At 27.3% G+C, this 57,671-nt stretch carries 58 protein-coding genes (1 of these 58 cut by a window edge); 23 read left to right on the top strand and 35 right to left on the bottom strand.

From position 1 onward, the window contains the following. Window positions 1-9 precede the first annotated feature (9 nt). From BET03_RS01490 to pdxR, 11 genes are all read left to right on the top strand, one after another. Window positions 10-915, top strand: coding sequence for a MurR/RpiR family transcriptional regulator (locus tag BET03_RS01490; RefSeq protein ID WP_120166519.1), 906 nt, complete (start codon window positions 10-12; stop codon window positions 913-915). Window positions 916-1,038: 123 nt separating this feature from the next. Beyond that, entirely contained in the window at window positions 1,039-1,650 is a 612-nt protein-coding gene (locus tag BET03_RS01485; protein WP_120166517.1) for a histidine phosphatase family protein, read from the top strand. A gap of 2 nt (window positions 1,651-1,652) precedes the next feature. After that, on the top strand, window positions 1,653-2,876 hold the full coding sequence (locus tag BET03_RS01480; protein WP_120166515.1) for a BaiN/RdsA family NAD(P)/FAD-dependent oxidoreductase: 1,224 nt from the start codon (window positions 1,653-1,655) through the stop codon (window positions 2,874-2,876). Between the two features lie 169 nt (window positions 2,877-3,045). Then, window positions 3,046-3,399 carry a hypothetical protein gene (locus BET03_RS01475; protein WP_183108667.1) on the top strand — a complete coding sequence of 118 codons (354 nt, stop codon included), beginning with the start codon at window positions 3,046-3,048 and terminating at the stop codon, window positions 3,397-3,399. Between the two features lie 51 nt (window positions 3,400-3,450). After that, window positions 3,451-3,810, top strand: coding sequence for a chorismate mutase (aroH, locus tag BET03_RS01470; protein WP_120166511.1), 360 nt, complete (start codon window positions 3,451-3,453; stop codon window positions 3,808-3,810). A 55-nt stretch (window positions 3,811-3,865) separates the two neighbouring features. Continuing rightward, window positions 3,866-4,522 carry a (d)CMP kinase gene (gene cmk, locus BET03_RS01465; RefSeq protein ID WP_120166509.1) on the top strand — a complete coding sequence of 219 codons (657 nt, stop codon included), beginning with the start codon at window positions 3,866-3,868 and terminating at the stop codon, window positions 4,520-4,522. A 3-nt stretch (window positions 4,523-4,525) separates the two neighbouring features. Beyond that, window positions 4,526-5,107 carry a lysophospholipid acyltransferase family protein gene (locus BET03_RS01460; protein WP_120166507.1) on the top strand — a complete coding sequence of 194 codons (582 nt, stop codon included), beginning with the start codon at window positions 4,526-4,528 and terminating at the stop codon, window positions 5,105-5,107. A gap of 16 nt (window positions 5,108-5,123) precedes the next feature. Further along, on the top strand, window positions 5,124-7,097 hold the full coding sequence (locus BET03_RS01455) for a bifunctional 4-hydroxy-3-methylbut-2-enyl diphosphate reductase/30S ribosomal protein S1 (RefSeq protein ID WP_120167002.1): 1,974 nt from the start codon (window positions 5,124-5,126) through the stop codon (window positions 7,095-7,097). 148 nt (window positions 7,098-7,245) lie between these two features. Further along, a complete protein-coding gene (locus tag BET03_RS01450) occupies window positions 7,246-8,022 on the top strand; it encodes a CheR family methyltransferase (protein WP_120167000.1) in 777 nt (258 codons plus the stop codon). Between the two features lie 232 nt (window positions 8,023-8,254). Continuing rightward, a complete protein-coding gene (locus tag BET03_RS01445; RefSeq protein WP_120166505.1) occupies window positions 8,255-8,857 on the top strand; it encodes a helix-turn-helix domain-containing protein in 603 nt (200 codons plus the stop codon). A 103-nt stretch (window positions 8,858-8,960) separates the two neighbouring features. Continuing rightward, window positions 8,961-10,460: a MocR-like pyridoxine biosynthesis transcription factor PdxR gene (gene pdxR, locus BET03_RS01440; protein ID WP_120166503.1), complete on the top strand. Its 1,500-nt coding sequence runs from the start codon at window positions 8,961-8,963 to the stop codon at window positions 10,458-10,460. Here pdxR and BET03_RS01435 read toward each other — a convergent pair. After that, entirely contained in the window at window positions 10,455-11,459 is a 1,005-nt protein-coding gene (locus BET03_RS01435) for a potassium channel family protein (protein WP_183108666.1), read from the bottom strand. The genes pdxR and BET03_RS01435 overlap by 6 nt on opposite strands. Window positions 11,460-11,922: 463 nt before the next feature. On the opposite strand from BET03_RS01435, the gene BET03_RS13540 reads away from it, so the two are divergent. Beyond that, window positions 11,923-12,072: a hypothetical protein gene (locus BET03_RS13540; RefSeq protein WP_183108665.1), complete on the top strand. Its 150-nt coding sequence runs from the start codon at window positions 11,923-11,925 to the stop codon at window positions 12,070-12,072. A gap of 65 nt (window positions 12,073-12,137) precedes the next feature. Here BET03_RS13540 and BET03_RS01430 read toward each other — a convergent pair whose 3' ends face one another. Then, on the bottom strand, window positions 12,138-13,331 hold the full coding sequence (locus BET03_RS01430) for a pyridoxal phosphate-dependent aminotransferase (protein WP_120166499.1): 1,194 nt from the start codon (window positions 13,329-13,331) through the stop codon (window positions 12,138-12,140). Window positions 13,332-13,608: 277 nt separating this feature from the next. On the opposite strand from BET03_RS01430, the gene miaB reads away from it, so the two are divergent. The 10 genes from miaB to BET03_RS01380 all read left to right on the top strand — a co-directional run bounded on the left by miaB (window position 13,609) and on the right by BET03_RS01380 (window position 24,625). After that, the gene (gene miaB, locus BET03_RS01425; protein WP_279230301.1) at window positions 13,609-14,943 is read left to right on the top strand and encodes a tRNA (N6-isopentenyl adenosine(37)-C2)-methylthiotransferase MiaB; all 1,335 of its coding nucleotides are present in this window, start codon (window positions 13,609-13,611) and stop codon (window positions 14,941-14,943) included. Window positions 14,944-15,042: 99 nt separating this feature from the next. Beyond that, a complete protein-coding gene (gene mutS / locus BET03_RS01420) occupies window positions 15,043-17,703 on the top strand; it encodes a DNA mismatch repair protein MutS (protein WP_120166495.1) in 2,661 nt (886 codons plus the stop codon). A 10-nt stretch (window positions 17,704-17,713) separates the two neighbouring features. Next, window positions 17,714-19,612, top strand: a complete 1,899-nt coding sequence (gene mutL / locus BET03_RS01415) for a DNA mismatch repair endonuclease MutL (protein ID WP_120166494.1) — start codon at window positions 17,714-17,716, stop codon at window positions 19,610-19,612. A 12-nt stretch (window positions 19,613-19,624) separates the two neighbouring features. Then, complete coding sequence (gene miaA, locus BET03_RS01410; RefSeq protein ID WP_120166492.1) at window positions 19,625-20,575, top strand: tRNA (adenosine(37)-N6)-dimethylallyltransferase MiaA; 951 nt, start codon at window positions 19,625-19,627, stop codon at window positions 20,573-20,575. Window positions 20,576-20,604: 29 nt separating this feature from the next. Further along, window positions 20,605-20,847 (top strand): RNA chaperone Hfq, encoded by a 243-nt coding sequence (hfq, locus tag BET03_RS01405; RefSeq protein WP_423246970.1) that lies wholly within the window; start codon window positions 20,605-20,607, stop codon window positions 20,845-20,847. Window positions 20,848-20,988: 141 nt separating this feature from the next. Continuing rightward, complete coding sequence (locus BET03_RS01400; RefSeq protein ID WP_120166488.1) at window positions 20,989-21,936, top strand: AAA family ATPase; 948 nt, start codon at window positions 20,989-20,991, stop codon at window positions 21,934-21,936. Continuing rightward, on the top strand, window positions 21,933-22,541 hold the full coding sequence (locus tag BET03_RS01395; RefSeq protein ID WP_120166486.1) for a GTPase: 609 nt from the start codon (window positions 21,933-21,935) through the stop codon (window positions 22,539-22,541). The genes BET03_RS01400 and BET03_RS01395 overlap by 4 nt, the downstream gene beginning before the upstream one ends. Continuing rightward, window positions 22,522-23,106, top strand: coding sequence for a hypothetical protein (locus BET03_RS01390; RefSeq protein ID WP_120166484.1), 585 nt, complete (start codon window positions 22,522-22,524; stop codon window positions 23,104-23,106). The genes BET03_RS01395 and BET03_RS01390 overlap by 20 nt, the downstream gene beginning before the upstream one ends. Continuing rightward, complete coding sequence (locus BET03_RS01385) at window positions 23,097-23,282, top strand: hypothetical protein (RefSeq protein ID WP_120166482.1); 186 nt, start codon at window positions 23,097-23,099, stop codon at window positions 23,280-23,282. Before BET03_RS01390 ends, BET03_RS01385 begins: the two co-directional genes overlap by 10 nt. Before the next feature lie 47 nt (window positions 23,283-23,329). Next, a complete protein-coding gene (locus BET03_RS01380) occupies window positions 23,330-24,625 on the top strand; it encodes a methionine gamma-lyase family protein (RefSeq protein ID WP_120166480.1) in 1,296 nt (431 codons plus the stop codon). A gap of 15 nt (window positions 24,626-24,640) precedes the next feature. Here the strand turns inward: BET03_RS01380 and lexA are convergent, their stop codons facing one another. Next, window positions 24,641-25,264, bottom strand: a complete 624-nt coding sequence (gene lexA / locus BET03_RS01375) for a transcriptional repressor LexA (RefSeq protein ID WP_120166478.1) — start codon at window positions 25,262-25,264, stop codon at window positions 24,641-24,643. A 164-nt stretch (window positions 25,265-25,428) separates the two neighbouring features. Between lexA and BET03_RS01370 the strand changes: the two genes are divergently transcribed. Next, complete coding sequence (locus BET03_RS01370) at window positions 25,429-25,719, top strand: LysM peptidoglycan-binding domain-containing protein (RefSeq protein WP_183108664.1); 291 nt, start codon at window positions 25,429-25,431, stop codon at window positions 25,717-25,719. A gap of 22 nt (window positions 25,720-25,741) precedes the next feature. Here BET03_RS01370 and BET03_RS01365 read toward each other — a convergent pair whose 3' ends face one another. The 32 genes from BET03_RS01365 to infB form a co-directional block, all read right to left on the bottom strand. Continuing rightward, window positions 25,742-26,698 (bottom strand): tyrosine recombinase XerC, encoded by a 957-nt coding sequence (locus BET03_RS01365; RefSeq protein WP_120166474.1) that lies wholly within the window; start codon window positions 26,696-26,698, stop codon window positions 25,742-25,744. Window positions 26,699-27,321: 623 nt separating this feature from the next. Then, entirely contained in the window at window positions 27,322-28,752 is a 1,431-nt protein-coding gene (gene purB, locus BET03_RS01360) for an adenylosuccinate lyase (RefSeq protein WP_120166472.1), read from the bottom strand. A gap of 34 nt (window positions 28,753-28,786) precedes the next feature. Further along, the gene (locus tag BET03_RS01355; RefSeq protein ID WP_120166470.1) at window positions 28,787-29,986 is read right to left on the bottom strand and encodes a pyridoxal phosphate-dependent aminotransferase; all 1,200 of its coding nucleotides are present in this window, start codon (window positions 29,984-29,986) and stop codon (window positions 28,787-28,789) included. A 17-nt stretch (window positions 29,987-30,003) separates the two neighbouring features. After that, window positions 30,004-30,387, bottom strand: a complete 384-nt coding sequence (locus tag BET03_RS01350) for a PadR family transcriptional regulator (protein ID WP_120166468.1) — start codon at window positions 30,385-30,387, stop codon at window positions 30,004-30,006. Beyond that, window positions 30,374-31,231: a PHP domain-containing protein gene (locus tag BET03_RS01345; RefSeq protein ID WP_120166466.1), complete on the bottom strand. Its 858-nt coding sequence runs from the start codon at window positions 31,229-31,231 to the stop codon at window positions 30,374-30,376. Before BET03_RS01345 ends, BET03_RS01350 begins: the two co-directional genes overlap by 14 nt. A 159-nt stretch (window positions 31,232-31,390) precedes the next feature. Further along, the gene (locus BET03_RS01340; protein ID WP_120166465.1) at window positions 31,391-31,651 is read right to left on the bottom strand and encodes a stage V sporulation protein S; all 261 of its coding nucleotides are present in this window, start codon (window positions 31,649-31,651) and stop codon (window positions 31,391-31,393) included. 183 nt (window positions 31,652-31,834) lie between these two features. After that, complete coding sequence (rny, locus tag BET03_RS01335; protein ID WP_120166463.1) at window positions 31,835-33,373, bottom strand: ribonuclease Y; 1,539 nt, start codon at window positions 33,371-33,373, stop codon at window positions 31,835-31,837. A gap of 248 nt (window positions 33,374-33,621) precedes the next feature. Then, window positions 33,622-34,284, bottom strand: a complete 663-nt coding sequence (locus tag BET03_RS01330; RefSeq protein ID WP_120166461.1) for an AAA family ATPase — start codon at window positions 34,282-34,284, stop codon at window positions 33,622-33,624. Window positions 34,285-34,294: 10 nt separating this feature from the next. Next, window positions 34,295-34,546 carry a hypothetical protein gene (locus BET03_RS01325; protein ID WP_120166459.1) on the bottom strand — a complete coding sequence of 84 codons (252 nt, stop codon included), beginning with the start codon at window positions 34,544-34,546 and terminating at the stop codon, window positions 34,295-34,297. Between the two features lie 11 nt (window positions 34,547-34,557). Next, entirely contained in the window at window positions 34,558-36,000 is a 1,443-nt protein-coding gene (locus tag BET03_RS01320) for an AAA family ATPase (RefSeq protein ID WP_120166457.1), read from the bottom strand. Then, window positions 36,000-36,989, bottom strand: a complete 990-nt coding sequence (locus BET03_RS01315) for a metallophosphoesterase family protein (protein ID WP_120166455.1) — start codon at window positions 36,987-36,989, stop codon at window positions 36,000-36,002. The genes BET03_RS01320 and BET03_RS01315 overlap by 1 nt, the downstream gene beginning before the upstream one ends. Beyond that, on the bottom strand, window positions 36,989-37,624 hold the full coding sequence (locus BET03_RS01310; protein WP_120166453.1) for a regulatory protein RecX: 636 nt from the start codon (window positions 37,622-37,624) through the stop codon (window positions 36,989-36,991). Before BET03_RS01310 ends, BET03_RS01315 begins: the two co-directional genes overlap by 1 nt. Window positions 37,625-37,676: 52 nt before the next feature. Further along, window positions 37,677-38,714 carry a recombinase RecA gene (gene recA / locus BET03_RS01305; protein ID WP_183108663.1) on the bottom strand — a complete coding sequence of 346 codons (1,038 nt, stop codon included), beginning with the start codon at window positions 38,712-38,714 and terminating at the stop codon, window positions 37,677-37,679. A 96-nt stretch (window positions 38,715-38,810) separates the two neighbouring features. Next, window positions 38,811-40,055 (bottom strand): competence/damage-inducible protein A, encoded by a 1,245-nt coding sequence (locus BET03_RS01300; RefSeq protein WP_120166451.1) that lies wholly within the window; start codon window positions 40,053-40,055, stop codon window positions 38,811-38,813. Window positions 40,056-40,069: 14 nt separating this feature from the next. Then, complete coding sequence (gene pgsA / locus BET03_RS01295) at window positions 40,070-40,615, bottom strand: CDP-diacylglycerol--glycerol-3-phosphate 3-phosphatidyltransferase (protein WP_120166449.1); 546 nt, start codon at window positions 40,613-40,615, stop codon at window positions 40,070-40,072. Then, window positions 40,599-41,942: a 30S ribosomal protein S12 methylthiotransferase RimO gene (gene rimO / locus BET03_RS01290; RefSeq protein ID WP_120166447.1), complete on the bottom strand. Its 1,344-nt coding sequence runs from the start codon at window positions 41,940-41,942 to the stop codon at window positions 40,599-40,601. Before rimO ends, pgsA begins: the two co-directional genes overlap by 17 nt. A gap of 13 nt (window positions 41,943-41,955) precedes the next feature. Beyond that, window positions 41,956-42,999 (bottom strand): tRNA 2-selenouridine(34) synthase MnmH, encoded by a 1,044-nt coding sequence (gene mnmH / locus BET03_RS01285; RefSeq protein ID WP_120166445.1) that lies wholly within the window; start codon window positions 42,997-42,999, stop codon window positions 41,956-41,958. Between the two features lie 44 nt (window positions 43,000-43,043). Next, window positions 43,044-45,227 (bottom strand): FtsK/SpoIIIE family DNA translocase, encoded by a 2,184-nt coding sequence (locus tag BET03_RS01280; protein ID WP_183108692.1) that lies wholly within the window; start codon window positions 45,225-45,227, stop codon window positions 43,044-43,046. 179 nt (window positions 45,228-45,406) lie between these two features. Next, a complete protein-coding gene (locus tag BET03_RS01275; RefSeq protein WP_120166441.1) occupies window positions 45,407-46,240 on the bottom strand; it encodes an undecaprenyl-diphosphate phosphatase in 834 nt (277 codons plus the stop codon). A 148-nt stretch (window positions 46,241-46,388) separates the two neighbouring features. Then, window positions 46,389-47,159, bottom strand: coding sequence for a ClpP family protease (locus tag BET03_RS01270; protein ID WP_341466494.1), 771 nt, complete (start codon window positions 47,157-47,159; stop codon window positions 46,389-46,391). Window positions 47,160-47,254: 95 nt separating this feature from the next. Continuing rightward, window positions 47,255-48,472, bottom strand: coding sequence for an aspartate kinase (gene dapG / locus BET03_RS01265; RefSeq protein WP_120166439.1), 1,218 nt, complete (start codon window positions 48,470-48,472; stop codon window positions 47,255-47,257). Window positions 48,473-48,569: 97 nt separating this feature from the next. Beyond that, window positions 48,570-48,806, bottom strand: coding sequence for a YlmC/YmxH family sporulation protein (locus BET03_RS01260; RefSeq protein ID WP_120166437.1), 237 nt, complete (start codon window positions 48,804-48,806; stop codon window positions 48,570-48,572). Window positions 48,807-48,983: 177 nt separating this feature from the next. Beyond that, window positions 48,984-49,415 carry a dUTP diphosphatase gene (gene dut / locus BET03_RS01255; protein WP_120166435.1) on the bottom strand — a complete coding sequence of 144 codons (432 nt, stop codon included), beginning with the start codon at window positions 49,413-49,415 and terminating at the stop codon, window positions 48,984-48,986. A 64-nt stretch (window positions 49,416-49,479) separates the two neighbouring features. Then, window positions 49,480-50,754 carry a M16 family metallopeptidase gene (locus BET03_RS01250; RefSeq protein ID WP_120166433.1) on the bottom strand — a complete coding sequence of 425 codons (1,275 nt, stop codon included), beginning with the start codon at window positions 50,752-50,754 and terminating at the stop codon, window positions 49,480-49,482. Between the two features lie 79 nt (window positions 50,755-50,833). Beyond that, window positions 50,834-51,547 carry a polysaccharide deacetylase family protein gene (locus BET03_RS01245; RefSeq protein WP_120166431.1) on the bottom strand — a complete coding sequence of 238 codons (714 nt, stop codon included), beginning with the start codon at window positions 51,545-51,547 and terminating at the stop codon, window positions 50,834-50,836. A gap of 106 nt (window positions 51,548-51,653) precedes the next feature. Next, window positions 51,654-53,786: a polyribonucleotide nucleotidyltransferase gene (locus BET03_RS01240; protein ID WP_120166429.1), complete on the bottom strand. Its 2,133-nt coding sequence runs from the start codon at window positions 53,784-53,786 to the stop codon at window positions 51,654-51,656. A gap of 149 nt (window positions 53,787-53,935) precedes the next feature. After that, window positions 53,936-54,205 carry a 30S ribosomal protein S15 gene (gene rpsO, locus BET03_RS01235; protein ID WP_120166427.1) on the bottom strand — a complete coding sequence of 90 codons (270 nt, stop codon included), beginning with the start codon at window positions 54,203-54,205 and terminating at the stop codon, window positions 53,936-53,938. Window positions 54,206-54,339: 134 nt separating this feature from the next. Next, a complete protein-coding gene (locus BET03_RS01230) occupies window positions 54,340-55,245 on the bottom strand; it encodes a bifunctional riboflavin kinase/FAD synthetase (protein WP_120166425.1) in 906 nt (301 codons plus the stop codon). Window positions 55,246-55,256: 11 nt separating this feature from the next. After that, entirely contained in the window at window positions 55,257-56,156 is a 900-nt protein-coding gene (gene truB / locus BET03_RS01225; RefSeq protein WP_120166423.1) for a tRNA pseudouridine(55) synthase TruB, read from the bottom strand. A gap of 4 nt (window positions 56,157-56,160) precedes the next feature. Next, entirely contained in the window at window positions 56,161-57,144 is a 984-nt protein-coding gene (locus BET03_RS01220; protein WP_120166421.1) for a DHH family phosphoesterase, read from the bottom strand. Then, complete coding sequence (gene rbfA / locus BET03_RS01215; protein WP_120166419.1) at window positions 57,134-57,517, bottom strand: 30S ribosome-binding factor RbfA; 384 nt, start codon at window positions 57,515-57,517, stop codon at window positions 57,134-57,136. Before rbfA ends, BET03_RS01220 begins: the two co-directional genes overlap by 11 nt. Before the next feature lie 26 nt (window positions 57,518-57,543). After that, window positions 57,544-57,671: the 3' end of a translation initiation factor IF-2 gene (gene infB / locus BET03_RS01210; protein ID WP_120166417.1), read on the bottom strand. Its footprint extends 1,912 nt past the window's final position; 128 of the gene's 2,040 nt are visible here — the last part of the coding sequence; its start codon lies beyond the right edge, outside the window; its stop codon occupies window positions 57,544-57,546.

Below are 57,671 nucleotides of genomic sequence, written 5' to 3'. Positions count from 1 at the left end.
AATGGTTATATGAAAAAAAATAGTAATCTTGATGAAAACGAAAAAGACTTACTAAAACTAATTCAGGTAAAGTTTAATAAATTGAGTAAAGGACAAAAACTAATAGCAGAATATATCTTATCACATTATGATAAAGCTGCTTTTATGACAGCTGCAAAACTTGGAGAAATGGTTGGAGTTAGTGAATCTACTGTTGTTAGATTTGCAAATGCTTTAGGATTTTCAGGTTATCCAACTTTGCAAAAAGCGTTACAAGAATTAATCAAAAATAAACTAACAACAGTTCAAAGACTTAGTATGTCAAATAATTTTTCTAATAAAAAAAGTAGTGGTTTGATTAAAAAAGTCTTAAAAGCAGAGATGGATAATATTAGAGCAACTTTAGATGAAATTGATGAGGAAGTATTTGATAAAGTAATTGATAGTATTTTTAAGGCTAAAAGAATATATATTTTAGGACTTAGAAGTTCAGCTACTTTAGCTAATTATTTAGGTTTCTATTTAGGACTGATTCTAGATAATGTAAAGATTGTAACTTATGGTGTAAGTAATGTTTTTGAACAATTATTGCGAGTTACAGAGGAAGATTTAGTTATAGGTATAAGTTATCCTAGATATTCTAAAAGAACTATGGAAGCATTAAGATATGCAAAGAGTCAAAAAGCTAATATTGTGGGGATTACAGATAGTTATATTTCACCTATTGCAAGTATTTCAGACTTTACTTTAATAGCTAAAAGCAATATGGCATCTTTTGTAGATTCACTAGTAGCACCTATGAGTTTACTTAATGCTTTAATAATTGCCATTGGTATGAGAGAAAAGAATGAAATTAGAGAGTATTTTAAAAAATTAGAATATATTTGGAGAGAGTATGATATTTATGACAATCTAGATAAAAATGACTATTTTTAATACTGGCATAATGCCAGTATTTTTTATTTTTTAATATAACATAATTGATGTTATCATAATTGATAAATAATATAAAAATAAATATCATATAATTTTACAAATAATATTAAAAGGAATGATATAATGAATAAAATATATTTGCTTAGACATGGGGAATCCCTATGGAATAAAACTGGAAAAGTTCAGGGACAAAAAGATATAAACTTATCAAAAAAGGGAATTTGCCAAGCAGATAAAATAGGATTTACATTGGCAGATAAAAAAATTGATTATATATATTCAAGTGACTTAATTAGAGCGTATAAAACTGCTAAAATAATTGGAGGAAGATTAAATTTAGAAGCTAAAAAATTAAAAAGTCTTAGAGAAATCAATTTCGGTCCTTGGGAAGGACTAACATTGTCAGAAATAAGAACTAAATATTATAAAGATTATTTTATTTGGCGAAACAATCCCCATAAATTTTTACTTCCAGGAGCTGAGACTCTTTTAGATGTTCAGAACAGAATGCTTAAAGCTTTAAATAATATACGTAAAGTGCATATGAAAAGTAATATCCTAATAGTTTCACATGGTACTGCTATTAAAACTTTAATTTTAGGTATATTAGGCTCAGATTTATCTAATTATGGTAAACTTACAATTAGTAATGGTTCATTAAGTATTATCGAATATGGTAAATATGGCCCCATAATTAGAGTATTAAATGATACGAAATACATTAAGGAGGTATAAACTTGACAAATAAAATAGCAGTTATAGGAGGAGGCCCTGCTGGAATTTTAGCAGCTGGTACTGCAGCAAGTAGAGGAAAAAAGGTTATACTATTTGAAAAAAATGATAATCTAGGAAAAAAACTTTCTATAACAGGTAATAGAAGGTGTAATGTTACAAATGCATGTAGCATTGAAAAACTTATAGACAGTGTTGTAACAAATAAAAAGTTTTTATATAGTTCATTTTATACATTCAGTAATCAAGATATTTTAAATCTTTTACAAACATATGGAGTAAAAACAAAAACTGAAGATAATTTAAGGTGCTTTCCTATTTCAGATGATGCCAAGGACGTAATTAATGCCTTTAAAAGGTATCTTAAAGATAAAAAAGTAACTATAAAACTAAGTAAAGAAGTAAAAGACATCAAAAAAGTGAATAACAAATTTCAATTATTTTTTAATAATGCTAATAAAGAAAATTTCAACAAAATTATACTAGCAACTGGTGGGATTTCATATCCAAATACAGGTTCAACAGGTGATGGATATAAATGGGCTAAAAAATTTGGACATACTATAATAAAGCCTAAGCCAGCTTTAGTTCCTATAGAAATAAAAGAAAATTGGGCAAAAGAATTACAAGGTTTGGCACTTAGAAAATCTAAAATTAAAACCTTTATAGAAAATAAATTAAAATTTGAGTTATCTGGAGAAATGCTTTTTACTCATTATGGTATATCTGGTCCGATTATCTTAGAGTTAAGTAGTTTTATAAATAAATATAGTAATAAAAATATACACTTTAAATTGGACTTATTGCCAGATATAAGTGAAGTAAAATTGGATCGATATTTGATTAAGTTAATAAACAATAACCCTAGCAAGTTATTTAAAAATATTCTAGAAGATATTTTACCTAAAAGAATTATACCTATTATATTAAATGAATCAAAAATTAGCAGCAAAAAGGCTTGCAATCAAATTACTAAGTCTGAAAGAAATAATTGTATATATAGTATTAAAAACTTAAAGATGACCTATAAAAATTTAAGGGCTATAAAAGAAGCAATTGTAACATCTGGAGGTGTTTCAACAAGTGAAATTAACCCTTCTACAATGGAATCAAAATTAATTCCTGGTTTGTATTTTGCCGGAGAAATAATAGATATTGATGCAATTACAGGTGGATTTAATTTACAAATTGCTTTTTCTACAGGATATTTAGCTGGATTAAATTGTTAAAAATGTGCTTTTAAGCACATTTTTTTTATTTATATGCATAACATATAAAAATAGAAGTACTTTAAAGGAGGTGTTATATATTTCAAGGAATTTTTTTAATAAAATAGAATCCCTATTGCTAAAGCTTTGTATAATTAGTATTTTACTTCTAATAGCTTTACAGATTGTGTTGAATAATGAAACTTTATCAGTCTTTTTAAATAAAAATATTGAAGGAGTCCCATTAGAATCTATTAATAAAAAGAATAAAGGTATAATCATATTAAAAATTCTAAATAGCAAAAATTATGGAAATGTTGAAGTACTTATAAATGGAGAGACTGTTAAAAAATTTGGTAATCAAAAAGAGATTGATATAAAAGTTTATAATAATGATCTAATAGAAATAAACGGTACTATGTATAAAGAAAATATAGAAGTTAAAGTTGTCGGAGTAAGTAAAAATATAAAAACACCTAAACTAAATTCAAGTGTCACAACCTCTAAGAGTATTGAAATCTTAGGAAAAGTACTGTTAAAATAAACTTGTACTATAAAAAAAAATAATATATAATGAAATGAGGAAGTGATTTACATGAGGGTAGTTTCAGTAAGAGGAGCAATTACAGTAGAAAAAAACACAAAAGAAGATATAGTTAAATCAACTGAGGAACTTTTAAATGAATTATTAATAAAAAATAACATACATAATGAGTCAGTTATAAGTATAATTTTTTCATCAACCAAAGATTTAAATAAAGAATATCCTGCTTTTGCTGCAAGAAAATTAGGATTTGTTAAATGTGGCTTAATGTGTTTTCAAGAGATGGAAGTAGAGAATAGTTTAAAAAAATGTATTAGGGTTCTAATTCTTTTCAATAGCAATAAAAAGCAATCTGAAATTAGACATGTATATTTAAAGGATGCAATCAAGCTAAGACCAGATTTATTATAAATTTTACAAACCACCTTTTAACGGTGGTTATAATTTTGCTTAAAGGAGGTTTAAAATGAAAAAAATATCAATTGCAATTGATGGTCCTGCAGGTGCCGGTAAAAGTACGATAGCCAAGATTATATCTAAAAAGTTAAAAATCACATATATAGATACTGGTGCTATGTATAGGGCCCTTACTCTGAAACTATTAGACAATAAAATTAATTTAGATGATATAAATTCAATAAAAAAAATACTAACAAACACAACTATTGATTTTAAAAATAATAATATATACTTAGATGGAAAAATAGTAAATGAACAAATTAGAACCAATAAAGTTAATAATAATGTATCTAAAGTAGCAAAAATAAAGGAAGTTAGAGAAGAATTAGTGAAAAAACAACGTCAAATTGCTTGCAATAAAAGTGTTGTGATGGATGGTAGAGATATAGGAACCTATGTTTTACCATATGCAACTTTTAAATTTTTTATAACTGCTTCAGTAGAAGAACGTGGTAAAAGAAGATATAAAGACCTAATAAAGAAGGAAAAAGATATTACTTTGGAGAAAGTAATAGAGGAAATAAAAATTAGAGATAAAATAGATAGTACTAGGGAACTTTCACCTTTAAAAATGAGTAAAGATGCTATTTTAATCGATACAACATATAAAACTATTGAAGAAACAGTTAATGAAATTTTAACTTATATTAAGGAAGGGAGGTAATTCATGAGCTTCTATAAACTTGCTAAAAATTTAAGTTATCTTTTTTTTAATTTTATATACAGAATAGAAATAAATGGTCTTGAAAATATACCTAAAAAGGGTAGATTAATAATATGTTCTAATCATAAAAGCCTTTTAGACCCTATTCTTGTTGGAATTTCATTAAATAGAAAGGTCCACTTTATGGCTAAAAAGGAATTATTTAAAAATAAATTTTTTTCAATTATTTTGAAAAAACTTGGAGCTTTTCCTGTTGATAGAAAAAATACTGATTTATCTGCTATAAAAAAATCTATAAGAATTCTTAAAGAAGAAAAGGTTTTAGGTATTTTTCCCGAAGGAACAAGGGTTAATAATGAAAATATTAAACATGCAAAACCAGGTGTTGCAATGATAAGTATTAAGAGTAAATCTCCTGTTATACCTGTTTATATTGATACTGACTATAAGTTATTTAATAAGGTTAAAATAAATATAGGAAATCAAATTGAGTTTAAAAACTATTACTCTAAGAAAAATAGCCAAGATGATTATAAAAAAGTTAGCCAAGAAATTTTATCTTCTATATATAAACTTAAAAAATAGAGTAGGAGGTTTTATTTTGAAAATAATTTTGGCTGAAAATTCAGGGTTTTGTTTCGGAGTGAAAAAAGCTATAGATTCAGCTTATGAAACAGTAAATAATAAAAAGAATAATGTTTATTCTTTAGGACCTTTAATTCATAACAAACAAGTTATAGAACAATTAAAAAGTAAAGGATTAAAAACTATTGAAAATATTGATGATGTAAAAAATGGCAAAGTTATAATTAGGTCACATGGTGTACCTTTAAACATATACGATAAGACTAAAGAAAATAATATTGAATTAATAGATTCTACATGTCCATTTGTTAGAAAAGTTCAAAAAAAGGCCAATGAATATTACAATAAAGGTTATCAAATAGTAATTATAGGAGATAAAGAACATCCAGAGGTAATAGGGATAAACGGCTGGTGCAATAATTCTGCTTATATAGTAAACTCTATGGAAGATATTAAAAAGATTCCGTTGTTAAACAAGCTATGTATTGTTGCTCAAACTACAATAACTGAGGAAAAATTTGAAAAGCTTTCTAAAGAAATTGTAAAAAAAGCAAAAGAAAGTAAAATATTTAATACTATTTGTAATGCCACACAACTAAGGCAAGAATCATGTAAAAAAGTAGCACAAAAAGTTGATGCAATGATAGTTATTGGAGGATTTCATAGTTCTAATACACAAAAGCTTGTTAAAATTAGCAAAAAATATTGTCCAAACACTTATCATATTGAAACGATAAAAGATTTACCATTAGAAGATTTTAAAAAATACCAAACTGTTGGTATAACTGCTGGGGCTTCAACTCCAGATTGGATAATTAAGGAGGTAATAGATATAATGAGCAATTTTAATAATCATAACGAGAATATGAATAGCATGTTAAATTCTTTATCAGATGTAGCTAATCTAGAAAAAGGAGATATAGTTGAAGGGGAAATAATTTCTGTAAATAATGAAGAAGTAATAGTAAATATTGGCTATAAAGCAGATGGAATAGTAAAAAGTGAAGAATTTTCAGTAGATTCAAATGTTAATCCAAGTGATGTAATAAAAGTTGGAGATAAAATAGATGTATATGTAATGGAAGTAGATGACGGAGAAGGTAATGTTTTACTTTCTAAAAAGAGAGCTGATAAAATCCTTGGTTGGAAAAAACTAAGTGAACTATATAAAAATAAAAAAGTAATTAATGTTAAAGTAATAAGAAAAATTAAAGGTGGACTTTTAGCTTTAGCAGAAGGTGTTATAGGATTTATTCCTATTTCACATATTTCGACTAAATTTGTAAACAAGTTAGATTCATATATAGGTAAAATACTAGAAGTAAAGATTATAGAATTTAATAGAGAAAATAAAAAGCTAGTTTTTTCAAGAAAAATTGTCGAGCAAGAAGAAACAGAAAGAAAGAAATTAGAATTGTTATCAAAATTACAAAAAGGTGCCATAGTTGAAGGTATAGTAAGAAAAATAACTAATTACGGAGCTTTTGTTGATATTGGAGGAATTGAAGGCTTACTACATATATCTGAATTATCATGGGCTAAAATTAGTCATCCAACGGAGTTAATTAATGAAGGAGATAGGATTAAAGTTTTAATTAAAAATATTGATAAAGAAAATGAAAGAATTTCTTTAAGTTTAAAAGCAACTCAACCGCATCCTTGGGAAAATATAGATAAAAAATACAAAGTTGGAAATATAGTAGAAGGTAAAGTTGTTAAATTAATGTCTTATGGAGCTTTTATAGAATTAGAGCCAGGAATAGAAGGGTTAGTTCATATTTCTCAAATTAGTAATGACCATATTGCAAAACCTTCGGAAAAATTAGAGATTGGTGAAAAAGTTAAAGTTAAAATTTTGAATTTAGATATAGAAAAACAAAAAATTAGCTTAAGTATTAAAGAAGCAGATGATTCTAAAAATGTTAATTATCAAGAATATAATGAAGATATAGAATTTACAATAGGAGATATTATAAAAAGCAAAAATTAGCTATATGTATAAAAAATAAATTAATGTCAAAAATAATTTATAACCTTACAAAAACCCCCTTTACATTCTTTAGGTGGCATATTGCCGCCTTTTTTTTTATATGTTAAAATTAATCTATATTTTATTAAATAAAGTAGAGGGGTTTATTATGGATAAATACGAAGTTTTTAAGAAACAGATATATAAACTTACAAATATAGACTTAGGGTCTTATAAAGAAAAACAAATGAAAAGAAGGATTAATTCATTAATTAAAAGAAATAATTTTAGAAATTATGATAATTATTTTAAAGCATTAAAAAATGATAACAATCTTTTAGATGAATTTTTAAACTATCTAACCATTAACGTTTCAGAATTTTTTAGGAATCCTGAGCAGTGGAAAGTATTAGAAGATTATATATTGCCTAAATTAATTAAAAGTAAAGGGAAAAACATAAAAGTATGGAGTAGTGCTTGTTCTACTGGTGAAGAGCCATATACACTTGTTATGATTCTTTCAAAATATCTGAATCTACAAGATGTAAAGGTTCTTGCAACTGATATAGATAATAATGCAATTAATAATGCAAAAGTAGGAGTATATGATGAAAAAAGTTTAAAGAATGTACCATCTAATTTTAAAAGTAAATATTTTACTAAGTTAGGTAGAAAATTTAAAATTGATAATTCAATAAAACAGTGTGTCAAATTTAAAAAACATAATCTACTAGAGGATGATTACCCTACAAACTTAGACTTAATAATTTGTAGAAATGTAATGATATATTTTACGGAAGAAGCAAAAAATAAATTATATAAAAAATTTAATAAATCCTTAGCAGATGATGGAATCTTTTTTGTTGGTAGTACTGAGCAAATTATTTTACCAGAAAGATATAATTTTAGACCAATAAAAACTTTTTTTTATAAAAAAGTAAAATAAATTACAATACATAAAGTAAATTGTAATCCAAGTACACTGAAAAATGATTTTAAAACATAATTTCTGCAATCGACAGAAATTATGTTTTTTTATTTTACATTTTTCTACATGATTTGAAGTTCTAATTTAAAAATATCGAATATTGTTGTAAAAAAATTCAAAAAAAAATGAAGGACATATTGAACTTATAGAGAAATAGATAATATGTAATATTTTACATGGAGGTGATTAAATGCCAGAATCTCAAATTGATCCAAAAAAAGAATATAGTATATCTGAAGTTGCTGAAATAACTGGTTATCAGCCTCATGTTTTGAGATATTATGAAAAAGAATTTGATTTAGAAATTCCTAGAAATGAAGCTAATCATAGATATTATACCTATAAAGAAATAGAAACTTTAAATTATATCAAAGCATTACAAGAAAAAGGCTTTACAAACAAACAAATAAAGCTAATTTTAAATTCTCCTGAAATAATTTTGAATGAACAGCAAAGAGAAACAGCTGTAACAACTATGATAGATAAGGAAAATAATACATCAATAGAAGAAATTACTACCAAACTTCAAAACTCAGTCTCTCAGCAGCTACAGGAATTTATAGAAAGTAAAGAATATACTAGTTTAAAGGAAATTAAAGAATTAAAAGAAGAAGTAAAAAAATTAAAGGAAGAAATTAGAAGCAAAGAAAGAGATGTGCTAATTTGTGAAAATGCTAAATTAAAAATGAAAGTTAAAGAAAAATCTTATGAAATCATACAATTAAAAGAAAAACTAAAAAAAGAAAAGGAAAATAATAAGAGTTTTATAAAAAGAATCTTCAAAAAGAAATAAAATTCAACCTTACAGGTTGAATTTTTTATTTTTTGAATATCTTTTTGGAATTTGATAAAATTATAATATAAAAATTGTATGGGTACAATATAGGAGGTTATAAATGGTAGAGTATAACAATATTAAGCTAAATAGAAAAAGTAATCAGTATTTATATATTCAATTATATAATGAATTGAAAAGTATGATTTTAAATGGGGTTCTAACACCACACACCAAGCTTCCTCCGATAAGAAGATTAGCAAATTTACTGAAAATAAATAATGCAACAGTAGTAAATGCATATAAATTATTAGAGCAAGAAGATCTTGTGTACAAAAAAGTAGGTAGTGGTACTTTTGTAAAAAATATTAATAACAAAGATATACGCTATATAGAAACTCATAGTGAAGAAAGATATTTAGATGAAAAGAACAGGAATATTATTAATAGTAATCAAATACAAATTAATAAGAATACAATAAACTTTGCTAGTGCTACCCCAACTCCTGACTTATTCCCAGTAACCGAATTTAAATCAGTTCTGAATGAAGTTCTCGATAGGGATAGAGGAAATGCTTTTGGTTATCAAGAGAGCCAAGGATACTTGCCATTAAGAAAAGCTATAAAAAAATATTTAATAAATAGTAATATAATAACAACTATAGATAGTATTCAAATAATTTCAGGGGCTCAACAAGGAATAGATATTTTATCTAAAGCTTTAATTGATTATGGTGATATAGTATTTACCGAAAATCCAACATATGCTGGTGCTATATCATCTTTTAAATCTCGTGGTGCAAGGATTATTGGAATTCCAATAGAAAAAGATGGTATTGATATAAAAGCTTTAGAAAATAAGTTAAAAAGTTTTAAACCTAAATTTATCTATGTTATGCCAAACTTTCAAAATCCTACGGGTTATTCATATTCAGTGGAGAAAAAGAATAAGTTATTAGAATTAGCTTATAAACATGACCTGTTTATAATAGAAGATGATTATCTAAGCGATTTATCGTTTTTTAGCAGTAATAATCAAACCCTAAAATCATTAGATACAGAAAATAAAGTTATATATATAAAAAGTTTTTCAAAAATTTTCATGCCAGGTTTAAGATTAGCCTTTATGGTTACACCTATTTCAATTTATAATAAAGTAATTGCTGCTAAACATATGTCTGATATATCTACATCTGGCTTAATTCAAAGAGCATTTGATTTATATCTAAGAAAAGGAATATGGAAAAAACATATTAATTATATGGAAAACATATATAAAAAACGCTTTGAGATTATGTCAGATAGTATAAAAAAGTATATACCTAAAGAAGTTAAATATGATTTACCAAAGGGTGGATTAAATTTCTGGTTTAGTTTACCGGATAAATATTCTTCATGGGATTTATACAATTTTTCTCTTAAAAATAATATTATTTTTATGCCTGGTTCAATTTTTTATGTTAATAAAGAAGATGATCATCATTTTAGAATAAGTATAGCTTCTATTTATTCAAGTCAAATAGAAAATAGTATCAAATACTTTTCAGAAGTAATCAATAGTTTTTTAAAAAAGACAAATAATGAAATAGAAAAAGGTGATTCATATAGGCCTATTCTATAATTTTATCTTATTCTCAGCTATATACAAAAGAATATCATCCTTTGTCAATATTGTATTACTGTCTGGATTAAGGAAAATTTTATCGTCTCTATAATATCCAATTAAAGTGGCTTTTTTATTTAAAAAATCTATAGCCACTTCTTTATATGGTTTATTATTATATTGTGGTATATTGCTCATTTCGTAAATTTCATTACCGTAGGAATTTGTCATTAATTCTTTAAAGGCTTTGCTTACACCTTTATATAAGGCACATCTCATAAGTATTCTGCTTTCAAACTGACTGCTAATTATTATATCGTCAACATTAGCCCTTTTAAAATGAACTATATTTAAATGATTTAATACCTCTGCAATTAAATAAACATTAGGGTTTATTCTATCAACAGCTAAACATATGAGTACCGATTTTGCATCTATCATTTCTGCATTGTTAAGCTTTTTGTCTGCTAAAACTATTACTGTTTTAGCCTCTTTTATATTAGCCCTATTTAGTACTTGGTCATTAGTTGGATCTCCTTTTATATAGGAAATATTTTTATTGTTATAAGGATTTTGGTCTAAATTATTATCTATTAACGCTATTTCTATATTTTTATCTTCACGTGTTAACTCTTCAATAATTGATTTAGACCTGTAGTTCCACCCAATAACTATTATGTGATCACTAAAATTTACGTCCATAAGCCCCATTCCTTTCTTCAAATTTTTTTCAACTAAAACCGATGCTATAGAAGCGGTAATAAATCCAAATGCTCCTATACCTATTATCATAAGTAAAATAGCAATTACTCTTCCGATTGAAGTTACTGGATATATATCACCATATCCGACAGTTGTACTTGTTACAAATCCCCACCATAAGGCATCTATAAAACTTTTAATATTCTTATTATATGGGGCTTCAAAAAGATAAAATAAGCTAGAAAAAAATATTATAAATAAAATAGCTATAACTAAAGATTTATAGAGTTTAGTAGCAAGTATTGATATATGCAATTTTTTAAAAAAAGTTGTAAAGCTAGTTATTGTTATCACCGCCTAATTTTCAAAAGCCTATATAAATTAGTATTTCTATAATAGTTAAATTTAATTAATTATTTTAAGTTTCAAAAAACTAATTCTTATTATTAGATAGTTATCTTAAAACATCAATAATTATAGTAGTTTTTTAAGTTATTTTGTCAATATTCTATGTATTTGATTATTTATATGGAGATATGAGTAAATAGATTTTATTGATTGTTTATTATATCTTAAAATATATTCTTTTTATATGTTTAAAGAATATTAAATTGCATATAACAATACATATAATTGCATTATTTTATTTTTATTTTAGTTACGATAGCATTATATGCAATTTTTAAGTTTTGCTTATGCAAATTTCAGAAAACAAGTTTGACATAATATGTTTATAGTGTTATAATTTATATATAAGATAATAATAGGAGGGATGCAGATGAAAGAAAATATAGTAAAAAATCTAAAATCAGCTGAAATTAGTAGGTTAAAAAAATGCGGAGCTATAACTTGTATCCATAATATTGATGGATACTGTAATATGGAAAAATGTCAAATGTTCGAAAGGACTTTAAGACAAGAATATTAATAAACTTCCTTTTAAATAAACAAAAAGAAAAAAGAGGAAGAAAAATCTTCCTCTAGAAAGTTTCTTTATTTTTTGTTTGGATAAACTTCTAATCCTTTTTTAATTATATTCATTGCCTTTCTAAGTGCTTCTTCATTAAGTACATATGAAATTCTAACCTCATCTTTTCCTAATCCTTCTGTTGCATAAAACCCTTCAGCCGGTGCTAGCATTACAGTTTGATTATCTACATCAAAGTCCCTTAATAACCAAATCACAAAATCTTCAGCATTTTCCACTGGTAGTTTAGCTGTTACATAAAAAGCACCATGTGGTTTTTTACAAATTACACCATCAATCTCATTAAGGGCATTATATACTACATCTCTTCGTCTTTTATACTCATTTACTACCTCAGTAAAATAGTTGTCTGGTACATTTATCAATTCTGCTGCACCTATCTGTTCAATTGTAGCTACGCATAATCTACTCTGACATAGTTTTAATATTTGTTTAATTAATTCCCTATTTTTACTTGCAATTGAACCGATTCTAGCACCACATGCACTATATCGTTTTGATACACTATCTATAATTACAACTCTATCTTTTATATCTTCTAAATGGGCAAAACTCATATATTCAAATCCATCATAAACAAACTCCCTATACACTTCATCTGCTACTATAAATAAATCATGTTTCTTAGCCAAATCCCTTAGCATATATATTTCTTCTTTTGTATAAACAACTCCTGTTGGATTCCCAGGGTTTGATAACAATATGGCTCTAGTTTTTGGTGTAATAAGTTTTTCTATTTCCTCTTTTTTAGGTAAGTGGAATCCTTCTTCAGCTTTAGTTGTAATTGGAACAACATCAACACCTACAGAACTTCCAAAACCATTGTAATTTGTATAAAAAGGTTCTGGTATAAGAACTTGGTCCCCATGGTCACATATAGCTATTAGAGTAAATAGAAGTGCTTCACTTCCACCATTTGTAATAAGTATCTCATCTTTATCAAAATTAATATCATACTTTTTATAATATTCTATAAAACTGTCTATTAATTCAGGAATACCTTGTGAAAAAGTATAAGCTAATACTTCCTCATCAAAACTTTTTACAGCCTTAAAAAATGATTCTGGTGTTTCAATATCAGGTTGCCCAATATTTAAGTGATAAACCTTCTTTCCTTTACTCTTTGCCTCTTCGGCTATGGGAACTAATTTCCTAATAGGGGATTCTTGCATAGAAGTAATTCTTTTTGAAAAATTCATAATAAAGTCCTCCTTATCTTAATATTTTGAAAAAAGCTAATATTAAAAAAATAATCGTTATTGAAAACCTTTCCATTTATATAATATCATAAAATTAGCTTAAAGCATAGAATAGATATGTAATTTTTTGTATAGGTATAATTATTGTTGGTTTAAAACTCTACTTTTAAAACCTTTTATAAACAAAATTATTATGTTATAATAATGGTTAATTGAAAAGGTTATAATTATTACTGTAGTTATAAGAGATTATAAACTTACCAGAGGAGGAAGTAAATTGAGTAGCAAAAGTAAATACCTCATATCAACCTGGGGTTGTCAGATGAATGAACATGATTCTGAAAAAATGGCTGGTATGTTAGAAACTATGGGTTATGAAAGTACAAGCAATGAAAAGGAAGCTGATTTAATAATATATAACACTTGCCTTGTTAGGAAAAATGCTGAACTTAAAGTTTATGGTAATCTAGGACATTTAAAAACATTGAAAAAGAAAAAGCCAGATTTAATAATAGCAGTATGTGGATGTATGACTCAAAAGAAAGAAATAAGAGATTTAATCAAAGAGAAATATAGTCATGTTGACATTGTATTTGGTACTCATAATATACACAAGCTTCCAGAGCTTATAGCTAACCATAAGCAAAATCCAGGAATGGTAATAGATGTATGGGAAGAAGCTGGAGACATTGTTGAAGATGTTCCTGTTAGGAGGAAGTTCGGTTTTAAGGCCTTTGTTAATGTAATGCATGGATGTAATAATTTTTGTACTTATTGTATTGTACCTTATACTAGGGGTAGAGAAAGGAGTAGACATCCAGATAATATACTTAAGGAAATAGAACAATTAGCAAAACAAGGATGCAAAGAGGTTACACTATTAGGACAAAATGTAAACTCATACGGAAAGACTTTAGAAAATAAAATAACATTTGCTAAGTTATTAAGAATGGTTAATGAAATAGATGGTATTGAAAGGATTAGATTTACAACATCACATCCGAAAGATTTATCAGATGAGTTGATTTACACTATTAGGGATTGTGAAAAAGTATGTGAACATATACATCTGCCATTTCAAGCAGGAAGTAATAATATTTTGAAAAAGATGAATAGAAAATATACAAAAGAACAATACTTAGAATTAGCTGAAAAAATAAAAAAAGAAATTCCAGGTGTAGCCATTACTACTGACATAATCGTAGGTTTTCCAGGTGAAACTGAAGAAGACTTTAAAGATACTTTAGATGTAGTAAAAAAGGTAAGATTTGACTCAGCCTTTACATTTATCTATTCAATTAGAAAGGGGACACCAGCAGCAAAAATGGAAAATCAAATACCTGATGATATTAAGCATAAAAGATTCCAAAAACTTCTTGATACTTTATATCCAATAAGTTTAGAAATTAATAAAAAGTTAAAAGATAAGGAAATAAAAGTGCTAGTAGAAGAAGTAAGTAAAGCTGATGATACTAAATTAACTGGAAGAACTAGGACAAATAAAGTTGTTCATTTCAAAGGCGATAAAAGTTTAGTTGGAAATATTGTTACTGTTAAGATAACAAATCCTAAAACTTGGACTCTAGAAGGAGTTTTAGTAGAGGAAAACTAATGTTAAATAGGCTAAGGATACCCTTAGCCTATTCTATTTGCAGATTTTATTATGATATACTATATATATAATGCACTAAGATAACTGGAGGGAATTCTATTGGGTAAATTAACACCAATGATGAAACAATATATGAAAATCAAAGAAAAACACAAAGATTCAATTTTATTTTTTAGATTAGGTGATTTTTATGAAATGTTTTTTGATGATGCTATAATAGCCTCTAAAGAATTAGAAATAACGCTAACTGGTAGAGATTGTGGAAAAAAAGAAAGAGCTCCAATGTGTGGAGTTCCCTATCACTCTGCTGATTCTTATATTGCAAAATTAGTTGAAAAAGGTTATAGAGTAGCTATTTGTGAACAAATTGAAGATGCTTCCCAATCAAAAGGTATTGTTAAACGTGATGTAGTTAGGATAATAACACCAGGCACAATAACTGATGATAAGGTGTTGGATGAAAAGAGTAATAATTATCTTTGTTGTATATATATGGATAAAGACGGTATTGGAATAACATATGTAGATGTTTCTATTGGTGACTTGTATACTACACAGATAATTGGAAATGAAAAGAAAATAGAAAGGATATTATTTGATGAATTAGCCAAAATTAGACCTAATGAAATTATAGTAAATGAATTTTTATATAATAATGAAGATTTAACTAACAGTATAAGAAAAAGATTTAATACAGTAATAGATAAATTTGATGAATGGGCTTTTGAATTATCTACTGCAGAACAAAAAATAAAAACTCAAATGTCTGTAGTAACTTTAGAAGGATACGGGTTTAAAAATAAAAAATATAGTATTGCTTCAACAGGTGCATTAATCGAATATTTAAATGAAACTCAAAAAGTGTCATTAAATCACTTAAATAATATCACTACATATTCAATTAATAAGTTCATGGTATTAGATATGAATACAAGAAGAAACTTAGAACTTACTGAAACTATAAGGGGAAAAAGCAAAAAAGGCTCACTTTTTTGGTTACTTGACAAAACTTCTACTGCAATGGGTGGTAGACTATTAAAAAGATGGATCGAAGAACCATTAATAAATATAGAAAAAATAAACGAAAGGTTAGAGTCAGTAGAAGAATTAATTAATAATATTTTACTTATTGATGATATCAAGAAACTATTAACCAGTGTTTATGACATAGAAAGACTAATGGGAAAAATTGTTTATGGAAACTGTAATGCTAGAGATCTTCTATCATTAAAAAATTCTATTAAAGTTTTCCCTAAATTAAAATCAATTTTACTTACTACTAATTCTAAACAATTAACTAAATTAGCAAAAAACTTAGATACTCTTAATGACATTTATGAACTTATTGAAAAATCTGTAATTGAAGACCCTCCTTTAACAGTTAAAGAAGGAAACATAATAAAAAGTGAGTATAATAAAGAATTATTTGAACTTAGAGAAGCAATGACTAAGGGGAAAGAATGGCTTTCAAAATTAGAGAAAAGAGAAAAAGAAAGAACAGGAATAAAATCTTTAAAAATTGGCTTTAATAAAGTATTTGGATATTATATTGAGGTAACAAAATCAAATATTAAATATGTGCCTGACAACTATATAAGAAAACAAACCTTAGCAAATTCAGAAAGATATATTACACCTGAACTTAAAGAAATGGAAGCTAAAATATTAGGAGCAGAAGAAAAAAGTATGAAACTTGAATACGATCTATTTGTAGAAATAAGAAATACAATCCGTCAAGAAGTAAAAAGAATACAGAAGGCAGCAAAAATTGTATCAACTATAGACGCCTTAAATTCTTTAGCACAGGTTGCATTTAAAAATAATTTTGTTCGTCCAAGGCTAAACAATAAAGGTATTATTAAAATTAAGAATGGTAGACATCCTGTTGTAGAAAAAATGCTAGAAAATGAATTGTTTATACCAAATGATACACATTTAGACAATAATCAAAATAGAATAGCAATTATTACTGGACCAAATATGGCAGGTAAATCGACTTATATGAGGCAAGTAGCATTAATTACATTAATGGCCCAAATAGGTAGTTTTGTTCCTGCAGATGAGGCTAATATTGGAATCGTCGATAGGATTTTTACAAGGGTAGGTGCTTCAGATGATTTATCACAAGGTCAAAGTACTTTTATGGTGGAGATGAGTGAAGTAGCTAATATCCTTAACAATGCAACAAATAATAGTCTATTAATATTAGATGAGATTGGAAGAGGTACTAGTACCTTTGACGGGTTAAGTATTGCTTGGGCTGTTGTTGAGTATATAAGCGATAAGAATAAAGTTGGAGCTAAAACCTTGTTTGCAACTCATTACCACGAATTAACTGAATTAGAAGGTAAAATTGAAGGCATTAAAAATTATAACATATTAGTTAAAGAAAAAGGTGACGACATAATATTCCTACGCAAAATAGATAAAGGTGGAGCTGACAGAAGCTATGGAATAGAAGTTGCTAAGTTAGCAGGTGTGCCTCATGAAGTTATCAGAAGAGCCCATGAAATACTAAGTGAATTAGAAGATAGAGATATTGCAAAAAATAGTGTTGCTATTACCAAAAGTAATACCTATGAAGAAAGTAAGACAAATGAAACAATTGGAGAAAAAAATAATAATCATCAGTTAGATTTATTTAGTATAAAAGAAAGTCAGATTATTGATAAACTAAAATCAATTGATATGATGCAAATTACACCTTTAGATGCAATTAATTTATTATACGAGTTATCTAAGGAAGCCAAAAAAATGTAGGTGATTTAACATGGTGAATAAAATTAAGTTATTAGATGAAGAGACTATAAATAAAATTTCAGCTGGTGAAGTAGTCGAAAGGCCTGCATCTGTAGTTAAAGAACTTGTTGAAAATTCTATTGATGCAGGTTCAACTTCTATAACTGTAGAAATAAAAAAAGGTGGTAAGAAATATATTCGTGTAACTGATAATGGAATAGGTATAGAAAAGAATGATATAAATATAGCTTTTTTAAGACATTCAACTAGTAAAATAAATAAAGCTGAAGACCTAGATAATATTACTTCTTTAGGTTTCAGGGGTGAAGCTTTATCAAGTATTTCTGCTGTATCACAACTTCAACTTATAACCAAGACTACAAATAGTGTAGTAGGAAATCAAGTTATGGTAATGGGTGGAAAAATAGTTGAAAACAAAGAGGTTGGATGTCCCCAAGGTACTACTATTATTGTAAAAAATTTATTTTATAATACACCTGCTAGAAAAAAATTCTTGAAAAGTGATTCTGTTGAAAGCTCATATATTAGTGATATTGTAAATAAATTGGCTTTAGGAAATCCAAATATATCTTTTAAGTTTATAAAAAACAACAAATTAATTATGAAAACACCTGGGAATAATAATAGAATATCAACTATTTACAGTATTTTTGGTAAAGAATTTGCTAATTCATTGTTTAAACTAGATTATATTGGTGAGAATTTAAAGATACAAGGATTTATTTCTAAACCCTCCTACACAAGAGGCAATAGAAATCATCAATATTTCTATATTAATGGTAGAATAGTAAAAAGCGATTTTTTAACTAAAACAATTGAGAAAATATATAAACCATTAATACCTAATAATAGATTCCCAGCTATAATTTTATATATTGATATACCTCCTAGAGAAATAGATGTAAATGTTCATCCTACCAAAATAGAAATTAGATTTAAAAATAAAAAAACATTAGATAATGTATTAACCTCAATAGTAGAAGAGTTAATAAATAAGGAAAATTTAATACCTGAGGTTGATATAGACAATAAGTCCAAAGATAATGGTTCTCAAGAAGAACAAATTAATTTTGTAGATTCATTAGAAGAAGTACCGAAAAATATAGAAGAAGCACCGAAAGATGATGAATTAGAAGTAGATTATATTGAATTAGACCAAGAAAATAAAAATATACAAATTTTAGATTATACAACAAGTTTTAAAAATAAAAAAAGTGGTAATTATTCAATGTTCAAAGAAAAGAATAGAAATATAAGTAACTCAAATCTTTTTAAAGAAAAAAGTAGCAGTTTTAAACTTTCAAAGAACAATAAGACAAATACAAAAATACCTAAATTAGATATAATAGGTAGATTGTTTAATACCTATATACTTGCAGAAGAAAAAAATAATGATCTATTTTACATAATAGATCAACATGCCGCTCACGAGCGTATTATGTATGAAAAATTAAAAAAAGATTTAGAAAATGAAAGTGTTATGGTACAAAAACTTCTTGCTCCTGAAATTATACATTTAACAAATAGTGAAGTTGAAGTAGTTTTAGAGAATATTGAAATGTTTAAGAGTCTAGGTTTTGAAATAGAAGAGTTTGGAGTAAATTCAATTGCATTAAGAGGAGTACCTACAATCTTAGGTAAACCTAACTCTAAAAAATTGTTCTTAGAATTGCTTGATAAAATTCAAGAAAATATTAAATATAACTATGAGTTAAAAATAGATAAGGTTATGAAAATGGCTTGTACTAGTGCTGTCAAAGCAGGGGATTTTATTGATGAAATTGAAATAGATAGGCTTATTCAAGATTTAAAACAGTGTGAAAATCCATATACTTGCCCACACGGAAGACCTATAATTATTAAAATGAGTAAATATGAACTAGAAAGAAAATTTAAAAGGATACAGTAAAGGGTGAGAATTTTGAATACAAACAAAAAACCTCTATTTCTTTTAATCGGCCCAACCGCTGTTGGAAAAACTGCTATTTCAATAGATATAGCAAAAAAAATTAATGCAGAAATAATTTCTGCTGATTCTATGCAAATATATAAATATATGAATATAGGAACAGCTAAAATCACAGAAGATGAAAAAGAAGGAATTAAACATTATATGATAGATATAGTTTATCCAGATGAAAAATTTTCTGTTTCCGATTATCAAAGTAGAACCAAAAAGTGTATTGATAAAATTCTAAAAAGAAATAAATTACCAATGGTGGTTGGGGGTACGGGTTTATATATTAATTCTTTAGTGTATGATTTAGATTTTACTGAAGCTAGGTCAAACCTACAATTAAGAAAGCAATTTTATAACTTAGCAAAAGAACAGGGTAATCAATATCTTCTTAATAAGTTAAAAGAAGTTGATCCTAAATCAGCTTCAAGAATTCATGTTAATGATACTAAGCGTATAGTAAGAGCATTAGAAATATATTATGAAACAGGTAAACCAATGTCTCATTATTACAATAATTTTAGAAAGCCTAATCCTGAATATAATATTGCAATGGTGTGTTTAACTATGGATAGGAAAAAACTTTATAAAAGAATAAATAAAAGGGTAGATATAATGGTAGAAGAAGGTCTAATTGATGAAGTAAAAAACCTTTTAAAAATGGGATATACTGAAGATTTAACTTCAATGAAAGGATTAGGTTATAAAGAAATAATTGGTTATCTAAATGGTGAGTATAGTTATGAAGAGGCTATAAGAATACTTAAAAGAAACACTAGAAGATTTGCAAAAAGACAATTAACTTGGTTTAGAAGGGATAATAGAATAAAATGGATAAATGTTGATGATTTTGATAATAAAAATGAATTAACTGAATATATAATAAAATATGTAAAAGAAAAAATTAATATTTAAAATAAAAATATATTATGGAGGGGATAAATTTGAAAAATAATATTAATTTACAGGATGCTTTTTTAAATAAAGTAAGAAAGGAAGATATTGAAATTAGTATTTACCTAATAAATGGATATCATTTAAAGGGATTAGTAAAAGGTTTTGACAATTATACTATTGTTCTTGAAACAGATGGTAAACAGCAACTTATATATAAACATGCAGTATCAACAATATCACCAAAAGGTAATTTAGAATTTATGACTAAGAAAACTAAAGATGATAACTAAATAATATTTAATTAGATAAGTAGTTATACATATAGTTAAAAGTAAAAGATTAACAACGTCCGCATTTTGCGGGCGTTTTTTTAATCTTTTTATTAATTTTTTGCATATTATAGTAATAGCAACTTCTTAAGAGGTGGTAATATGAATAAGAATAAATATAAAGAAATCTTAACATTATATGAGCTAGGAAAGGTTAGTTTAAATGAAACTTTTGATCATATTGTTTCTAAAAGTCAAAAAGAAATAAAGAGTAATGATACCCAAAAAGAGGATGATGAAACTTTAGAAGACATTATGGCTGAATTGTACAATTTAGTAGGACTAAAAAATGTGAAAAAACTAGTTAAAGAAATTATAGCTTTTATAGAAATACAGGAAAAGAGAAAAAAGAATAACTTATTAACAGAACCAATTGTTTTACACATGATTTTTAGAGGCAATCCTGGAACTGGTAAGACAACAGTAGCAAGAATTTTAGGTAGAATATTTAAAAAAATTGGTGTATTGGAAAAAGGACATTTAGTAGAAATTGAAAGGGCAGACCTAGTTGGTGAATATATAGGTCATACAGCATTAAAAGTTAAACGCCAAGTTAAAAAAGCTCTAGGAGGAATTCTTTTTATTGATGAAGCCTATTCTCTTGCAAGGGGAGGTGAAAAAGACTTTGGAAAAGAAGCGATAGATGCTTTAGTTAAGTCAATGGAAGATAATAAAGATAAATTAATCTTAATTTTAGCAGGATATGAAAAGGAAATGGATATTTTTCTTAGGACTAATCCTGGACTCAAATCAAGATTTCCTATACACATAGATTTTAAAGATTATACTATAGAAGAATTAATTGAAATTGCAAAAATAATGGCTAAGTCTAGAGAATACAAATTAAGCAATAAAGCAATTAAAAAGCTAGAAACTATTTTGAAAAATAAAAATTATGAATATAATAGTGGAAACGCTAGGCTTGTAAGAAACATTATTGAAAAAGCAATAAGAAAGCAAGCTGTAAGGCTTCAAAAAAGAAAATATGTTACTAGAGAAGATTTACTTTTGTTAAGAGCAGAAGATATTGGAGGGGATGATAAATATTGAAGAAAGCAATAATTATTGGTAGAACAAATGTAGGCAAAACAACTTTTATGATAAATTTTGCTGATTACATTGGACTAAGTAAAATATTAATAAAATCTAAATATCCTGATGGAAAAATATTAAATAAAGAGTTTTCATTGCATATTGCAAGAAAAAATCTTATCTCTAACAAAGCATATAAAACCACATGTCTTCAATCAATCAGTTTAGAAATTCCTGTATATAAAGGTAGCAAAAAAGTGGAAATAATTGATTCAAGTGGATTATGTGATGGAATTCATCCAAATATGCAAATTCGAAAATCAATAGTACAAACATTAGAAAACATACAAAATAGTTCAATATTAATACATATAATTGATTTAAGTCAATCTATAAAAGATAGACCTGAAGAGCTCATTAGTGAAATAGATAGACAGATAATTAAATATGGAAGTACAAGAACAGGATATGTTTTACTTGCAAATAAAATAGATATAAAAGAAACTAAAGAAGCTGTTGATTATTTAAAAGAAAATTTTAGTAATGTACTAATAATCCCAATATCTGCACTTTATAAAAAGGGATTTAATGAGGTGAAAAAATTTGTTATCAATTCTATATAGTATCAAGTATTTATTATGTGTCTTGTTAAATGCATTCATAATAAAATTAATGGATGATTATATAGATTCTAGTAATAATCTCTTTACAGATTTTATAAGTAAGACAAAGGAAGGAATACTTCCTTATTCACTGTTGATATTTGCCATTGCATGTTTAATAAATGTTAAGCTTTCTGCATCTCTGTTTTTAAGTTCATATATTGTAGGAATGTACGGAGATTTTAATAGAAGACTTACTTTAAAATTAAAAGGATATCAAGAATCATTAATAATTTTACTTATAGGTATTTTTTTAATTGGACTAATGGAAATGATAAGTTCTTTACTAATAATTGTTACTTTTCAAATTATAGATGATTTAATAGATTACAATAAAGATAAATATTTTAATTGCTTGAATCTTGCTATAAAATATGGGGTTATTGAGGTTTTAATTTTTGCCTGTATTCTTATTTTAATAACAATAAAGTTAAACTATCAAAAACTTATTTATTGTTCTATTATTTTTTCGGTATTTCAATTTATTGAAAAAATAATAAATGTGGAGGAAGTCAATTGGAATTAATCGATATTTCTATAATAATACTATTAGTTTTTCTAGCAGGTTATAGTATCGGTAGAAGACAAGGAATTAAGGAAGGTTTTATACAGGGTAGTAATTATGCACCAATTAGTATTCGAAATAAAATGCTAAAAAAAGGGAAATGCCCTATATGTAATAAAGAAATTGAAAATCAATAATCATATGTGATAAAATACAAAGGAAAAAATTAAAAGAAGGTGAAACAATGGATAAAGAAACGGTAAATATTTTATGTAAACATTTCGGGGCTGATAAAAAGGTTATTGACTATATTTTAAAAAAGGAAAAGACTATAAAACATAAGTTTACAAAGATTGATAAAATCAAAGAATATAATCATTATAAAATATTATCATCTATGCAAAAAGCAAGGCTTGATTCTACTCATTTTAATTGGACAACAGGATATGGTTATAATGATGTTGGTAGAAAAAAGGTTGAAGAAATATATTCATATGTATTTAACACAGAGGATGCCTTAGTAAGGCCTACTATAGTATCTGGAACCCATGCATTAACTTTAGCAATCAGTGGTATTCTAAGACCAGGAGATGAAATATTATCAATTACTGGTAGCCCTTATGATACCCTCCAAAAAGTAATCGGAATAAAAGGAACAGAAAAGGGCTCATTAAAGGAATATGGAATAACATACAGAGAAGTTGACTTAAATGATAAAGGTGCAATTAATATAAATGAAGCATTAAAAGCAATTAATGATAATACTAAACTAATCTTAATTCAAAGGTCAACTGGCTATAGTGACAGAAAAGCCATAACAATTGATGAGATTAAAAGAGCAATACATAAAATTAAAAATTATAGAAATAATCTAATTTGCATGGTCGACAATTGTTATGGTGAATTTATTGAAAAAAAAGAACCTACAGATGTAGGTGCCGATTTAGCAGTAGGTTCACTAATTAAAAACCCTGGGGGAGGTTTAGCATTAACTGGTGGTTATATTGTAGGAAAAAAATGTTTAATAGAACAAATTGCTAATAGAAGCACAGCCCCAGGTATAGGGAAAGAATGTGGATTAACTTTTGGAAATACCAGAAATGTATTACAAGGACTGTTTTTAGCACCTCATGTAGTTGCAGGTGCCCTTAAAGGAGCTATCTTGGCAGCTACCGTTTTTAAAGGATTAGGATTTAGAGTAATACCCGATATTCAAGATATAAGAAGTGATATAATTCAAGGAGTTGAATTAAAAAGCAAAGAAAGGGTAATTAAATTCTGTGAAGGTATTCAACAAGCATCACCAGTAGATTCTTACTTTACTCCGCAGCCTTGGGATATGCCAGGTTATGATGATCAAGTAATTATGGCAGCAGGAGCTTTTATACAAGGTTCTTCTATTGAACTTAGTGCAGATGCCCCAATAAAGGAGCCTTATCTAGTATATTTTCAGGGTGGGCTTACTTATGAACATAGCAAAATTGGTATTATAAAAGCCATAAACAATTTATATATAAATAACTTGGTTAAAATAAAATAAGCTGGATTATCCAGCTTATTTTATTTTTCTAAATACACCTATAATTTTTCCAAGAATTTTTACATCCTTTACTATAATAGGCTCCATATATTGATTTTCAGGCTGTAGCCTTATACTGTCCTTTTCTTTATAAAAACGTTTAATAGTTGCTTCATCTTCAATTAAAGCTAATACAATATCACCATTAATAGCTGTATTTTGCTGTTTAACGAGAACATAATCACCATCTAAAATTCCAGCTTCAATCATACTTTCACCATTAACTTCCAACATAAAAACTGAACTATTTTCTGCAAACTCTACTGGTAATGGGAATGTATCTTCAATATTTTCAACGGCTAAAACCGGTGTTCCTGCTGTAACTTTACCTACAATAGGCACTTCTACAATCTCTTTTTTAGAAAAATAAAGATTTCCACTATCTTTATCTATAACTTCAATAGCTCGAGGTTTAGTAGAATCCCTTCTTATGTATCCTTTTTTTTCTAATCTAGATAAATGTCCATGTACAGTTGATGTAGATTTTAGGTTAACAGCTTTGCAAATTTCTCTAACTGATGGTGGATATCCCTTTGTCTGTATTTCACTTTTTATAAATTCTAGTATCTTTTTTTGTTTATCTGATAGATCTTCATACATAGTCACACCTCGCAAGTTAATATTTCTTCATATTTCAAGTAAATTATATCACATAAAACACCAAAACTCAAACATCCGTTCGAGAAATGCAATTTAGCCTTGACACCGAACACTTGTTTGTTTATAATTTAATTGTAAGAACATTTGTTCGAGGGGTGTGTAAAATGTTAAAAATAAAAAACAACTTTAGATTTGCATGTTTTATTACTATTTTAACTTTAATAATAATATCTATATTAGGTGTAATGTCTAGTTTAGAAAAAGTTTATAGTTCAGGTTATACAGAGTTTATAGAGGTAAAAGTTAAAAGAGGGGATACATTGTGGAATATAGCTAAGAAGAATAATCCAAACAATGACGATGTTAGAAAAATAGTACATAAAATTATGAAACTTAATGATATGGAAAGTGCAGAAATATTTCCTGGTGATGTATTAAAAGTTCCTTTAAAATAAGAAAAAGTAGGCCTAGATAAGCCTACTTTTTCTTATTTTTGGCTAATGGATTACTTTTTACTGCCTTCCTTAACCTATCGTCATCAATGTGTGTATAAATTTGAGTAGTTGATACATTTTCATGTCCTAAAATTTGTTGTAATGCTCTTATATCTACATTACCATGTTTATACATTAATGTAGCAGCTGTGTGCCTTAGTTTATGAGGAGAGTATTTATCTGTATCAAGCCCAGCTAATCTTAAATACTTTTTTACTAAATATTGAACTGTTTTAGGGCTAATTCTTTTCTTTCTCTTACTTATAAATAATGCTTTTGTATCCTTAAGTCCATCCTTAGGTCTTACTTTTAAATAATTATTTATTGCTTCTATACAAGCATCATTTAAGTAAATTGTTCTTTCTTTATTACCTTTACCAATCACTGTTAATGTGTCGCCTTTTATTTTGTCTACATCTATGCTAACAAGCTCAGATAATCTTAATCCACAATTTAAAAATAGGGTAATAATAGCATAATCCCTTTCTTTAAACTCTCCATCAATAACATCTAATAATTTTTGAGCCTCATCCAGAGTCAAATATATTGGATGTCTAGAATCAGTTTTAGGAGTTTCCAGATCAACTGCTGGGTTTTCTTCAATAAGTTTAACTTTAGTATGTAAGTATTTAAAAAATGAGCGTAAAGAAGCAACTTTTCTAGCTTTTGCATAATTACTGTTATTTCTTTCTCTGTCAACATAAGATATAAATGCATGTAGGTCTTGTAGGGTAACACGTTTTATCAAATCCATATTAACATCTGAAATATCTATTTCGTCAAAGGAAGTTTTTCTATCAACAATTCTATATCTAATTTTAAGAAATCTAAAAAAAGTCCTTAAGTCATAATAATACTCCTTAACAGTATTTTCAGATTTACCTTTAATTGTTTCTGTATAATTTAGAAAATCTTCCAAAATTAGAGGTAATTTTTCCATGGAAGCACTCCTTTCGACATATTTAATTGCGCAAAATATACATTTTGTATAATTAGAATTCTACATTTTTAATTAAAATCCTTCTTAATTTTTAAATTTAAATATAAATTCCAACTAATTACTAAAAAGCTTTTTATTTTGGCTTATAATATCCTTAAATATATTTCATAGTATAATAGGTATATCAAATTCACAAAACCTCTATAAACCCATTTTAAAAAGCTTACAAAGCAATAATTGATAAAAATACGCAATTTATGCATATACTGTATAAAATTTCAGGGGATTAGTTGAATATAATTTTTTTATGTTTACTAGTGTATAGATCTTTCTCCTTTTTCTAGATAATTAAGTAATATTAAAAAACATAATTAGTTTTATCGTATAATTTTAAATCCTAGAATATAAATCTAACTAAAGGAATTTAAGCTTTATTTGATTTTTGTTTAATTATTATTTTGTTATTGTTTATTTGTTACTTAATATAAATCAAAATATAAATTAGATTAGAAATATATTAATATAACTTTGTTGATTGTATAATTTTATGTAAACTTTTGCAATATAAAAATAATCATATAAATGAGGTTATTAATAACCTCATTTATATGATTATTATGAAATTAAACCCTTAATTCTACATTCATTCCTAGTAAATCTTTATTATCATCTAATATTGGTTTAATATAATTTCTTATAAACTCTTCAACCTGTTGTGGTGCTCTACCTATAAACTTTACAGGGTCAACTATTTCTAATATTTCTTCTTTAGTTAAATTAAATTTTTCACTTTCTATTATTTTATCTAAAAGATTATTTCTTTTACCCTCTTCTTTTATTTCACGACTTGCTTCCATTGATAATTGTCTTATAACTTCATGTAACTCTTGTCTATCTCCACCTTTTTTAACTGCCTCCATTAGTATATTTTCGGTAGCCATAAATGGTAATTCATTTTCAAGATGCTCTCTTATAACTTTTTCATAAACAACCATACCATCAAATATGTTTATACCAATTTCCAATATTGCATCTAAAGCAAGGAATGATTGAGGTATTGATATTCTTTTATTAGCTGAATCATCTAGTGTTCTTTCAAACCATTGAGTTGATGTTGTTATTGCAGTATTTGTTGTATTTGAGATAACATATTTAGCTAAAGAAGCTATCCTTTCACTTCTCATTGGATTTCTTTTATAGGCCATTGCTGATGAACCTATTTGTTTTTTTCCAAAAGGTTCTTCCACCTCTTTTAAATGCTGCAACAATCTAATATCATTTGTAATCTTATGCATAGATTGGGCAATTCCACTTAATATAGACAGTACTTGATAATCTATCTTTCTTGAATAAGTTTGCCCAGTAACAGGATAAGTTTCTTCAAATTCCATTTTTTCTGATACCATTTTATCTAATTTTTTAACTTTTTCATGGTCATTATCAAATAATTTCAAAAAGCTAGCTTGTGTACCTGTTGTACCTTTAACACCTCTCATTTTTAAACCATCTATAAATTTTTCTAATTCGTTATAGTCTAAATATATATCATGCAACCATAAAGAAGCCCTTTTACCTACAGTTGTAACTTGAGCTGGTTGAAAATGTGTAAATCCTAGTGTTGGTAAATCTTTATATTTCAATGCAAAATCAGCTATTTTTTTTATTAGATTTAACATTTTTTTTCTAATTAATTTTAAGCCTTTTCTCATTAATATAATATCAGTATTATCTCTAACATATGCACTTGTTGCTCCTAAATGTATAATACCTTTGGCTTTTGGACATTGGACACCATAAGCATATACATGTGCCATTACATCGTGTCTTAATTCTCTTTCTTTTTCTTTAGCAACATCATAATTGATATCGTCTTTATATTTTTTTAACTCTTCTATTTGTTCCTCACTTATATTTAACCCTAATTCCTTTTGAGATTCAGCTAAAGCTATCCACAATTCTCTCCAAGTTTTAAATTTAGAATCTGGAGAAAATATTTTAGCCATTTCTTTACTGGAATATCTTGTAATCAAAGGGTTTTCGTATAAGTTTTTCATATAATTTTCTCCTTTCGTTTTTTACTTTATACCTTTATTTAATCTGATTTAAAAGCTCTTCAATTCTATTTAATCCTTCTTTTATGTTTTCTAATGAAGTAGCATAAGATAATCTAATATAATCATCTGCCCCAAAAGCAATTCCTGGTATTACAGCTACTTGAGCCTTATCTAAAAGGCTATTGACAAAATCTAATGACGTATTTATTTTAGTTCCTTTTATAGTTTTCCCTTTTATTTTGGAGAAATTAGCCATAATATAGAATGCACCCTTAGGTTTTTTGCAATAAAGTCTATTAATTGAATTAATTTTATCTACCATATAATTTCTTCTCTTTTCAAATTGTAATTTCATTTTATTAACTACTTCTTGATCGCCTATCAAACCTTCTAAGCTGGCATATTGAGATATTGATGCCGGATTAGAAGTAGTGTGTGATTGAATATTTGACATAAGGTTTATTATTTCTTTATTTGCTGCAGTATAACCTATTCTCCACCCAGTCATTGCATAAGCCTTAGACATCCCATTTATTACAATAGTTCTTTCCTTAATCATGTTATTAAGTGAAGCTATACTTATATGTTTAACATTATCATAAGTTAACTTTTCATATATTTCATCTGAAATAACAAGTATATCTTTTTTAATAGCCCATTCTGCAATCTCTTCTAGCTCTTTTTTATTATAGACAGTCCCTGTAGGATTGCTAGGACTATTTAATATTATAGCCTTAGTTTTACTCGTCAATGCTCTGTTTAAATCATTTATAGAATATTTAAAACTATTCTCTTCTTTAGTTTCCACTTTTACAGGTATACCATCTGCTAACTTTATTAACTCAGGATAGCTTACCCAATATGGGACAGGTATTATAACTTCGTCCCCAGGATTTAATATAGCGCATAAGGCATTATATATAGAGTGTTTTGCTCCATTTGAGACAATAATATTTTCTGTTTTATAATCAAGATTATTATCTTTTTTTAATTTTTCACAAATAGCTTTTTTTAGTTCTTGTATTCCTGATGCTGCAGTATACCCAGTTTTTCCTTCTTTCATTGCTTTTACAGCCGCATCTTGGATATTATCAGGAGTATTAAAATCTGGTTCACCAGCACCAAAACTTATTACATTAATTCCTCTAGACTTCATTTCCTTAGCTTTAGCAGATATTTTTAAAGTAGCAGATGGTGTTATACTTTCTGCTTTTTTCGAAAGTTGTAATTTCATATAATTTATCCCCTCACTTAAATGTTTTTGTCAGAACCATATATATCTAACAATGTATTGTTTATAATTGTCAATGAATCTTCAAAAACTTGTTTATAAAGTAATTTAATCCTTTTATAATGTTCAAAACCTTTGTCTGTTAATCTATATCGTCTTATTGATCTTTTATCGGGTTCTTGCCACCAACCTTTGATATATTCATTTTCTTCTAATTCTCTAAGAAGTGGATAAATCATACCAGGGCTTGGTTCCCATTTTTCATCCAATCTATATTTTATTTCTTCAATTATTTCGTTACCATAATAACTCTTTTCCCTTAACAAATGTAATATATACAGTTTTACAAAAGCTGTTGTACTAATTTTAGAGGGAAATTGTCTGTTTCTTCTATTTTTTAACATTAACCTCCTCCTTTGATTTATATAACTTAGATTTTTCTTTCATTTTTTTTACTTGTACTAAATTTGTAAAAAAATCTCCTAGAATCGGTTCTCCATCTACTAGTTTCCCATGACAATCTGAACCACCGGTTATAAAAAGTTTAAATTCCTCAGCAATATGTTTATAATATTTTATATCCTCATCTGTATGTTTAGAATGTATCGCCTCTATTCCATCTATACCCTTTTGTAATACTAGATTAATAGCATCTTTATTTTTTATTAAACCAGGATGGGCTATTACTGCTACTCCTCCTGTTTTATGAATCAAGTTAATAGATTCATCTATGCTTAATTTTTTACGTTTTACATATCCAGGTCTTCCTTTGTTTATGTATTTTTCAAATGCTTCTTCAACAGAGTCTGCATAACCTTTTTCAACTAAAACTCTAGCAATATGAGGTCTGCCTATAAAATCAGAACTAATTCCATCTTCAATATCTTTAATTGAAATATCAAACCCCATACTTGAAAGTTTTTCTATCATTTTTCTGCCTCTTTTTAATCTTGAATCCTTTAATCTTTTAGTTACCTCCTTAATTTGTGTAGATTTGTAATCAATAAAATAGCCTAATATGTGTATTTCTTCGTCTTTATAATCACAACTAAATTCAATACCTGGAATAACCATAATTTGTGAATATTCTTTAGCCTTATTAATAGCCCTATCTATTCCTTCAACAGTATCATGATCTGTTATTGCAATTCCTTTGATTCCTTTTTTTACTGCCCATTCAATAACCTCTTCTGGGGTTAAAAGACTATCGGAAGCAGAAGTGTGCACATGTAAATCTATTTTATCCATAAAATTCCCTCATTTATAAATGTTTTATATTTAATATAATTATTCAACACATATAATTTTTTATTCAAAAAAAAGAAAACATAAAAATATATAAAATTAATAAAAACCTGCTCATAAAAATGGCAGGTTTTTATTAGAGATACAAAAATTTATAAAACTTTATCTAGGCTCTACAATTAACTTAATAGCTGTCCTTTCTTCTCCGTCAATCTCAATATCTGTGAAGGCTGGTATACAAATTAGGTCAACTCCACTAGGAGCAACAAATCCTCTAGCAATAGCTACTGCTTTTACTGCTTGGTTTATAGCTCCAGCACCTATTGCTTGAATTTCTGCTGATCCTTTTTCTCTTAATACACCTGCTAATGCACCTGCAACAGAATTTGGATTTGATTTTGCTGATACTTTTAATACATCCATTGAAAAAGCCCCCTTATATTATAGTATTTTTTTATTATGTTTTTTATATTTATATAACTTTATTCTACAAATACAAAAAAAATCCTTTTTTTTAATTAAAAAAATCTAAAAATTTTTTATTTAATATAATTTCTTAAAAATTATTATGTAAAAATAAAGAGAAGAATATTCTTCTCTTTATTTTTATTTAGCATATTCAATTGCTCTTGTTTCTCTTATTACATTTATCTTTATTTGACCTGGATACTCAATTTCATTTTCTATTTTCTTAACTATATCTCTTGCTACATTGACTATTTCTAAGTCATCAACTTCATCTGGTTTAACCATTATTCTTATCTCTCTACCAGCCTGAATAGCATATGATTTTTCTACTCCTTCGAAGGAGTTTGCAATTTCTTCTAGCTTTTCTAAACGTTTAATGTAAGCTTCCAATGTTTCTCTCCTAGCTCCAGGTCTAGCTGCAGAAATAGCATCGGCAGCTTGAACTAAAATAGCCTCTATTGTCTGTGGTTCAATATCATTATGATGTGCTGCAATTGCATGTACTATATCTTTAGATTCTCTATACTTTTTCGCTAAGTCAGCCCCTATTGTTACATGTGGGCCTTCCATTTCATGGTCTACTGCTTTTCCTATATCATGAAGAAGACCTGCTCTTTTAGCTATTCTAACATCTGCTCCTAACTCTGCTGCCATTAAACCTGCTAAATGTGCTACTTCGATTGAGTGTTTAAGAACATTTTGTCCATAACTTGTTCTGAATTTTAGCCTTCCTAATAATTTTATTAACTCAGAATGCAGTCCATGAACACCTACATCAAATGCAGCTTGTTCTCCTTCTTCTCTTATACTATTTTCAACTTCTCTTTTAGCTTTTTCAACCATCTCTTCAATTCTTGCTGGATGTATTCTACCATCCATAATAAGTTTTTCTAAAGCAATCCTTGCAATTTCCCTTCTTATTGGATCAAAACCTGAAAGAATAACAGCTTCAGGTGTATCATCAATTATAAGGTCTATACCTGTAAGAGTTTCTAATGTTCTTATATTTCTACCTTCCCTACCAATTATTCTCCCTTTCATTTCATCATTTGGCAGGTTAACTACAGAAACTGTAGTTTCAGCCACATGATCAGCAGCACATTTCTGAATTGCATACGATATTATTTCTCTAGCCTTTTTATTAGCTTCATCTTTTGCTTTACTTTCAATTTCTTTAATCATTATAGCTGCTTCATGGCTTACTTCCTTTTTAATATCATTTAAAAGTAATTCTCTAGCTTCATCCCTTGTAAGACCTGATAGTCTTTCAAGTTCCTCTACCTGTTTATTATATAATTGTTCAATTTCCTCTTCTTTCTTTTCTAGTTCCTTTGATCTTTTGTTTAAAGTCTCTTCTTTTCTTTCTAAAATTTCACTCTTTCTATCAACCATTTCTTCTTTGTTAACAAGTCTTCTTTCAAGTTTTTGAAGTTCATTTCTTCTTTCTCTATTTTCTCTTTCAACTTCATTTCTCATTCTATGAACTTCTTCTTTTGCTTCTAAAAGCAATTCTTTTTTGCTTGTTTCCCCTTTTTTAATTGCTTCATCTATTATTCTCTTTGCTTCTTCCTCAGCTGTTTTGATTTTTGCTTCAGCTATAAATTTTCTTATAAAATATCCAATAAAAATTCCAATTATAGCTCCTGCTATTTCTAGTATTACTATTTCTAGAATAATAAAGCACCTCCTCTACTATTTAATTTTCAAGTTCCGTTAGTGTAGTAGCATTTTCCTTCAAGTCGAACTTAAATTTATACTAAAATAGGTAAAAATATAAACCGAGTATTCTCGGTAGTCTCGGCTTTGATTTTAAGTTAAACAAAGTTCAACTTAAATATCTATATTTATGCTACTTTCCTACAAAATATTAACAAATATTTACGTATTTATTTTATTACTTTTTATTCTATATGTCAAGTAATGGTCTATGTAGACAACTTTTCAACTTTACTTGTAAGTCCCTTTAACTCTACTCTATAAGAGTTTGTTGCTACTGAAGCTAAATGTGTGTTATGGGTTACCATTATAATTTGTCTATTAAACATTTCAGAAACCTGTTTTAAAAACTCAGCAACATTGAATATATATTCCTCACTAACATGTTTTGCAGGTTCATCTAATATTATTGGCCCTTGGATAAGTGGTTTATGAATTTGAAGAAATGCAATTCTTAAAGCTAAAGATATTATATCTACTATTCCACCACCCCTAGACTGATGAGGCTTTGTTTTAACTTCTTGATTTTCATATTTTGATATGACATAAAATTCAGCATTAGGTTTTCCATAAAGTTCTTCAATTTCTATTTTAAATTCTACGTTTGTATCAAGTACATATTGTAGACAATTAGTCACCAAGCTTTCAATTTGTTTTTTTGCTTGTTCTCTAGCATATTCTGATGTTTTTTGCAATAAAACATTTACTTTTTCTAATAAATCCAGCTCTTCTTTTATCTTACCCAATTCATTTTTATTTTTTGTTATTTCTTCCTTAATTCTTTGCCTTTTCCCATTTTCTGTTGAATAAAAATCTTTAAGGTCAGATATAACTTTTTCAAGTTCTCCGTTCTTTTCAATGATATGGTCCATATTATCCACCTCAATTCTTTTCTAATATATCCTTTGGAAGCATTTCATTTGCTTTTTTGAACAACTCTTCTATTTCTTCTTCTAATTTTTTTATTTCCTTTTCTAGATCATCAGGTTTGACTCCTAACTCTTTTAATTCGTTAATTATATCTTGTTCTTGCTTATTTAATTCTTCTAATCTTGCTTCTGCTTTATATTTTAAAGATTTGGCTTTTTCTAAATCTTCCTTTAAAGTATTTAGTTGTTTTTCATAATCTTTCATATTTATACCTCCTACTTGTAATTATTAATAATTTTTTCTATATCTTCTAAATCAATCTTATTTAGACAAACAGGACAAATTTCTATCTCTTTTAATAAGTTACTATATTCTTCCAATAATTTTTTTAAAGTCTGATTTTGTCTCCTAACATATTGTTTAACCTTTTTAAATTCATTATTAATTGATTTATAATTTGACTTTACCTCGATAAGTTTATTTAAAATTTTTACTTTATTTTCAGTTTTCTCTATATAAACTTTAACTTTGCCTATCTGGTTAAAAGCATCTAAATATTTTTCACCTATTGCTAATCTTTTGTTAATATCCTCTAACTTCTGCTTGTTTTTTAATAGTACAGTTAGATTATTATATTTATCTATTAATTTAGTATTGATTTGCTCAACCAATTGTAAACTCTCCATTTGTTTTAAGTAATCTTTTAAATAAGTCCTAATCTTATTCACATTATTATATTTATCAAATAACATTCTTAAGCTTTTCAGTTTTTCAATCTTATTATTTAATATATTAAAATTACCAATAGCTGAATCTAATAATTTCATACTAGTTAAAATATCTAAATTTGTTTTTATATTATTAGAGACAGTATTATATTGTATATTTTTATTTGATAAATTTCTGTAATGTCTGATTTTTGTGTCCAATTGCACAACATATTTGTTTATAGATTCTAAGTCTTTTAAATGTAAGATTATTTTATTAATATCCTTTTTTTCAGTCTTTATGGCCATATATTTATTTTTAATCTTATTTAATTTAATTATCTTTTCTTGATTAATTTTTATTTTTTCATTTGCCTTTTCTAATTTATTTATTGTTAATTTCAACCTATCTAGATATGCATAATTCTTCAGTTGGTTATCTAGTTCTTCTAAATTACGTTCAATATTTTTTCTGCTTATATTTAAATTTCTAATATCTTTAAGAGTATCCGTAACTGCTCTATCTACTATGTGCACTCCTACTAATCTACCTATAGCATTAGCCCTAGTTGATGCCTTTTCGGATAGGAGAAAAGGGCCTTCTAGCTGTTCTCCGATATTTATTGAGTTTGTATTTTTCCCATCTAAATAAACTTTTTTAATATTAAGTTTTTTAATAATATCTATTGGAACCTTTGTACCAAACCCCTCGTATACAAATTCTTTACCATTAGAATCAATATATATATATAAGTTCTTACTAGAGCTTCTCAATCTTTTTACTGTAGTTCCATCATTAAATACTAAAGTTACACTACATTCTTTTGTACCCTTTCTAATAAAAAAGGTACCTGTAGGTTCATTATATAGTACCCATTTTATTCCTCTAATTATTGCTGATTTTCCTTGGTCTGAAGGGCCAACAATAACATTTAATTTATTATTAAACTCTAACTCAGTATATTTATGAGATTGAAAATTTTCTAATATTACTTTTTTAATATATATCATTACTCATCCTCATCCTCCTCATAATACATTTGTGCATTTCCTATTCTCATTAAAGCCTCTTTCTTAACAGAGTCAGAAACTCCCTCAGTCTGAGCTAAACTATTAACAATATGGTCAATGTCAAGTTTTTCAAAGTCTGCTGAAGAATCGATAGATTGTTTAAATTCCACTATTCTTTCATTCTTAAGCATTGCCATCTCTATATGACTTCTATCAAGAATTTCCTTTCCAGGCTTAGCCGTTTTTAGTGGTATTAAATCTATATTAATATCTTTATCTAGTTTTATTAATACAACTTTAGGTGTTCTATCAATTTCTCTTAGACTATTAGTAATTCTAATAACACTTCCCGGATTTATAAAATATTTTCCTTCAATTTCCTTTACTCCAAAACCAGAGTGGTAATGTCCTGAAAGTGTTATATCTGCTTTAGTATCTAATATATCATCAATTAAAGTATATGGTATTCCTTCTATAAATGGTTTATCTAATAGCATACCATGTACTATGTGAATAGCATAATCTACATCGTCATCTTTCTTATTTATAATGTAGGAGTTCTTATTAGTTTTACTATCAATATTATATTTGTAAGATTGACCAGTTAATTGAACTTTAATATTGTCCCTGCTAAGAAAAACAACCTCATCTTGTTTAATGAGTTTTATTATACCGATAGCATCAAATAATCCTAACATGGTTCGATGAAGTGTATCAATGTTATGGCCATATATGTCATGGTTACCAGCTATAGCATATATGGGTATATGAAAAGAATTTAAAATAAGAGCAAACTTCCTCACTATAGAAGGAGATATATCTGGTCTATCAAATAAATCTCCACCATGTAAAATAAAATCAACATCATGTTCTTTAGAGATATACAAAATTTCTTTAAACTTTGTTTCTAGTGTTTCTATTAAATTATCTTTTCTATTCCTTGGAGTGGTCCCCCTTATGTGAGTATCTGTAAAGAACAATAATTTCATTAATTTTTGCACCTCTCTTCATCTTTAACCCTTTTTACAGCTTTATTTATTACTTCATAATTAAAGCCCCTTCTTTGTAGAAAGCGTTTAATCTTTAACTCATCTTTTTTCTCCATTATATCATAGTTACCTTTTATCTTTTTTTTAATCAGTTTAATTGCATTTTCATACTCTGACAAATTATGACTATTTAATATAGAATCAATAGTCTCTTCTTTTATGCCTTTAGACAATAACTCATATTTTATTCTAATTTTTCCCATAGGTTTATTGTTTAAACGACTATCAATATAAGACTTGACAAACTCTTTATCATCTATATAGCCCAAGTCTTCTAGCTTATTAATTACTTTTTTAATAACATGGTCATCATATCCTGCTTTGCTAAGTTTTTTAAACATTTGATCTTTAGTCCTAGCTTTATAAGTTAGGAGTCTATAAGCTTTATTTAAGCACTTTTTAAAGCACACATTATGTATAATTTCATGATATTTTTCAACATCTAATACTTTTCCTACATGAAGATTATAATTTATAATATCAATTTTTTCTACTGAAAAAGAATATTCACCATCAATATATACTGAATAAAAATTATTATTCCTTTTTTGTTGTTTAATATCTGTTATTCTCATAAAGACCTCCTAAAATTATAGCCTCCTAAAAAGGAGGCTATTTCTGTCTTATCTATTTCTTTTTGTTTTTTTTACTATTATCTTTTTTATTTTCAACCTTTTTTAAAGGTTTAAGTCCGTTCTTTTCCCTAATTTTCACTTCTATTTCTTGCATAATATCTGGGTTTTCTCTTAAGAATTGTTTAGCATTTTCCCTACCCTGTCCAAGTTTATTATTGCCATAACTATACCATGCTCCTGCTTTACCAATAATTTCTGAAGATACCCCTACATCAAGGACATTACCTTCTTTTGAAATTCCTTTTCCGTACATTATATCAAATTCAGCCTTTTTAAATGGTGGAGCAACCTTATTCTTAACAACTTTTACTCTTATTCTATTCCCGATTACATCATCACCTTTTTTAAGAGTTTCTATTCTTCTAACATCAAGTCTAACTGAAGCATAAAACTTTAAAGCACGTCCACCTGGAGTAGTTTCTGGATTTCCAAACATTACTCCAACCTTTTCTCTAAGCTGATTTATAAAAATTGCAGTCGTATTTGACTTTTTAATAGCTCCTGCTAACTTTCTTAGAGCCTGCGACATAAGCCTTGCTTGTAATCCTACATGGCTATCTCCCATTTCTCCTTCAATTTCAGCTTTTGGAACTAAAGCAGCTACTGAATCTATAACTATGACATCTATAGCACCACTTCTTACAAGGGCTTCAGCAATTTCTAATGCTTGTTCCCCTGTATCAGGTTGGGAAACAATAAGATTCTCAATATCTACTCCCAGTTTTTTTGCATAACTAGGATCTAATGCATGCTCAGCATCTATAAAAGCTGCTGCACCACCATTTTTTTGAGCTTCAGCAATTACATGTAAAGCAACAGTAGTTTTACCTGAAGATTCAGGACCATATATTTCAACTATTCTTCCTCTAGGCACTCCACCTATTCCTAATGCTATATCTAGTTCTAAAGAACCAGTTGATATAGCATCAACATTAAGCTTAGAATCTTCACCTAATTTCATTATTGAACCTTTTCCAAATTGTTTTTCAATCTGGTTAATAGCCATTTCTAACGCTTTTTTCTTTTCCATCATAATTTCCCAGGATCTCCTGGATTCACCCACCTTTCCATTTGATTCGAACGTATGTTCTAATGCTATTATATAATATTTCCAGCTTTAGGTCAATCATATGTCGTTTAATTTTAATAAATATTTCCTTATTTCGCTAAAAACAATGTCAGCAGTTTTATTTTGTATTTGTATTCTATCTCCAGTTAAGTTTATTTTCTTTGTAAAAGCTGAATCTTTACTAGCAAAACCAATATAGACTAATCCTACTGGTTTTTTATTAGTATCACCTGTTGGACCTGCTATTCCTGTAACTGATACTGCAATATCTATATTTCCTTTATCCATTAATCCTTTCGCCATTTCTAATGCAGTATAACTACTTACTGCACCATATCTTTTAAGGGTAGTATCCTTAACTCCTACTTCTTCAATTTTTGACTTATTACTATAAGTTACAATACCACGCTCAAAAACTTCTGATACTCCAGGTAATTTAGTAAAACGACTTGATATCAAGCCACCTGTGCAAGATTCACAAAATCCTATTTTAAGGCCATTTCTCTTAAGAAGATTAAATACTACTTCTTCCAAAGTTTCATTGTTATAACTGTAAACATAATCTTTTATTAAAGGTTTTAGTTGTTTTACAGCACTCTCTATCAAACAATCTGTTTTACTTTCACTTTCTGCTTTGGCAGTTATTCTAATTTCAACTTGTCCTTTTTTTGCATAGGTTGCTATTGTTGGGTTCTTTTTATCATTTATAATATTACTTATTATGGATTCTAACTTTGATTCGCCTATGCCAAAAGTTTTAATTACCTTTGATTTTATAATATATCTAGATTTTTTACTTAACAAAGGTACTACATAATTTTGAAACATTACTTTAAGCTCTTTTGGTGGACCTGGTAAAAGAATCGCAATTTTATCATTTTTTTCTATATATATCCCTGGAGCAGTTCCTACATCATTGTCTAATACTATACTATTTTCAGGTATATAAGCTTGTTTAATATTGTTTTTACTCATAGATTTACCTTTTTGGTTAAAAAAATTTTGAATTTTAGTTAATACTTTATCGTCTAATGTCAACTTTGCATCAAAAACCTCACTTACTACTTCTTTAGTTATATCGTCTCCTGTAGGTCCTAGACCACCAGTAAGAATTAAAATATCCGATCTGTTTAATGAATTAATAACAATTTCTTTAATCCTAACCTCATTATCTCCTACTGTGGTATGGTAATATACATCTATTCCTAATTCAGCTAATTTTTCAGCAAGGTATCTTGAATTGGTATTTACTATGTTTCCCAAAAGTAATTCAGTTCCAATAGTTATTATTTCAGCCTTCATATAAACACCTCAAATTATTTTGACCCTGAATGAAATACTTTTCTATTAATATACAAGTAATCAAAGCCTGATATTAATGTAAATATTACTGCTAAAGTTATAGCTATTTTATCAAAAGGTACATTAATAAGACTAAATGGGAAATTATTAATTAAAAGTGAAACAATTGCAATTATTTGCGTTATAGTTTTTAATTTTCCCCAAAAGCTTGCAGCAATTGTTATACCTTCTGACGCTGCCAAAACTCTAAGACCTGTAATAGCAAATTCTCTAGCTATTATTATTACAACAATCCATGCTGATATTTTGCCCATTTCTATTAACGAAATAAGAGCAGCTGAAACAAGAAGCTTATCAGCTAACGGGTCCATAAATTTTCCAAATTTAGTTATTTGATTTCTACTTCTTGCAATATATCCATCTAAACTATCTGTTAAAGCAGCTAATACAAAAATCCCTGCGGCAATATACTCTCCATAGGGAATTTTAACAAGTAAAAAAAACATAAAAACAGGCACTAAGAAAATTCTTACTAAAGTTAACTTATTGGCTAAATTCATCTATAATCTCCCCTATCAAATCATATTCTAATGCATCTACAATCTTTACATTTATGAATGTACCTAATTCTAAATCTTTGTCACTATGAACATAGACCACCCCATCAATTTCAGGAACATCCATATATGTTCTACCAACATAAACATTATCATCTTCTATTTTTTCTTCTAAAAGTACTTTATATTGTTTGTCTAATTTTTGTAGATTTTTTTCATATGATATTTTCCTTTGTATTTCCATTATTTTATTTTGTCTTTCTTTTTTTATACTTTCTTCTATTTGGTCTTTGAATTTTGCAGCTGGTGTTCCTTCTTCTTTAGAATAAGTAAATACTCCTAGCCTATCAAATTCTTTATCTTTAATAAAATCATATAATTCATTAAAATCTTCTTCTGTTTCACCAGGGAATCCTACAATTAATGTTGTCCTTATAATTATATTTGGAATATTATCTCTTAATTTATTAATAAGCTTTAATATATCTTCTTTTGTTGCTCTTCTATTCATTCTTTTTAGTATATTATTATTAATATGTTGTATAGGAATATCCACATAATTTACTACTTTTTCATTTTCTCTAATACTTTCTATTAATTCATCAGTAAAAGCATCTGGGTACATATATAAAACTCTTATCCATTCTATTTCCTCTATTTTATTTAACCTATCAAGTAATTCAGGTAGTCTGTATTCATCGTATATATCTATTCCATATCTAGTCGTATCTTGAGCTATTAAGATAATCTCTTTAATACCTTGTCGAGCCAATTCTTTTACCTCTTTTTCTATTGATTCTATCTTTCTACTTCTATATCTCCCTCTTAACTTAGGAATAATACAATATGTGCAGAAATTATCACAGCCTTCAGCAATTTTTACATAGGCTGTTGGCTTTTGAGTTGAAATAATCCTTGGTTCATTTTCATTAGGTAAATAATTGGTTTGTCCAACTTTGATTATTTTCTTTTGATTTGATAGTTCATTAATAACTTTAATAATCTCAGTAATATTCCCTGTTCCAATTACAGCATCAATTTCAGGCATTTCTTTTATAAGCTCATCTTTATATCTTTCGCCTAAACAGCCACATACAATTAAAAATTTACACTTACCATTTTTTTTATATTCACCTACTTCAATTATTGTATCTATTGATTCTTCTTTAGCTGAATCAATAAAACCACAAGTATTAACAACAATAATATTTGCTTCACTAGCATCATTAGTAAGGGTATATCCATTTTTATTTAAAATACCCATTATTATTTCAGAATCTACAAGGTTTTTAGAGCATCCAAGTGAAATTATTGCTACATTCTTATCCATTCGAAAACTCCTTTCATTTGCAGTATTCATTTGCAAAGTCAATAAGTTGATCTACACAACTATCTATACTATCATACTCAATTATTTTATCATATTTTTGTATCTTATCTAAAGAATGATCATACAAAGGATCATAGTATTCTATCATTAAATTTTTTATTACGTAATTATAGTTTTTTTCCCTTATTCTTTCTATTAATATATTAGTCTTTTGTTGTCCTATCCTCTTTTTTAATTTTTTTATACAATTAATTAACTTCTCTTCTTTGTTCTCCAACCTTACAGTAACATATTCATCTAAAATATTATTAATTCTTTTTTCCATATTAGTTTTTATTAAAATGTGGTATCCATTTTTCATATTATCATATATTAAATCAGGAAGTATTACTTTCCCTATTCTTCTACTTTCACTTTCTATAAAAATATAATTTTTATTAATTTTTTTTAGCTCTTTAAATAATAAAGCATCAAAATTTTTTTGCGTGTTTGATTTACCAAAAGAAAGATTGCCAAATACTGACCCACTGTTTCTAGCTAATAGTTCGAGGTCTAATACTGGAACTTTTTTATTTTTAAGTTTCCTAATTATTTTAGTTTTGCCTACTCCAGTATATCCATGTAATACTATAAATTTAAATTTATCTTTATATTTACTAAGCTCTTGAAGAACATATTGCCTATAACTTTTATATCCTCCATTAATTACATAGACGTCTATATTCATTAAATTTAATATTGAGGCAATAGAATTACTTCTCATACCACCTCTATAACAAAATAAAGCAACCTCTCTGTTTTTCTTTTTTATGTCTTTTATCCTTTTATATATATTTACAAGTTTCTGTGAAGCATATTCTAAACCTTTTTCCTTTGCAACTTCTACGTCAACTTGCTTATAAAGATAACCTACATGCTCTCTTTCCTCATTAGTAAGAATAGGTATGTTTATTGCCCCTGGAATAGTTCCTTCCTCAAATTCTTTAGGACTTCTTACATCGATAAAAACAATATTATTCTTTGTTATTATATCTGGAATTTCTATTACTCTTTTCATTAGTATCACACCCTATTTTTAATATTAAAGCATGTAGATATTATTTAAGAAATGCCTATATCTTCTTTAGTAACTAAAACTTTTCTTGGCTTACTTCCCTCATGTCCTCCAACAATACCTCTTTCTTCCATCTCATCCATAAGACGCGCTGCTCTAGCATATCCAATTCTTAATTTTCTTTGTAGGTAAGATATTGATGCTTGCCCCTCTTCTACTACAAGTTCTATTGCTTTAGATAATAATTCATCACAATCTTCATTATCTGTATTAACATTTTTTTCAATATTATCAATTACTTCTTCTTCATACTTAGTATTTCCTTGAGCTTTTAAGAAGTTTACAATCTTTTCTACTTCTTTCTCACTTATAAAAGCCCCCTGAATTCTTTTTGGCTTAGATGCACCTACTGGATAATAAAGCATATCACCTTTACCTAATAATTTCTCAGCACCACCCATGTCTAGAATAGTACGTGAATCAGCTAAAGATGAAACTGCAAATGATATTCTAGAAGGAATATTCGCTTTAATAGTTCCAGTAATAACATCTACTGAAGGCCTTTGTGTCGCTATTATAAGATGTATTCCTGCTGCTCTTGCCATTTGTGCTAATCTACATATACTATCTTCTACTTCCCCTGGCGATACCATCATAAGGTCTGCTAATTCATCTATAATTAATACAATTTGAGGTAGTCTTTCTACATCCGAATTACTAGCTATATTAGAATTAAAACTAGAAATATCTCTCACACCATTATCTGCAAACAATTTATATCTTCTAGTCATTTCTTGTACAGCCCAATTCAACGCACTTGCAGCCTTTCTAGGGTCTGTAACAACAGGTATTAAAAGATGAGGTATTCCATTATATATACTTAATTCAACAACCTTAGGATCAATCATTAAAAGTTTTACTTCATTAGGTCTTGCTTTATAAAGAATACTAGTAATTAAAGTATTAATACATACACTCTTTCCTGAACCTGTAGCCCCTGCAATTAAAAGATGAGGCATCTTTTCTATATTTGCTACCATAGATTGTCCAGCAATATCTTTTCCAAGTGCAAAAGGGATTTTACTATCAATATTCATGTACTCTTTTGATTCTAAAACTTCCCTTAAACTAACTGTTAACTTTTCCTTATTTGGTACTTCAATACCAATAGCAGATTTACCAGGTATAGGTGCTTCAATTCTAATATCAGAAGCTGCTAAACTTAAAGCAATATCATCTGCTAAATTAACAATTTTACTAACTTTAACACCAGGAGCTGGTTGAAGTTCATATCTAGTAATAGTTGGACCTTTACTAATTTGAATTACTTTTGCTTTAATACCAAAGTTACTAAAAGTTTGTTCAAGTTTTTTAGCATTATTAAGGATATGTTTCTTTTCATTTTTATTAGATTTTTTTTCAGTTTTATCTAAAAGCTCTAAATTTGGAAGTTCATAATTTTCCATATTTCCTTCATTAACAATTTGAATACTTGTTATTGAAGCTTCTTTTTTTGACTCTTTACTTATTTTACTATCAGATTTATTTATTTTTTGAAAGTTAATTTCTGTATTTTCTTTATTATCAGTATCTTCATTTTTATTAATATCCTTTGTAAAGTCAAGTATTTTTATCTTTTCATCCAATTCAGTATTGGTTTCATCCTTATTTTCAAGTTGATTTTTATTTTTTCTTTTTTTCTTCTTAGGTTTATCCTTTTTTTGATTATTTTCTGTATCAATGTAAATAAACTCTTTTACTGCTTCAAATCCTATTTTTAATATTTCTACTAGTCTCATAGATATATTTTTTAGAATATCCACTATACTAATACCTGTAAATACTAAAAAAGAAATTAATATTGCTGATAAAACTATTATATATGAACCTATTTTGCCAAACAGCCTTAAAAGTCCATGGGAAAAGATAGCACCAATTAATCCGCCACCAAGGGCCTCTTTACCATATTCAATAGATAATTTAACTTTATCAATAAAATTTATTTCTAAATTATCTGGAAATAATCTAATATGCATAATAGTTAGAATACCAGAAAAGATAATAAATAAATTTACAACTTTATTGCTTTTATAAAGATCTAATCTATCTAAAATAACAAGTATTCCCGTTAAAAGAATTAGATAAGGTATAATATATCCTCCAATACCTGCTAATTCCATAAATTTGTTTCTAATTATAATTCCAATAAAACCAGTAGATTGACTATGCATACTTACTAGGGCTAAAATACCTGCTGAAATTATGGATATCCCTACAACTTCTTTATTAATTTCTTTATTTCTATTTTTTTTTCTTTTTCTTTTTGATTTCTTTTTAAATTTTGCCAATCTAATCACCTCATAAAAGTAATTCTATATAACATATAAAAATCCTTTTAGTAAAAACACTTTTAGAGGTTTTCTACAAGTATTATCATTATTCCTAATATCCAAACATATACAGAAAAATAATATAATTTTCCTTTTTCTAGAACTCTTATTAAAAGCTTAATAGCAAAAACTCCTGTAATAGCTGATACAAATATTCCTATAATAGCTGGAACCAATAAGTTGCTAAGTACAACACTTGTCTGTACAGATATTGCCTTATAAAATTCTATTAAAGACGCACCTAAAATAGCTGGTATAGCTAATAAAAATGAAAATCTAGTAGCTAATTTTTTATTTAGTCCCCTAAACAATCCTCCAACGATAGTAGAACCAGACCTCGAAATACCTGGAGTTATAGCTAGTCCTTGAAATATACCTATTAATAAAGCATCTAGTATATTCATATCTTTAACATTTTTTATACCTGAACTACTTTTTTCAGCTATCCATAAAAGTAGACCTGTAATAATAAGAGCAAATCCAACAATTAAAGTAGAATTATAAAAACTTTCAAAAACATCTCCTAAAAAAATTCCCATTAATCCTGTAGGGATAGAACCAATAATAATTAGAATAGATAACATTTTATATTCATTATCAATATTAATTTTTTTATACTTTAAAAATTCTATAATCATAATAAAAAATTCATTAATTATACCGACTATATCTTTAAAATAAACTATTAAAATTGAGATTAAAGTTCCAAAATGTAACATTACTGCAATAAAAAGGTTGCCTTCTTTAATTCCTAATAAATCTTGAAGCAACACTAGATGACCTGAACTACTGATTGGAAGAAATTCAGTTATTCCTTGAAAAATTGCAAGTATAATTACCTTAAATAAGTCCATTTTAAAACCCCCTTATAATATAGAAATAAGTAATAATGTAATATATAACTCTTATCGTTAAATAAATATATTAAACAAAAATAAAGTGTTAATGATACTAACATTAACACTTTTCTGAAGTAATTATAACACAATTTATTTTCTAATACTATTCGCTTTCTATTTTATTATTTATTTTAATCATTTCTCTTAATTTATTTAATGCTTTATTTAAACCTCCAACCTCATCAATCAAGCCATATTTAACTGCCTCTTTACCAACTAATATAGTCCCTACATCATTTGCAATTTCATCTGTATCATACATAAAATTCATTAAACTTTCTCTATCAATCTTAGAAGTTCTGAGAATAAAATCTATTATCCTTTCTTGCATTTTCTGAAAATATCTGAAAGTCTGAGGAACTCCAATTACTAATCCTGTCATTCTTACAGGATGAATTGTCATTGTTGCTGTAGGAACAATAAAAGAATAATCACTTGATGTAGCTAATGGAACACCAATACTATGGCTGCCCCCTAATACTAAAGATACCTTTGGTTTATCAATACTATTTATCATTTCAGCTAAAGCTAATCCAGCTTCTACATCTCCACCCATTGTATTTAAAATCACAAGTAAACCTTTTACTTGAGGATTTTGCTGAACATTTACAAGTTGTGGCATTATATGTTCATATTTAGTAGCTTTCTTTTGGGGGGGAGAAACATTATGTCCTTCCACTTGTCCTATAATGGATAGGAAGTGGATATCCTTTGGAGAGCTCGGTATTGTTGGTGTCCCAATTGCTTGAATATTATTAAGCTTTGTATTTACAGGTATCTTAGAGTTATTTTTTTCTTTTGTCGGATTATTAGGTAATGTTATCTTTTCATCAGTATTAATGTTAACATTATTTTCATTTTCAAATTTATCCAATCTTATTACTCCTTTCTATAGCTATGATTTCTATATATATTGTTTACTAATATCTAAATTATATGCTTATCAAAAAGAAAAAGTAGGCATATAGCCTACTTTTTATCCATGTCAAATTCCTTATGAAGAATTCTAACTGCTTTATCAGCATCTTCTGATTTTACTAAACACCATATGGTAGTATGAGAATCTGAAGACTGTAATATCTCTATATTTTCCTTAGATAGAGCATTAACTATCCTCGCCATTACTCCAGGAATTCCTCTCATTCTATGCCCAATTACACATAATTTAGTACACTTATTTACTACATTGTAGTTGTAGTTTCCAGAATCCAAGATAGACTCTAATGATTGTAAATCGTCTTCATCAATAGTAAAAATTTTCTTATCAATAAAAAAATTAATTAAATCTAAACTAATATTAGCGTTGGTAATCTCTTCCATTAATTTTTCTGTAGCTTGTTTATCTGATACATTGACTATAACTTGAACACGTTTATCTTTATAGGTAATGGCATTAATAATATTGTCATTATAAGTTCTTTTTTTTCTTTGGTAATAATTAGAATCTTCATTATTAGTAATTAGTGTACCTTGGCAATCTTTAAGAGTATTTTTTATTATTACCTTTATATTACTTCTTTCAGCGATTTCCACAGCCTTTGGATGTATTACTTTAGCACCATTTTCAGCTAATTGAAATACTTCTGAATAACACATTTTATCAATAACTTTTGCCTCTGGTACTATTCTTGGGTCAGCAGTCATAATTCCATCGACATCAGTATATATTTCAACATATTCACACCCTAAGGCTTCACCTAAAACAACTGCTGTTGTGTCACTTCCACCTCTACCTAAAGTTGTTATTTCTCCATCTTCTGTTACTCCTTGAAAACCTGTAACTATTACTATTTTTCTTTCTTTTAAATAAGTAGTAATATTATTACTTGTAACATTTAATACCTCTGCATTCCCAAATACTTTGTTAGTTCTTATTCCTGCTTGAGCCCCATTAAGCACTACAGCATCATATCCTTTTTTGTTTAATAAATTGCATAAAACTACTGCAGATATTACTTCCCCACAGGACATAAGTATATCCAACTCTCTTTTATTTAATGTATTTCTATCTACTAAACTTAATAGAGTATCAGTTGCATATGGGTCACCTTTTCTTCCAATTGCTGAAACTACTACAACTACGCCATATCCTGAATTATACTTATTAATAATTTTTTGTGATACTCTTTCTCTGTTTTCAACAGTTGCAACAGAAGTTCCTCCAAATTTTTGAATAATTATTTTCATAATTTCACCTCAAAACTTATGCATGGTTAATTGTATCATATAAAATCATTGTAAGTTCTATTATATATTATGCCATAAAGTTTGTAGTAGTGCTAAATTATATTTCAATTATAATCATATCATCTCCAATTTTTCTAATAGAATCCCATGGAATTTCTATATCCATTCTATCTGTTGAGAATAATTTAAATTGAGATTTTTTATCAGGAACTAATAATGATATTATTTTGCCAGTTTTTTCATCAATTACTAAGTCTGAATCAGCAATTATACCTAGTCTAGTACCATCATTTAAATTAACAATTTCTTTACCACCTAATTGACTTAACTTCACAAATATCCCCCTTTTATATTTATAGTGAATAATTCTAAATCCATTGAAAATATTATGAGATTATTAATTATAGTAACTTTGTTTTTCTATTTAGACAAACAATATTATTTATATAATATATTATGTAATTATATTTATATATATAACTTATCATTTATGATAAGATTATTTATGATATTAAATTCCTGTATGACCAAATCCACCTTTTCCCCTTTGGGTATCATCTAATACCTCTACTTCTTCCAATTTAACTTTTTCATATTTTACGAATACAAGCTGTGCTATTCTATCTCCCTTTTTAATAGTAAACTCTTCGTCACCAAAATTAATTAATATAACCTTTATTTCTCCTCTATAATCACTATCTATTGTTCCAATACCATTAACAAGCCCAATGCCATGTTTATAAGCTAGTCCACTTCTTGCCCTTACTTGTCCTTCATAACCTTTCGGAATTGAAACATGTACTCCTGTAGGAATTAATTTTCTTTCCATTGGTTTTAGTGTTATTTCTTTTTCAATGTTAGCATATAGATCTATTCCTGAAGCTCCTTCTGTTTTATAATTAGGTAAAGGTAAATTGCTCTTGTTTACTATCTTTATTTTCAATGAAATCACTCCTATCTGTTCTTTTTTATTATAAAAATAAAGATTACTATAATTATAGTAATCTTTATTTTTGAAAACATATATTTTTTAACCTTTTTTTAACACTTTCTTCATTTTCGATATTACCTACAAATGCCAAATTTAATTTTTTAAAATCAAAAACTTTTTGAATAATATTGTTTATATCATCATATGTTATACTATCGATTCTATTAATAATTTCTTTTGGAGAATGTATTTTACCTAGTAATAGTTCAGATTTTCCAATAGAAGACATTCTACTAGATGTACTTTCTAAACCTAATATAAAATTTCCTTTTAATTGTTCCTTTGCCTTTTTTATCTCTTCTTTTCTTAACTTATTCACTTTAATATCTTTAATTTCATTTATTATTAATCTACTTACATTTGTGATTTGATTTGGGTTAAGACCAGCGTATATAGTAAATATACCTGTATCTTTATATGATGACGGATAAGAATATATTGAATATACTAACCCCTTTTCTTCTCTAATCTTTTGAAATAGTCTTGAACTCATACTACCACCAAAAACATTATTTAAAATTAAAAGTGAATACAATTCATCCCTATCCTGTGCAATTCCTTCCATACCAATACATAAATGTAATTGCTCAGTTATTTTTCTTTTATTGATCAACCTTTGATATAAGATAGGAGGTTTTAAAGTATTTTCTACAGGTTTTTCAGAGTTCCATTTGCTAAAATATTTTTCTATTAATTGCATGATTTTATCTTCATTAAAGTTTCCAGCAATGGAAATTACAGTATTGTGAGGTGTATAATGTTTCTGGAAATATTTAATTATATCTTTTTGTGTCAATTCCTTTAAAACTTCGGCTTTTCCTAATATAGGTAATGCTAATGAATGCCCATCATAAATTGTTTGGGATAGTAAATCATGTACTAAATCTTCAGGGGAATCCTCATACATATTTATCTCTTCTATTACAACATTTTTTTCTTTTTCTATATCTTCTTCACTAAATTTAGAATTAAATAACATATCAGCTAAAATATCTATAGCTATAGGTAAATGGTTATCAAGTACTTTCGCATAAAAACAAGTACATTCTTTAGTTGTAAAAGCATTTAACTGCCCACCTACGCTATCAATACTTTCTGCAATCTCCCTAGCATTTCTAGTTTTTGTCCCTTTAAACAGCATATGCTCTATAAAGTGTGAAATTCCATTATTAGTTTCATTTTCCTTCCTTGAACCACTCTCTACCCATATTCCAATAGAAACTGATTTCACATAAGGTATATATTCAGTAACAACCCTCAAGCCATTTGATAAAATATGTTTATTATACATTTCCTTAAAATTTTTCCTCCCATAACATTAATCTTTTTACCTAGTCTATTATAGGATAGAATATAAAATATTTCAATAGTTATTTTATAATATCACTAACCCTACCAACTTTATACCCTTTTTCCTTTAATTTATTTATAATTATAGGTAAAGCCTTAACCGTCTCTTTTTTTGGATGCATTAAAACAATTGCCGAATTATGTGCTTTACTAATAACTCTATTTATAATTTTATCTTTTGTACTATCTTTTCTCCAGTCAATAGTATCTATGCTCCACATAATAACTTCATGATTTAAGTCTTTAGCCGCTCTTACTGTTTTATCACTATAAGCACCAGCAGGGGGTGCAAAATATTTTGTTTTTACACCTAATATATCCTTAACTATTTGCTGTGTCTTTAGTATTTCTTTTTTGTTTAATTCATAACTTAATTTACTATAATCTCTATGTAAATATCCATGATTTCCAATTTCATGTCCTTCATTATATATAAGTTTAATAAGCTTTTCATTTTTTTCTGCCCATCTTCCTGTTACAAAAAATGTAATTTTTATACTGTTCTCCTTAAAAATTTTAAGCATAGGTTTAATATATTCATTACCCCAATCAACATTGCATGTAAAAGCTATAACTTCTTTGTCTATATTTCCTTTATAGTAAACGTCATCATTTTTAAACGTATTTATTGCTTTATTTTTATAAGTTAGGGCTATACTTAATATTAGTAAAACCAAAACAACAATAATTAATAATTTGTAAATAGTTTTATATTTAATATAATATATTTGCACAAATCTCCCCCCTAAATATTATTTACTACTATTAATATTCAAATATATATTAAATATACTCTGTATAAATTAAAAAAAGCATAAACCGTATTAAGGTTCATGCCTTTTAATTTCGTTTATCATTTTTATATTTTTTGTATTTCTTTTCTTCTTTACTATCTTGCTTCATAGCATCTTTTCTAGATAGGTTTATTCTCCCTTGACCATCAATTCCTATTACTTTAACAGTTACTTCATCTCCAATTGATAAAACATCTTCAACTTTATCTATTCTTTTCTTAGATACATTTGATATGTGTACTAGTCCCTCTTTGCCAGGTGAAATTTCTACAAATGCACCAAAAGGAACTATTCTTAATACCTTTCCAGTAACTATTTCTCCAACTTCAATATCTTTTGTTATCTCTTTAATCATTCCTAATGCTTTTTGCCCTTTTTCCATATTTTCTGCTGCAACTAATACTTTACCATCATCATTAATATCAATTTTTACATCTGTTTCATCTATAATTTTATTAATAGTTTTTCCACCAGGGCCAATTATATCTCTAACCTTTTCTGGATCTACATTAATTGATAATATTCTTGGTGCATATGGTGATAGTTCTGGTCTAGGTTCAGAGATTGCTTCTCTCATTTTATTTAATATATATATTCTACCTTCTCTAGCCCTTCTTAAAGCCTCTTCTAAAATTTCCCTACCAATACCCGGTATTTTAATGTCCATTTGAATTGCTGTAATTCCTTTTTCTGTCCCAGCAACTTTAAAATCCATATCTCCTAAGAAATCTTCCATACCTTGTATATCTGATAATACAACAACATTATCTTCTTCTTTAATTAATCCCATAGCAATACCTGAAACCATTGATTTGATTGGAACACCCGCATCTAATAAAGCTAATGTGCTTCCACATACACTAGCTTGTGAAGTTGAACCATTTGAACTTAAAACCTCTGATACTAATCTAATTGTATATGGAAATTCTTCTTCTGAAGGTAATACTGGCTCTAAGGCCCTTTCTGCTAAAGCACCATGTCCAATCTCTCTCCTACCTGGTCCTCTTAAAAATCTTGTTTCTCCAACGCTGTAAGGAGGAAAGTTATAATGATGCATATATCTTTTAAATTCTTCATCGGTTAGTCCATCTAATAGCTGTACATCACTAGCTGCACCTAAAGTTGCTACAGTTAATACTTGAGTTTGCCCTCTAGTAAATAAGCCTGAACCGTGAGTTCTTGGTAGCAATCCAACCTCAGATGATATAGGTCTTATCTCATCTATTTTTCTATTGTCTGGTCTTATTCCTTTTTCTAAAATAAGTTTTCTAACTTGTTCTTTTGTAATGTTGTACAATGTTTCTTTAATTTCTTTCTCATTTTCTGGATACATTTCAAGGAAATGCTCAAGTGTTTCTTCGTTAACTTTATCAATATTTTCTTGTCTTTGTTGTTTATCTTCTGTTTGAATTGCTTCTATAAGTTTTTCAGTTGCATATTCTCTTACTACTTTTTCAATGTCTTGGTCAACTTTAAATTCTTCAAATTCTTTCTTTTCTTTACCAACTTTTTCTCTTATTTCTTTGATAAATTTGCATATTTTTTTAATTTCTTCATGTGCTGTCATTATTCCATCTAACATCTTATCTTCTGGAACTTCATTAGCCCCAGCTTCGACCATCATTATAGCATCCTCTGTCCCAGATACTACTAAATGTAATTCTGATTTCTCTCTTTCTGAGCTCCTTGGATTTATTACAAATTCTCCATCAACTAAGCCTACAGCAACTGAACCAGTAGGACCATCAAATGGAATATCTGAAATAGTTAATGCAATTGAAGAACCAATCATTGCAACAATATCTGGAGGACAATCTTGGTCTACAGAAAGTACTGTTGCTATAATTTGAACATCATTTCTAAATCCTTTAGGGAAAAGTGGTCTAATAGGTCTATCAATAAGTCTAGCAGTCAAAATTGCTTTTTCACTAGGTTTTCCTTCTCTTTTAATAAATCCTCCAGGTATTTTACCAATGGAATAAAGCCTTTCCTCATAATCAACACTTAAAGGGAAAAAGTCTATACCCTCTCTTGGTTCTTTAGCTGCAGTAGCTGTAACTAATACTACTGTATCTCCATACCTTACTAAGCAGGCTCCATTGGCTTGTTCAGCAACTTTTCCTATTGTTATACTTAATTTTCTCCCAGCCAAGGTATACTCATAAGTTTTTTCCTCCATAATCTACCTCCTTTTCATAAAACTCCTGATATTTTTATATTATATCCTTAAATTAAATAAAAATCCAGTTTTATTGAATATACTAAATATGAAATTAGCAGTTATTTTATTATTATAAAACAATTGAGCGGGGATATCCCGCTCAATTGTTATTTTCTAAGACCTAATCTTTTAATAAGTTCACGGTATCTATTTATATCTTTTCTTTTTAAATAATTAAGTAATCCTCTTCTTTTACCTACCATTTTAAGTAATCCTCTTCTAGAGTGATGGTCTTTTTTATGTTTCTTTAAATGCTCATTTAAGTTGTTAATTTTATGAGTTAATAAAGCAACTTGAACTTCTGGTGAACCAGTATCACCATCATGTACCTTGTACTCCTCAATTATTCTTTGTTTTTCTTCTTTTTTTATTGACATATTTAACCCTCCTTTTATTATTAGTTCACCTTAAGCCATGTATATCGTCGGAGATACGATCAACATAGCATAAGGTAAATCCACAGTGGCTATTTTATCATAAACCAAAAACTTTGTAAATATTAATTTATAGTTTAAAAACTTTTAATATCTTCTTTTAACTGTTTAATTAACTGTTCTGCGTTTTGAAATTTTTTTTCTTCCCTTATATATTTTTTAAAACTAACCTCTATTTCTTTTCCATATAAAGAATCATTGAAATTAATTATATGTGTTTCAATATTTAGCTTGTTTTCATTAGTAAAGGTTGGATTTGTCCCAACATTAGTAATACTTATATATTTTTTATTATTTACAGTTGTTATAGTTTTATAAACACCTTTTTTAGGAATAACATAATTGTCATTTAAAAGAAGGTTAGCAGTTGGAAAACCTATTTTTTTTCCTCTTCCTTTACCCTGTATAACTTTGCCTTGTAAAGTATAATGCCTTCCAAGTAAATTATTAGCTTTTTTTATTTTACCTTCTTTAATTAATTTCCTTATTAAAGTACTACTAACTACTTGTTCATTTTTTGTTACTGGTGGTACAACTATTACCTTAAATCCTAAATCATCTCCCATTTGCTTTAAAAGAGAACAATCTCCTTTAGCTTTATATCCAAACCTATAGTTAAATCCAACAACAACCAATTTGATATTTAATCTATCAATGAGTAATTTCTTTATAAATGCTTTAGGATTCATATTCATAATTTGATTATTAAATTCTATCATATATAGAATATCAATTCCTAAGCTTTTTAAAATTTCAAATTTTTGTTTATTATTCATTATAGTTTTAGGAGTTTTTTTATTAGCAATTAAGCTAGTAGGATGATTTTTAAAGGTATAGACAACACTAGGAAGCCCCATCTTTTTTGATTCTTTTATCATTTTTTTTATTAGAGCTTGATGGCCTATATGAAGGCCATCAAAGTTTCCTAGAGCCACTGCTGTTGGTTTTGGATATTTACTTTCTATATTGGTTATAACTTCCATTTGTATCACCTTTATAATAAAACTTTTTCTATTTTTAGAAATTTATTATTATTAATTCTCTTAATTGTTCCAATTCCTATAAACTTATCTTTACAATATACTCTTAACATTTCATTTTCTTTTAATTTCTTTACTCCCTTTATCTTATTTAAAGAGATTTTCCCTCCATTTGAGAGAATTTTAAATGAATTATCAATTGCATCTACTCTCTTATAATTATATAAAGGATAATCTATAGGTTGTATTAACTCGTGAACTTTTTCAAGTTCTTTAAATTTCTTTATTTCGTCAATTGTAAATGAATCTTCAATTTTAAATATATCCACACATGTTCTAAGTAAAAAATTCATATATCCATATGTTTTTAATTCTTTCCCTATATCATTACAAAGTGTTCTAATATAGGTACCCTTTGAACACTCTACGTCAAATAATATTTTTTTGTTTTTATCTATTTTAATGATAGAAATTTCATATATAGTTACTTCTCTTGATGGCCTGTCTACTTTTTTGCCTTTTCTTGCCAACTCATAAAGCCTTTTTCCTTTATGTCTTATAGCTGAAAACATTGGAGGAATTTGTTTAATATTTCCTTTAAAAGAATTAATAACAGATATAATATCACTTTCAGTGGGTATAAAATCTGATTCATTTATTATTTTTCCATATTTGTCTTGGGTATCAGTTTCTTTGCCTAATACAAGTTCTGCTCTATATTTTTTCTTTTTTTCAATTAAATACTGTGTTAATTTCGTTGCTTTGCCAATACAAATAGGTAGGACACCTGAAGCATATGGGTCCAGAGTTCCGGTGTGGCCTACCTTTTTAATTTTTAATTCTTTTCTTATAAAATCAACAACATCATGTGATGTCATTCCAGGTGGTTTTAAAACATTAATAAACCCATTCATAGTATCACCTTAAATTATTTTTAATTTCTTCTAATATTTTTTCTTTTGCTATCTCAATTTTTTCATATATAGTACACCCTGAAGCTTTAGTGTGTCCCCCACCGCCAAACTTACTTGCAATATAAGCTACATCAACAAACTTTTTTGACCTTAACCCTATTTTAATTTCATTGTTACTTAATTCTTTTAAAATACATGCTACTTCTACTGTATCAATATCCCTTATAAATTCAACAAACCCATCAATATCTTCAATTTGGGCATTACATTTTTTTATCATTTCTTGAGTTACACAAATAATAGCAACTTTATTATTATGATGTAATTCCAGTGAATTTAAACTTTCTATAAAAAGTTTTGTTTTTACTAAAGGTCTATTTTGATAAACATTTACAGTAATATCATTTATATTTATACCCTTATCAATTAATTTAGATGCTATATTATGAGTAATAGAAGTAGTATTATCGTATTTAAAACTACCTGTATCTGTTGATAAAGAAACATAAAGACAAGTTGCAATATCCTCATCTATTTCTAGTCCTAGGTATTCTAATATAAAGTATATAATTTCACCAGTTGAACTTGCTTTAGGGTCAACTATATTAACATCTCCAAAATAATTATTACTTTTATGGTGGTCAATATTAATAACATTTTCTGCTTTATCAATCATTTCTCTATAATCATTCAAACGGTCAGGGTCACTACAGTCTACTGTTATAAGTAAGTCAATATTTTCCTCTAAATTAACTTCTTCTATAAGTTTTATCCCTGGTAGAAATTTTAAGTTTTGAGGTGTTTTGTCAATAGCTAATAACTTTACTTTATCTTTGTCCCTTTTTATTTTTCTCAAAGCTAAACCAAGTGCTAATTCAGAACCTATACTATCTCCATCTGGATTCACGTGTGAAGCTATATATATATTGTTAGAAGTATTTACAAAATTAATGAGCTTATTAACTTCATTTTTTACTTTACTGTTCATGATCATTTTCCTCTTCTTTTTCTTTATCTCTTTTACTAACTTTATCTATTAATTTTGATATATATACTCCTCTTTCAATTGATCTGTCTAACTCAAAGATTGGTTCTGGCGTATATCTAATTTTCAAATTTTTCCCAATCTCTTTTCTTATATATCCTTTTGCATTCTCTAAACCTTTTATAGTATTTTCTTTTTCTTTATTGCTACCTAATACACTAATATAAATTTTTGCATATCTTAAATCATTTGTTACTTCTACTTCAGTAATACTAGTTAGTGGTGAAATTCTAGGATCTTTTAACTGATGTTTTATTAATTTACTCACTATCTTTTTTACTTCTTCTGAAATTCTTGCAATTCTATTTGAGCCCATATAAAGCTCACCTTCCTCTATAATATTTATTTTTTAACTTCTTCCATTATATAAGCTTCGATTATATCTCCTTCTTTTATATCATTATAATTTTCTATTCCTAAACCACCCTCGTAACCTGTCATAATCTCTCTAACATCATCTTTGAATCTCT

The organism is Thermohalobacter berrensis, assembly GCF_003609645.1.
In the GTDB taxonomy this organism is placed as follows: Bacteria; Bacillota; Clostridia; order Tissierellales; family Thermohalobacteraceae; genus Thermohalobacter; species Thermohalobacter berrensis.
Note: the sequence above shows the minus strand (reverse complement) of the source record. Positions and strands in the feature narration are given on the sequence as shown.

Excerpts from the sequence above, each read along its gene's own strand:
- mnmH (WP_120166445.1), bottom strand. The coding sequence starts at position 42,999 with ATGAAAAGAGTAATAGAAATTCCAGATATAATAACAAAGAATAATATT.
- BET03_RS01445 (WP_120166505.1), top strand. The coding sequence starts at position 8,255 with ATGCCAGAATCTCAAATTGATCCAAAAAAAGAATATAGTATATCTGAA.
- BET03_RS01485 (WP_120166517.1), top strand. The coding sequence starts at position 1,039 with ATGAATAAAATATATTTGCTTAGACATGGGGAATCCCTATGGAATAAA.
- BET03_RS01220 (WP_120166421.1), bottom strand. The coding sequence starts at position 57,144 with ATGAACAGTAAAGTAAAAAATGAAGTTAATAAGCTCATTAATTTTGTA.
- mutL (WP_120166494.1), top strand. The coding sequence starts at position 17,714 with ATGGTGAATAAAATTAAGTTATTAGATGAAGAGACTATAAATAAAATT.
- aroH (WP_120166511.1), top strand. The coding sequence starts at position 3,451 with ATGAGGGTAGTTTCAGTAAGAGGAGCAATTACAGTAGAAAAAAACACA.
- cmk (WP_120166509.1), top strand. The coding sequence starts at position 3,866 with ATGAAAAAAATATCAATTGCAATTGATGGTCCTGCAGGTGCCGGTAAA.
- BET03_RS01450 (WP_120167000.1), top strand. The coding sequence starts at position 7,246 with ATGGATAAATACGAAGTTTTTAAGAAACAGATATATAAACTTACAAAT.
- rpsO (WP_120166427.1), bottom strand. The coding sequence starts at position 54,205 with ATGTCAATAAAAAAAGAAGAAAAACAAAGAATAATTGAGGAGTACAAG.
- BET03_RS01320 (WP_120166457.1), bottom strand. The coding sequence starts at position 36,000 with ATGATATATATTAAAAAAGTAATATTAGAAAATTTTCAATCTCATAAA.
- BET03_RS01355 (WP_120166470.1), bottom strand. The coding sequence starts at position 29,986 with ATGAAATTACAACTTTCGAAAAAAGCAGAAAGTATAACACCATCTGCT.
- BET03_RS01490 (WP_120166519.1), top strand. The coding sequence starts at position 10 with ATGAAAAAAAATAGTAATCTTGATGAAAACGAAAAAGACTTACTAAAA.
- BET03_RS01460 (WP_120166507.1), top strand. The coding sequence starts at position 4,526 with ATGAGCTTCTATAAACTTGCTAAAAATTTAAGTTATCTTTTTTTTAAT.
- BET03_RS01350 (WP_120166468.1), bottom strand. The coding sequence starts at position 30,387 with ATGTTAAAAAATAGAAGAAACAGACAATTTCCCTCTAAAATTAGTACA.
- BET03_RS01330 (WP_120166461.1), bottom strand. The coding sequence starts at position 34,284 with ATGGACCATATCATTGAAAAGAACGGAGAACTTGAAAAAGTTATATCT.
- BET03_RS01315 (WP_120166455.1), bottom strand. The coding sequence starts at position 36,989 with ATGAAATTATTGTTCTTTACAGATACTCACATAAGGGGGACCACTCCA.
- BET03_RS13540 (WP_183108665.1), top strand. The coding sequence starts at position 11,923 with ATGAAAGAAAATATAGTAAAAAATCTAAAATCAGCTGAAATTAGTAGG.
- BET03_RS01250 (WP_120166433.1), bottom strand. The coding sequence starts at position 50,754 with ATGTATAATAAACATATTTTATCAAATGGCTTGAGGGTTGTTACTGAA.
- BET03_RS01275 (WP_120166441.1), bottom strand. The coding sequence starts at position 46,240 with ATGGACTTATTTAAGGTAATTATACTTGCAATTTTTCAAGGAATAACT.
- BET03_RS01400 (WP_120166488.1), top strand. The coding sequence starts at position 20,989 with ATGAATAAGAATAAATATAAAGAAATCTTAACATTATATGAGCTAGGA.
- BET03_RS01310 (WP_120166453.1), bottom strand. The coding sequence starts at position 37,624 with ATGAGAATAACAGATATTAAACAACAAAAAAGGAATAATAATTTTTAT.
- pgsA (WP_120166449.1), bottom strand. The coding sequence starts at position 40,615 with ATGAATTTAGCCAATAAGTTAACTTTAGTAAGAATTTTCTTAGTGCCT.
- pdxR (WP_120166503.1), top strand. The coding sequence starts at position 8,961 with ATGGTAGAGTATAACAATATTAAGCTAAATAGAAAAAGTAATCAGTAT.
- recA (WP_183108663.1), bottom strand. The coding sequence starts at position 38,714 with ATGGAAAAGAAAAAAGCGTTAGAAATGGCTATTAACCAGATTGAAAAA.
- BET03_RS01430 (WP_120166499.1), bottom strand. The coding sequence starts at position 13,331 with ATGAATTTTTCAAAAAGAATTACTTCTATGCAAGAATCCCCTATTAGG.
- truB (WP_120166423.1), bottom strand. The coding sequence starts at position 56,156 with ATGAATGGGTTTATTAATGTTTTAAAACCACCTGGAATGACATCACAT.
- BET03_RS01370 (WP_183108664.1), top strand. The coding sequence starts at position 25,429 with ATGTTAAAAATAAAAAACAACTTTAGATTTGCATGTTTTATTACTATT.
- BET03_RS01280 (WP_183108692.1), bottom strand. The coding sequence starts at position 45,227 with ATGCATAGTCAATCTACTGGTTTTATTGGAATTATAATTAGAAACAAA.
- BET03_RS01340 (WP_120166465.1), bottom strand. The coding sequence starts at position 31,651 with ATGGATGTATTAAAAGTATCAGCAAAATCAAATCCAAATTCTGTTGCA.
- BET03_RS01300 (WP_120166451.1), bottom strand. The coding sequence starts at position 40,055 with ATGAAGGCTGAAATAATAACTATTGGAACTGAATTACTTTTGGGAAAC.
- purB (WP_120166472.1), bottom strand. The coding sequence starts at position 28,752 with ATGAAAAACTTATACGAAAACCCTTTGATTACAAGATATTCCAGTAAA.
- BET03_RS01325 (WP_120166459.1), bottom strand. The coding sequence starts at position 34,546 with ATGAAAGATTATGAAAAACAACTAAATACTTTAAAGGAAGATTTAGAA.
- BET03_RS01230 (WP_120166425.1), bottom strand. The coding sequence starts at position 55,245 with ATGGAAGTTATAACCAATATAGAAAGTAAATATCCAAAACCAACAGCA.
- BET03_RS01380 (WP_120166480.1), top strand. The coding sequence starts at position 23,330 with ATGGATAAAGAAACGGTAAATATTTTATGTAAACATTTCGGGGCTGAT.
- rbfA (WP_120166419.1), bottom strand. The coding sequence starts at position 57,517 with ATGGGCTCAAATAGAATTGCAAGAATTTCAGAAGAAGTAAAAAAGATA.
- BET03_RS01365 (WP_120166474.1), bottom strand. The coding sequence starts at position 26,698 with ATGGAAAAATTACCTCTAATTTTGGAAGATTTTCTAAATTATACAGAA.
- dapG (WP_120166439.1), bottom strand. The coding sequence starts at position 48,472 with ATGAAAATAATTATTCAAAAATTTGGAGGAACTTCTGTTGCAACTGTT.
- BET03_RS01345 (WP_120166466.1), bottom strand. The coding sequence starts at position 31,231 with ATGGATAAAATAGATTTACATGTGCACACTTCTGCTTCCGATAGTCTT.
- BET03_RS01240 (WP_120166429.1), bottom strand. The coding sequence starts at position 53,786 with ATGGAGGAAAAAACTTATGAGTATACCTTGGCTGGGAGAAAATTAAGT.
- lexA (WP_120166478.1), bottom strand. The coding sequence starts at position 25,264 with ATGTATGAAGATCTATCAGATAAACAAAAAAAGATACTAGAATTTATA.
- rimO (WP_120166447.1), bottom strand. The coding sequence starts at position 41,942 with ATGGATAAGAATGTAGCAATAATTTCACTTGGATGCTCTAAAAACCTT.